Origin of the sequence: Cellulosimicrobium sp. NPDC055967 (assembly GCF_042269845.1) — a bacterium.
Lineage (GTDB): Bacteria > Actinomycetota > Actinomycetes > Actinomycetales > Cellulomonadaceae > Cellulosimicrobium.
Window position 1 is genome coordinate 1 of record NZ_JBHJYJ010000002.1, and the last position, 57,671, is coordinate 57,671.

The following is a 57,671-nucleotide window of genomic DNA, read 5'->3' on the forward strand; positions in this document are numbered from 1 at the left end:
TTCAACATCCGCGCCAACGTCTGCGCCAGATACGTCTTGCCCGTCCCCGTCGGACCGATCAACAAGATGTTCGACTTCGCCAGCTCCACGTAGTCTGGGTCGTCGGGGCTCGACGGCTTGGACTGCTCGCCCGCCTGGACGCGCTTGTAGTGGTTGTAGACGGCGACGGCCAGGGCCCGCTTGGCGGCGTCCTGGCCGATGACGTACTGCTCGAGGAACTCGAAGATCTCCTTGGGCTTGGGCAGCTCCGTGAGGCCGAGCTCGGTCGCCTCGGCAAGCTCCTCCTCGATGATCTCGTTGCACAGGTCGATGCACTCGTCGCAGATGTACACACCAGGGCCCGCGATGAGCTTCTTGACCTGCTTCTGCGACTTGCCGCAGAACGAGCACTTCAGCAGGTCGGCGCCGTCTGAGATACGAGCCACTACGCGTCTCCTTGTCCCGGTGCCGAGGCCTCCTGCCGTCGGGGTCGACGGCGCGGGGCCCGGGCACGGCCGAGCGAGTCCTGCTCCCCATTCCACACCACGGGGCCCCCGTTGTCAGGTGGGCTCTCCGGACGGGGCGCAACGTGTCGCGCCGCCGCCCCCGGCGGGGGACGGCGGCGCGGCGTGAGGTCATGCGGGTCGGGCGGTCGGATCAGGGCTTGTTGATCGCGACGGCCTTGCGGCTCTCGAGGACCTGGTCCACGAGGCCGTACTCCTTCGCCTGCGCGGCGGTGAGGATCTTGTCGCGCTCGATGTCCTGGCGGACCTGCTCGACCGACTTGCCCGAGTGCAGGGCCAGCGTGTCCTCGAGCCACTCGCGCATGCGGATGAGCTCGTTCGCGTGGATCTCGATGTCGGACGCCTGCGCGTAGCCGCCGCCCTCCATCGCGGGCTGGTGGATGAGCACGCGGGCGTTCGGCAGGGCGAGGCGTTTGCCCGGCTGGCCGGCGGCGAGCAGGACCGCGGCGGCGGACGCCGCCTGGCCCAGGCAGACCGTCTGGATCTGGGGCTTGATGTACTGCATCGTGTCGTAGAGCGCGGTCATCGCGGTGAACGACCCGCCCGGCGAGTTGATGTAGAGGATGACGTCGCGGTCGGGGTCCTGGCTCTCGAGCACGAGGAGCTGGGCCATGACGTCGTCGGCGGACGCGTCGTCGACCTGGACGCCCAGGAAGATGATGCGGTCCTCGAACAGCTTGGTGTAGGGGTCCTGCCGCTTGAAGCCGTACGCGGTGCGCTCCTCGAACTGCGGGAGCACGTAGCGGGCCGACGGCGCGCCGCCCGGCAGCGCGATGCCGCCGGGGCGCGCGCCCGCGCCGGCGAGGCGCTGCGCGGTGGACAGGTACTGGGACTCGGCGCTGAAGCTCACGGGTTCTCCTCGGTGAAGTCTGGTGTCCGGTGCGGGGGTCAGGAACCCGTGGTGCCGCCGCCGCCGGTCACGGACGACGCGTTGGTGACGACGTGGTCGATGAAGCCGTACTCCAGCGCCTCCTCGGCTGTGAACCAGCTGTCGCGGTCGTTGTCCTTGAGGATCTGCTCGAGCGGCTTGCCGGTCTGCTCGGCCGTCAGCTCGGAGAGCACCTGCTTCATGTGCATGATGAGCTGCGCGTTGATGCGCACGTCGGTGGCCGTGCCGCCGATGCCGCCGGAGGGCTGGTGCATCATGACGCGCGCGTGCGGCGTCGCGTACCGCTTGCCCTTGGTGCCGGACGAGAGCAGGAACTGCCCCATCGAGGCCGCCATGCCCATCGCGATGGTCGCGACGTCCGGCTGGATGTACTGCATGGTGTCGTAGATCGCCATGCCGGCCGTGATCGACCCGCCGGGCGAGTTGATGTACAGCCAGATGTCCTTCTCCGGGTCCTCCGCGGCGAGCAGCATCATCTGGGCGCAGATGGCGTTCGCGTTCTCGTCGCGCACCTCCGAGCCGAGCCAGATGATGCGCTCCTTGAGGAGCCGGTTGTAGATGGAGTCGTTGAGTCCGAAGCCCGGACCCTCGGCGCGGTTGACCGGGGCCGTCGCGTCGGACGGCAGGTACAGCTCGTTCACATCCATCTCCTTCGTCGCTCCCGCGGGTCGCCCCCGCCTGCGCTGCCCTGGCCGGTGCCGGGAGGGTGTCCCGGTCCAGCCGTGCTGCAGTGACCCTAACGCGGTCCGTGCCCGGCGTTCGTCCCGATAGCGCGCGTTTTCGCTGACGGCGCACCAGGCGGACGGCGCGCGCCGTCACGGCACGGGCACGACGACGGCCCGCCCCCCTCACGCGGAGGGTGCGGGCCGTCGTGGGACCTGCTCCGGCCGACCGGCCGGCGGCGCGTCAGGCCTTCGTCGCGTCCTTCTCGTCGTCCGCGACCGGCGCCTCGGCGGCGGCCTCGGCGGAGTCGTCGACGAGCGCCTCCTCGACGGGCTCGGCCGCGACGTCCTCGACCGACTCGTCCGCGGCGGCGTCCTCGTCGTCCGAGCCGATGAACTCGGTCAGGTCGACGACGTTGCCGGCGGAGTCCTTGACCTCGATCTGGCGCAGCGCGACGGCGAGCGACTTGGAGCGCGCGACCTCGCCGACCATCGCGGGGATCTGCCCGCCCTGGTCGAGCGACTGGATGAACTGGTTCGGGTCCATCCCGTACTGGCGCGACGCGCTCACGAGGTACTCGAGGAGCTCGTTCTGCGCGACCTTGATCTCGAGCTGCTCGGCGAGCGTGTCGAGCAGGATCTGGTTGCGGATGGCGTCGGTCGCCTCGACGGTGACCTCGGCGCGGTGCGTCTCGTCCTCCAGGCGGCCCTCGGACTCGAGGTGGCGGTGCACCTCGGCCTCGACGACGCCCGACGGCACGGGGATCTCGACCGCGTCGCCCAGCGCCTTGAGGAGCTCGTCGCGCGCGGCGACGGCCTGGTTCGACGTCTTGATGCTCGCGACCTGCTCGCGCAGGTCGGCGTTCAGCTCCTCGAGCGTGTCGAACTCGGACGCGAGCTGGGCGAAGTCGTCGTCCGCCTCGGGCAGGTCGCGCTGCTTGACGGAGGTGGCCGTGACGGTGACGGACGCCTCCTTGCCCTCGTGCTCGCCGCCGGCCAGCGGCGCGTTGAACGTGGTCGTCTCGTCGGCCGAGAGGCCGGTCAGCGCCTCGTCCAGACCCTCGAGCATGTTGCCCGAGCCGATCTGGTAGCTGACGCCGGAGACGGAGTCGACCTCCTCGCCGTCGATCTCGGCCTTGAGGTCGAGCACGACGAAGTCGCCCTCGGCCGCGGGGCGGTCGACGCCGACGAGGGTGCCGAAGCGCTCGCGGAGCGCGTCGAGACGCTCGGTGACGTCCTCGTCCGTGACCTCGGCGGGCTCGACCGTGATGGCGAGCGAGTCGAGGGACGGCAGCGTGATCTCGGGGCGGACCTCGACCTCGGCGGTGAAGACCAGCTGGCCCTCGCCGGCCTTGGCCGGGATCTCGGTGACCTCGACCTCGGGCTGGCCGAGCGGGCGCAGGCTCTCCTCGCTCGCGGCCTGGCGGTAGAAGCCGGAGAGGCCGTCGTTGACGGCGTGCTCGATGACGGCGCCCCAGCCGACGCGCTGGTCGATCACGCGCGGCGGGACCTTGCCCTTGCGGAAGCCGGGGATGTTCACCTGCTCCGCGATGTGCTGGTAGGCGTGCTCGATGCTCGGCTTGAGCTCGTCGTACTCCACCTCGACGGTCAGCTTGACCTTGGTGGGGTCCAGGGTCTCGACGGCGCTCTTCACTTCGATGGTCTCCAACTGATCGGGGCGGGCCGGCGTGCGGCCGGGGACGGCTCCGCACGCGGGCGTACGGGCAACCGTCCCATCGTACGCGAGCGGTCAAGCGTCGCGGTCAGGGCGACCTGCGCGCACCGGGACGCCCGACCACGAGCAGGACCGCCACGCCGACGACGGCGGTCGCGACGACCGTCTGCCACCGCAGCCCCACCACGCCGAGCACGTCGAGCAGGACGGCCATGAGCATCTGGCCGCCGACGACGGTCAGCGTGAGGACGAACGTGCCGAGGTGGCGCACCGCGTACGCGGCCGCCACGGTGATGAGCGTCCCCAGCGGGCCGCCGAGGTAGAGCCACCACCGACCGGGGAGCGTGACGCCGTCGAGCCCGCCGAGGACGGCGGCCAGCGCGCAGACGACGGAGATGCCCGCGAGCCCGCCCGTGACCGAGGTGAGCGTCGCGACGACCGGGTCGCCGGTGAGCTGCGTGACGCGACCGTTCCCGGCCTGCTGCCCGCACAGGACGGCGCCGCCGACGAACAGCGCGACCCCGGCGACGACGGCGCCCCACCCCGCGTCGGTCGTCGCGCCGCCGAGCACCGCGACGCCCAGGCCGACGAGCGCCGCGAGACCCGCGGTGGCCCGGCGGGGCGTGAGCCGCAGCGGGGCGGGGAGGCCGACGCCGCGCGCGTCGAGCGCGAGGCCCGCGACGGTCTGGCCCGCGACCGAGCACACCGACGCGACGGCGACGCCGACGAGCGGGACCCCGGCGGCCATGGCGACGACGATCGGGACGCTGCACAGCCCGACCGCGAACCACCACCAGGACGCGGAGGCGCGCAGGACGTGGAGCGTGGACCGGGCGCGACGGCGGACGAGAACGACGAGCACGGTCGCGAGGAGGGTCCCGACGTAGGAGAGCCAGGCGGCGACGACGGGGCCGGTCCCCGCCGCGGCGAGGTCGCCGTTGAGGCGCCCCTGGAGCGACAGCACGGCGCCGCTGCCCGCGGCGACCAGCGCCGCGAGGGTGACGCGGGTCGCGGGTCCGGCCGCGGGCGTGGACAAGGTCACGGGCACCTCTCGAGGACGAGGCCGTCGACGCGGCCCGGACGTCGTCGACGCCCCGCGACGCCCCCGGAGGGGCGCCGCGCGAAGGTCGGGGTGACAGGATTTGAACCTGCGACCTTCCGCTCCCAAAGCGGACGCGCTACCAACCTGCGCCACACCCCGTCGCCCGCCGCGGCGGCGGGCCAGGGCAAGTGTACTGGCGGGAGCGGGTCGCCCTCGTCGGCACGCGACCGCTGCCGCAGGTGGGCGGCACGTCCGCGCCACCGACGTTTGCTAAGGTTGCGGCCGCAGGTCGGCGCCGCGCCGGTCCTCGCTCCTCCTGCCGAGGAGCCCGGGCCCCGGTCCCACGGCCCGCGCGGGCGTAGCTCAATGGTAGAGCCCCAGTCTTCCAAACTGGCTACGCGGGTTCGATTCCCGTCGCCCGCTCCAGACCCTCGGGCTCCGTCCCGAACGTCGCTCCCGCACGTCACCACGGGCGCCCCGCCAGGCCGGCGGGGCGCCCGTCGTCGTCCCGCCCGTGCTCGGGCGGGTCCGCCGCCCGGACGACCGCCCCGTGGACGGCGTTGCAGGGTCGCGACGCGGACCGATAGCCTCGGGGCACACGCGCTGCCCGCACGCCCGGACCGCCGGGCGCCCGCGGCGCGACCGACCAGGAGGAGCGAGGAATGACCGCGACGATCGCGCGTCCCGCACCGCTGCACCGCGCCGTGTCGCGCGTCTCCTGTTGTCGCTGTCTCGGCTGTCGCTGACGACCCGCCGCCGACCCCGCGCGCGCCGCCGCGCCGCACCAGGCCGCTCCGTCCGCACGAGCCCACCCCGCCGTCGCGCCCGCGCGCCCGGAGCGTCCCCGCGAGACGCTGGGCACCGTGGTCACGGACCGCGACGGCCCTCGTCCCCCGATCGGTACCCCCACCCCGGCTCACCCCGAGCCGTCGACAGAAGAGGAAGACATGGCACGCATCTACGACGACGCCACGAAGCTCATCGGCAACACCCCCCTCGTGCGCCTAAACCGGCTCACCGACGGCCTCGAGGCCACGGTCGTCGCGAAGCTCGAGTTCTACAACCCGGCGAACTCGGTGAAGGACCGCATCGGGGTGTCGATCATCGACGCCGCCGAGGCGTCGGGCGAGCTCCAGCCGGGCGGCACGATCGTCGAGGGCACCTCGGGCAACACCGGTATCGCGCTGGCGTGGGTCGGCGCGGCGCGCGGCTACAACGTCGTGCTCGCCATGCCGGAGACCATGTCCAAGGAGCGCCGCGCGCTGCTGCGCGCCTACGGCGCCGAGCTCGTCCTCACGCCGGGCTCCGAGGGCATGAAGGGCGCCGTCGCGGCCGCCGAGCGGATCGCCGCGGAGCGCCCGGGCGCCATCCTCGCGCGCCAGTTCGCCAACCCGGCGAACGTGGACGTCCACCGCCGCACGACGGCCGAGGAGATCTGGGCCGACACGGACGGCGAGGTCGACATCGTCGTGGCCGGGATCGGCACCGGCGGGACGATCTCCGGCGTCGGGCAGGTGCTCAAGGAGCGCAAGCCCGAGGTGAAGATCGTCGCGGTCGAGCCGGCCGAGTCCGCCATCCTCAACGGCGGCCAGCCCGGCCCGCACAAGATCCAGGGCCTGGGCGCCAACTTCGTGCCCGAGATCCTGGACCGCGACGTCTACGACGAGGTCGTCGACATCGACGCCGAGACCGCGGTCGCGACCGCGCGCGCCGCGGCCAAGGAGGAGGGCCTCCTCGTGGGCATCTCGTCGGGCGCGGCCATCGAGGCCGCGATCCAGCTCGCGAAGCGCCCCGAGAACAAGGGCAAGCTGATCGTCACGGTCGTGCCGGACTTCGGCGAGCGCTACCTCTCGACGATCCTGTACTCCGACCTGCTGGACTGACGTGACCGACCCGCGACCCCACCACCGGACGGTCGGCTACCGGCTGCGCCGGTTCGTGCGCGTGCTTGGCGAGGACCTCGAGGCGGCCCGACGGCGGGACCCCGCCGCCCGCAGCCGCCTCGAGGTCGCGCTGGCGTACCCGGGCGTGCACGCCGTGTGGGCCTACCGGCTCGCGCACCGCATGTGGCGCGAGCCCCTGCTGCGCCTCCCGGCACGCCTCGTGTCGCAGGTGGCGCGCGCGCTGACCGGCGTGGAGATCCATCCCGGCGCCCGCATCGGCCGGCGCCTGTTCATCGACCACGGCATGGGGGTCGTCGTGGGCGAGACGGCGGTCGTCGGCGACGACGTCGTGCTCTTCCACACGTCGACGCTCGGCGGGCGGTCGATGAAGCGCGGCAAGCGGCACCCGACGCTCGGGGACCGCGTCGTCGTCGGGGCGGGCGCGAAGATCCTCGGTCCGGTGTGGGTCGGCGACGACGTGCAGGTGGGGGCCAACGCCGTCGTCGTCAAGGACGTGCCGGCCGGGGCGGTCGCGGTCGGGGTGCCGGCGACGATCCGCATGCCCGCCGCCGCGCCCGCGGCGCGGGACGCCGTCGAGGACCCGTCGCTCCTCATCGAGTACGTCATCTGAGCGCACGGACCCGGGGCCGCCGTCGGCACGACGGCGGCCCCTTCGTCGAGCCTCGTTGTTCTAGTTCCCCTAGAACAACTAGACTGGGCTCGTGATGTTCCGCATCGACCCGCAGGCCGACGAGCCGCTGTTCGCGCAGCTCGTCGCCCAGGTGCGCCTCGGCGTCGTCCAGGGGCGGCTCGCGCCGGGCGAGCGGCTCCCCGCGGCCCGCGAGCTCGCCGAGGCGCTGGACGTCAACGTGCACACCGTGCTGCGCGCCTACCAGGAGCTGCGCGACGAGGGGCTCGTCGACCTCCGCCGCGGGCGCGGTGCCGTCGTCACGGCGCCGCCCGCCGTCGACCTCACGTCGCTGCGGGCCGCGGTGGATCGCGTCGCGGCCGAGGCCCGCGCCCTCGCCCTGCCGCCCGAGACCGTCCTCACCCTCATGAAGGAGGCCCTCCGATGACCCGAGCCGCCCCGCGCCGCTCCCCCGGACGACCGACCGAGGACGGTCGCCCGCGCCCGGACGACCACCGCACCCTCGCGCTCCTCGTCGGCGGCGCGGGTGCGGTCGTCACAGTCGTGGCGGCGCTCGTCGCGCTCACCTGGTCAGCGGACCTCCCCGACCCCGTGGCGATCCACTGGGGCACGAGCGGTGCCGACGGCTTCGCGTCGCTCGGCACGGCCGTCACGGGCAGCACGGTCCTGGGGCTGGTCGCCTCCGCGGGGTTCGCCGCGATGACGGCGTTCCTCGGGCGGTCGGCCGCGAACCGGCGGGTCGCCGCGGGGGTCACCGTCGGGCTCCCGGTCATGCTCGCGGTCCTCACGCTCGGCTCGCTCTGGATCCAGCGCGGCCTCGCCGACGCCCACGACGTCGGCGGCGTGAGCGCCGTCACGGCCGTCGCGCTGGGTGCCGGGCTCCTCGTGGGCATCGCCGTCGGGGTGCTGGTCCCGGGCGACCGCCCGGACCCGACCGACGCCGGGGTCCCCGACGACGCGCCCCGGGTCGCGCTCCGACCGGGCGAGCGGGCCGCGTGGGTCGGGCGCGTGAGCGGCGGGCCGACGGTGCTCGTCGCACTGGGCGCGATCGTCCTCACCACGGTCCTGGCGCTCGTCCTGCGCGAGTGGGCGCTCCTCCTTGTGCCGGTCGTCCTGGGGCTGCTGCTCGCCGCGATGATGTCGTGGGTCGTGCGCGTCGACGAGGGCGGGCTGTCGGTCCGGTCGACGCTCGGGTTCCCGCGCACGCGCGTCCCGGTGGACGAGGTCGTGCGGGCCGACGTCGCCGACGTCTCGCCGCTGCGCGACTTCGGCGGCTGGGGCTGGCGCGCCGGCCGGGGCGGTGCCGTCGGCATCGTCGTGCGGGCCGGCGAGTCGTTGCGCGTCGAGCGCACCGGCGGTCGTGCGCTCGTCGTCACGGTCGACGACGCCGGGACCGCGGCGGCGCTCCTCAACACCCTCGCCGACCGAGCACGCCGCTGACCCTCGGCGCCGACGCGTCGCGCCGTGGCGTCGACACCGCGTCCGGTCCGGAGTCCAGCGCGGGTGCGCCCGGGCGCACCCGAGACCGGCGGCGGATCGGCTAGTCTGGAGGCGGGCGGTACCCGAGACTCCGCGTACCGGATACCCCCTGCCCGGCGCGCGACCGGGTACCGCCCGCACCCCGCCCGCCCGCGCACGACCCCGCGGCCCCCACCGGCGCCCGGAGCGCGGGAGCACCCGTACGACGACCCTCGACGAGGAGGAGCCCGCATGCGTCTCGGCATCCACACCGGCTACTGGTCGGCAGGCCCCCCGGCCGGCATCCAGGACGCGATCGTGGCGGCGGACCGCCTCGGCGTCGACTCCGTGTGGACCGCGGAGGCCTACGGCTCCGACGCCTTCACCCCGCTCGCGTGGTGGGGGTCGCGCACGACCCGGATCCGGCTCGGGACCGCCGTCGCGCAGCTCTCCGCACGCACCCCGACCGCGACGGCGATGGCCGCGCTGACGATGGACCACCTCTCCGGTGGCCGGTTCGTCCTCGGGCTCGGCGTCTCGGGCCCGCAGGTCGTCGAGGGCTGGTACGGGCAGCCGTACGCCCGTCCGCTCGCCCGCACGCGCGAGTACGTCCAGGTCGTGCGCGACGTGCTGCGCCGGGAGGCGCCCGTGACGTCGTCCGGCCCGCACTACCCGCTCCCCCTGCCCGAGGGCACGGGGACGGGACTCGGCAAGGCTTTGCGCGCGACCGTGCACCCGCTGCGCGCGGACCTGCCGATCCACCTGGCGGCCGAGGGGCCCAAGAACATCGCGCTCGCGGCCGAGATCGCCGACGGCTGGCTCCCACTCTTCTACTCGCCCCGCATGGACGCGACGTTCCGCGAGCTCCTCGCCGACGGCTTCGCGCGCCGCTCCCCCGAGCGCTCCCCCGAGGCCGCGTTCGAGGTGAGCGCGACGGTGCCCGTCGTCGTGCGCGAGCACGTCGAGCAGGCCGCGGACCAGGTGCGCCCGTTCCTCGCCCTGTACGTGGGCGGCATGGGCGCCAAGGGCGCGAACTTCCACCGCGACGCGCTCGACCGCCTCGGGTACGCCGAGGCCTGCGACGAGATCCAGGCGCACTACCTCGCCGGGCGCAAGGACCTCGCGGCCGCCGCCGTCCCGACGGCGATGGTCGAGGACGTCGCGCTCGTCGGCCCGCCGGAGAAGATCGCCCGCGACCTCGCCGCATGGCGCGAGACCGCGGTCACCACGCTCCTCGTCCAGGGCGACGCAACGGCCGTCCAGACGCTCGCCCCGCTCCTCGCGCCCCCGCCCCCGCGCTGAGTGCTGGGGACGTGTCGTCCCGCGGTCGGTCGGACGACAGATACCCCGCGCTCAACGCTCGGGGGTGTCGCTCTCGGGGAACCAGACGGCGCGGCGCAGGTCGACACGACGGCCGTCGCGCGACAGCGGGCACCCCTCGGCGCGCAGCTCGGTGAGCGCCGCGTCGAGGTGGTGCGCGGGCGGCGAGCCGGCCGCGTTCACGACGCGCCACCACGGGACCGGGGCGCCGTCGTCGTCGACGCCGGACGACCCCGCGAGCACCTGGCCGACCTGGCGCGGTCCGCCGCGGTGCAGGGACTCGGCGACGACCTCCGCGACCAGCCCGTAGGTCATCGCGCGCGCCGCCGGGATCAGGCGGACGAGCGCGAGCACCGCGGTCGCGTACTCCGCCGCGAGCGCCGTGCGGTCGGTCCCCGCCGTCGCGCCGTCGGCGGCGGTGCCCGCCGTGCGGCCGTGCGTGCGTCCTGCCTCGAGCCCTGCCATGGCTCCCGACCCTAGCCGCCGCATGTGTCCTGGCGCGACGCGTGCCGAGACACGAGGATCGAGGCCATGAGCGACCACCACCCCGCGACCCTTCCCGACGGCTACGAGCTCGTCGCCCTCTCGGCGTCCGACCTGCGCGACGTCCTCGACCTCGACACGACGACGTTCCCGTCCCCGGTCGAGGTCGACGAGCTCGTCGACCTCCCGTTCCCGCTCACGTGGGACCGCGCGCTCGGCGTCACCCGGGAGCACGAGGACGACGACGCGACGCCCGTCGACGGTGCGCGCCCCGTGCGCCGCGACCTCGTCGCGATGCACGCGTCGTACCCGTTCGCCCGGTTCCCGGTGCCGGGGGCGACCACCCCGGTCGCGGGGCTCACGTGGGTCGGCGTCCACCCCGGGCACCGTCGCCGCGGGATCCTCAGCGCGATGATCGACACGCACCTCGCGCGGTGCCGCGAGCGCGGCGAGCCGCTCTCGGCGCTCTTCGCGGCGGAGGCGGCGATCTACGGGCGCTTCGGCTACGGCAAGGCCGCGGACGACGTCCGGCTCACCGTCCCCCGCGGGGTCGCGCTGCGCGACGTCCCCGGCGCCGACCGCCACACCGTGCGCATCGAGCGCGCCGACCGGGCTCGGCACGGAGCGCTCGTCGCGACGCTCCACGAGCTCGCCGGCACGGACCCGACGGGCCAGGGCACGGGGATCAACCGCCCGGGCTGGGCGACACGCGAGACGCCGGAGCTCCAGGCCACGTTCTGGGACGACGCGAAGGTGTGGCGCAAGGACCGCGAGCCCACGCGCATCGCGATCGTCGAGCTCGACGGCGAGCCGCGCGGGTACGCGCGGTTCCACCGCAAGCTGTCCTGGGAGGTCACGGGCCCGCGCGGTCCGGTGAGCACGGGCGAGGTCGTCGCGCTGGACGCCGCGGCGGCGCGCGCGCTGTGGGGCGTGCTCACGGACCTCGACCTCACGCACGAGGTGACGCCCTTCATGCTGCCGGTGGACGACGTCGTCACGAGCCTGCTCGTGGACCCCCGCTCGGCGTCGCCGCGCCTCGCGGACAACCTCTGGGTGCGCGTGGTGGACGTGCCGGCCGCGCTGGCCGCGCGCCGCTACGCGGCGGACGTGGACGTCGTCGTGCACGTGACGGACGCCCGCCTGCCGGACAACGCGGGCCGCTGGCGGCTGCGCGCGCCGGCGTTCGGCGACGCGGTGGCCGAGCGGACGGAGGACGCCGCGGACCTCTCGCTCGACGTGCGCGAGCTCGGTGCCGCCTACCTGGGCGGGACCTCGCTCGCGGCCCTCGCGGCGGCAGGGCTCGTCACCGAGCACTCCCCCGGCGCGCTCGCCCGCGCGAGCGCGGCGTTCGGCTGGCCCCTCGCCCCGGTGTGCAGCTGGGTCTTCTGAGCCTCAGGCCTGGCAGACGCCGCACCAGTAGAGGTTGCGGCCGGCGAGCTCCTTGAGCAGCACGGGCGTGCCGCACACGCGGCACGGGAGCCCGTCGCGGTGGTAGACGTAGAACGCGTCGTCCGCGGGGACGGCGTCGGGCGCGCCGTCGGTGTTCTGCCGCACGCGGCGGCGCCCGGGCGGCCCGTCGGCGTCGTCCGGCGGGCCATCGCCGGCGCCGGGGCCGTCGCGGTCCTCCGGTCGGGTCGTGACGATGGCGCCCGTCCGGGTGCCCTCGCGCATGAGCACGACGAGGTCGTCCCACAGCGCGCGCAGGTCCTCGCCGGGCACGTCACGACCAGGCCGCATCGGGTCGAGCCGCGCGCGGAACAGCGACTCCGCGCGGTAGATGTTGCCCACGCCGGCGACGACGTCCTGGTTCATGAGCAGCAGCCCGACGGGGCTGCGCGAGCGCCGCACGGCGGTCACGAACTCCTCGCGCGGGTCGCCCTCGGCGAGCGCGGCGTCGCGGATCGGGTCGGGACCGAGCCGGTCCTCGACGGCCCGCTTCTCCTCGCCCGTGACGACCTCGCACGCCGTGGGCCCGGTGAGGTCCGCGACGGCGTGCGCCCCGACGAGCCGCACCCGCACGGCCCCGCGCGGCGGCGGGGGCGACCACGCGTCGTCGGGCCCGGCCGCGGCGGCCGCACCCGGGCCTGCCGGGACGGTCTCGCGCTCGCCGATGCGGCGGCGCGGCGCCCCGATCGCGTGCACGACGGCGGTGCTGCCGTCGCCCGCGAACGTCCACGCCCCGTAGAGGCCGAGGTGGACGCGGAGCCAGCGCACGTCGTCGGGCCGGCCGGCGGTCCCGACCGCGGCGCGCGCCGGGTCGGCGAAGCCGAGGAAGAGCTGCTTGCCCCACGCCTCGCTCGCGACGAGCACGTGCCCGTCGAGCACGGCGGCGCCCGCGGCGAACCGGCCCTGCGGGCTGCTCACCGCGAGCGTCTCGCCCGTGAAGAGCTCGCCGAACGCGCGCGCGAGCCGGTGGACGGTGTGACCCTCCGGCACGTCAGGCGGAGGCGCCGCGCGTCGTCTCGTACGCCGCGAGCTGGTCGATCCGGCGCTGGTGGCGCGGGTCGCCGCTGAACGGCTCCGCGAGGAACGCGTCGACGAGCTCGACGGCCTCGTCCACCGTGTGCTGGCGCGCCCCCACCGCGACGACGTTCGCGTCGTTGTGCTGACGGCCGAGGCGCGCGGTCTCGAGGTTCCACGCGAGCGCGGCACGCACCCCGACGACCTTGTTCGCGGCGATCTGCTCGCCGTTGCCCGACCCGCCGATGACCACGCCGAGCGAGCCCGGCTCGGCCGCGACGGCCTCGCCCGCGGCGAAGCAGAAGGACGGGTAGTCGTCCTGCGCGTCGTACGTGTGGGCCCCGTGGTCGACGACGTCGTGCCCCGCGGCCTCGAGGTGCTCGACGAGATGGGTCTTGAGCTCGTAGCCCGCGTGGTCCGCGGCGATGTGAACGCGCATGCGCCCATCATGCCCCAGCGGGACACCTGGGCGTCGGGAGGAGGCCGTAGCCTGAGACGCATGACACAGACCTCCCCGACGTCCACGTCCGCGTCCGCGTCCGGCACGACCGGGACCGTGCGCTCCGGCATCGACCTGGGCGCGCTGGACCCCGTCGTCCGGCCGCAGGACGACCTGTACCGCCACGTCAACGGGCGCTGGCTCGCGACGCACGAGATCCCCGCCGACCGCGCCATGGACGGCGCGTTCCGCGCGCTGCACGACCAGGCCGAGGTCCACGTGCGCGAGATCATCACCGACCTCGGGGCGCAGGTGGCCTCGGGCGCCGAGGACGTCGGCGCGGACGCGGCGAAGGTCGGCGCGCTCTACGCGAGCTTCATGGACACCGAGCGGATCGAGGCCCTCGGCACGACCCCGCTGCAGGCGGACCTCGCGCTCGTCGCGTCCGCGACGACGCAGGCGGAGCTCACCGGCGTGCTCGGTGCGCTGCAGCGCACCGGCGGCGCGGGCGCCGTCGGCTTCTGGGTGGACAACGACGCCAAGGACCCCGAGCGCTACGTCGCCTACCTCTACCAGTCCGGGCTCGGGCTGCCCGACGAGGCGTACTACCGCGAGGACCAGTACGCGCCGGTCCGCGAGAAGTACGTGCCGCACGTCGCGCGCATGCTCGCCCTCGCGGGCGTCACCGCCGAGACCTGGGGCGCGACCCCCGAGGACGCGGCCGAGCGGGTCCTGGCGCTCGAGACGAGGCTGGCCTCGAAGCACTGGGACGTCGTCCGCGACCGCGACGCCGACCTCACCTACAACCCCCGCACGCTCGCCGCGCTCGTCGACGAGGCGCCCGGGTTCGACTGGCGCGCCTGGGTCCTCGCGCTCGGGGCGCCGGAGGGCTCGCTCGACGACGTCGTCGTGCGCGAGCCCGACTTCGCGACCGGGTTCGCCGCGCTCTGGGCGAGCGAGGCGCTCGAGGACTGGAAGCTGTGGATGGTGTACCACCTGGTCACCGCCCGCGCGCCCTACCTCACGGACGAGCTCGTCGAGGCCAACTTCGACTTCTACGGCCGCACGCTCTCGGGCGCGCAGGAGGTGCGCGAGCGCTGGAAGCGCGGCGTCTCCGTGGTCGAGGGCGCGCTCGGCGAGGCCGTCGGCGCGCAGTACGTCGCCCGCCACTTCCCGCCCGCCCACAAGGCGCGCATGGAGGAGCTCGTCGCCTACCTCGTCGCCGCGTACCGCGAGTCGATCGCCACGCTCGACTGGATGACGGAGGAGACCAAGGAGAAGGCGCTCGCCAAGCTCGAGGCCTTCACGCCGAAGATCGGCTACCCCGTGACGTGGCGCGACTACTCCGCGCTCGTCGTCGAGGCCGACGACCTCGTCGGCAACGTGCGTCGTGCCCACGCGTTCGAGCAGGACCGCGAGCTCGGCAAGATCGGCAGGCCCCTGGACCGCGACGAGTGGTTCATGACGCCGCAGACCGTCAACGCGTACTACAACCCGGGGATGAACGAGATCGTCTTCCCCGCGGCGATCCTCCAGCCCCCGTTCTTCGACCCCGAGGCCGAGGACGCGGTGAACTACGGCGGGATCGGCGCGGTCATCGGCCACGAGATCGGCCACGGCTTCGACGACCAGGGCTCCAAGTACGACGGCGCCGGCCGCCTCGAGGACTGGTGGACGACGACGGACCGCGAGGAGTTCGAGAAGCGCACCAAGGCCCTCATCGCCCAGTACGACGCGTTCCGCCCCGCCCAGCTCGGCGAGGACGGGCCGCACGTCAACGGCGCGCTGACGATCGGCGAGAACATCGGCGACCTCGGCGGCCTGTCGATCGCGCTCAAGGCCTACCGCATCGCGCTCGGCCGCCCGCTCGCCGAGGCGCCCGTCGTCGACGGGCTCACCGGGATCGAGCGCGTGTTCCTCGGCTGGGCGCAGGTCTGGCAGTCCAAGGGCCGCGACGAGGAGGTCGTGCGGCGGATCGCGACCGACCCGCACTCCCCCAACGAGTTCCGCTGCAACGGCGTGGTCCGCAACGTGGACGAGTTCTACGCGGCCTACGACGTGCAGCCCGGGGACGCGCTGTACCTCGCGCCCGAGGAGCGCGTGCGCATCTGGTGACACGACAGCACGAGGGGCCCGCGGCGTTCCGTCCGCCGCGGGCCCCTCGTGCGTGCCGGGTCGACCCGGACCCCTCAGGGCTCAGGGCCGCTCGACGACCTGCTCAGAGCGTCCGGATGCCGGCACGGGCGATCGTGAAGCCCTTGCCCGTCGCGTCGTCGCGGCACGTCATGCCCGTCTCGGCGCTGTCGCACGTGAACGGGCCCACCGTCTTCGACGTGCCGTAGTCCAGGATCGCGGTGTCGCCGGGGGCGGCCTGCGGCTGCTCGGCCGTCGGCACGCAGGGCTGCTCGACGCTGCCGTCGGCACCCAGGACCACCTTGTACCCGACCGTGCCGTCGCAGCCCGCCACGGGGGCCGGCTGCGTGCCGAGCTGGGCGATCACGCACGTCGCGCTGACGTCGGTCACCTCGCACGTGATGTTGCGCGACTCGGACGCGAACGTCTCGCTCACGGTGGGCTCGGCGGCGGGCGTCTCCTCGGTCCCCTCCGTGGCGGTCGCCGACGGCGGCGGGGTGGCGTCGCCCGCGGGGTCGTCGCCCCCGCCCCCGAGCAGGGAGATCGCGAAGACGATCGCCCCGATGACGAGCAGCGCGTCGACCACGATGAACGCGATCCACCCGGGGCTCAGGCGGTCCGACCTGCGACCGCCACCACCGTTGCTCCCGCCACGCCCGGCGGGCGGTCGCGGCGTCGTGCCCGACCCGCCCGCGCCGGCCGCAGCCCGGGGGGCGGCGCCGGTCGGCGCGACCGTCGCCGGCGGGTGGTAGGCCGGCTGGGGCTGCTGGGGTGCGGCCGAGGCGTAGCCCGCCTGCGCCGCGGGCTCGTACGCCGGGGCGCCGTGCGCGGCGTACGCGCCGGTCGGCGCGTAGCCGGTCGGCGCGGCGTCCGCCGGTGCGTAGGCCGGTCGGCTCGCAGTGGTCCCGACGGGCGCGGCGACGCCGAACCCGTTCTGCTCGGTCGCGTAGCGCACCCGCTGCGGGGGCACCGGCGACGGCGCGGGGACCGCGGGCTGGGCCGCCGTCGGGAGCTCCGTGATCGGCGTGACGTGCTGGACGCTCGTCGGCTGGAACGACGACGCGACGACGGTCGGCTGCCCGTCCGCGGGCGTGGCGCGGGGCGCCTGGGCCGTCGGCCCGCTCGTGGGCGCGAAGGACGGCGGCACGGCCGCCGCGGCGCCCGGCACCGGGCCGGCGAACGCCTGGGTCGGCTGCGCGTCGTCCCGACGGACCGCGGCCCCCGGCACGCCGCCAGGGGGCGGCGGCGGCGGTGGCACGGGTGCGTTCGGGGACATGCGGCTCCTCGCGGGCTCCTCGTCGGACTCGCCCGGCACGACCGGGCGGCGGGCGCTCCTGACACCGCCCGCAACCTGACGAAGCATGGCACGACGCACCCGTGCGGGTCGAACCCCGCCGGCGGCGCGACCGTCCCGCCGGCGAGGTCCCGAGGCCGACGAGGTCAGTCGAAGACGGGACCCTGGGTCCGCGTGCGCTTGAGCTCGAAGAAGCCGGGTGTGCTCGCGACGAGCACGCACCCGTCCCACAGCCGACCTGCGGCTTCGCCCTTCGGGGCAGGCGTCACGACCGGGCCGAAGAACGCGGTGTCGCCGAACGCGACGACCGGCGTCCCGACGTCCTCCCCGACGCGCCCGATCCCCTCGGCGTGCGACGCCCGGAGGTGCTCGTCGTACGCGTCCGAGCCCGCGGCGTCGGCCAGCGCGGCGGGCAGCCCGACCTCGGCCAGCGCCTCCGCCAGCACCGCGTCGTAGTCGTCACGGCCGCCCGGGTGCAGGCGGGTCCCGATCGCGTCGTACAGGGGCTTCACGACCTCCTCGCCGTGCTCGACGCGCGCGGCGGTGACCACGCGCGCGGGGCCCCACGCCTTGTCCATGAGCGCGCGGTACTCCTCCGGCAGGTCCCGGCCCTCGTTGAGCACCGCGAGGCTCATGACGTGCCAGCGGACCGCGACGTCGCGCACCTGCTCGACCTCGCCCATCCAGCGGCTCGTCATCCACGCCCACGGGCACACGGGGTCGAACCAGAAGTCGGCGACGCGCACGTCGGTCTCGGTCGCGGTGTTCTCGGACGTGGCGGTGAGGGTCACGGGACGGTTCTCCTTCGACGTGGGCGGCGCCCGGTGGTCCGGGTCGCCGGAGCGGTGGGCGACGGGCTACGGACGGCCGGCGCCGTCGCCCACCAGTCTCGACACCGGGCGGCCGCAGCATATTCCCGACGGGCGGCCCCGGGGTCGCGCGCGGCCACCCGTGGGATGATCGTCCGTGGCCCACAGGCCGCCGTCGAGGCCGCCCGGCCCGACCCGAGACCGAGGAGATGCAGTGCCCGGAGAGAACCTCACCCGCGCCGAGGCGAGCGAGCGCGCGGCGATCGTCGACGTCCAGTCCTACGAGGTCGACCTCGACCTCACGACGGGGGCGACGACGTTCGCGTCGACGACCGTGGTGCGGTTCACCGCGACCGAGGGGGCGAGCACGTTCGTCGACCTCGTCGCCCCGACCGTGCGCGAGGTCGTGCTCAACGGACGCTCCCTCGACCCGGCGGAGGTCTTCGCGGACTCGCGCGTCGCCCTCGACGGCCTCGCGGCCGACAACGAGCTGCGCGTCGTCGCCGACTGCGCGTACACCAACACGGGCGAGGGCCTGCACCGGTTCGTCGACCCGGTCGACGGCGAGGTCTACCTCTACACGCAGTTCGAGGTCCCGGACTCGCGGCGCGTGTTCGCCGTCTTCGAGCAGCCCGACCTCAAGGCGGCGTTCGCGTTCACGGTCACCGCGCCCGCGGCGTGGCAGGTCGTGAGCAACCAGCCGACGCCCGCACCCGAGGCGCTCGGCACGAAGGCCGACCCGACCGGCACCGGCGCCGGCGACGTCGAGGTCGCGCGCTGGGCGTTCGAGCCGACGCCGCGCATCTCGTCGTACATCACCGCGCTCGTCGCAGGGCCGTACGTCGTGGAGCGCAGCGAGCTCACGTCGTCCGACGGCCGCACGATCCCGCTCGGGGTCTTCTGCCGCGCGTCGCTCGCCGACCACATGGACGCCGACTACGTCTTCGACAAGACGCGCGAGGGCTTCGCGTTCTTCGAGTCCGCGTTCGAGCACCCGTACCCGTTCGACAAGTACGACCAGCTCTTCGTGCCCGAGTACAACATGGGCGCGATGGAGAACGCCGGGTGCGTGACGTTCACCGAGACGTACGTGTTCCGGTCCAAGGTCACCGACGCCGTCAAGGAGCGTCGCGTCGTGACGATCCTCCACGAGCTCGCGCACATGTGGTTCGGCGACCTCGTGACCATGAAGTGGTGGAACGACCTGTGGCTCAACGAGTCGTTCGCGGAGTACGCCTCCACGCTCGCGACCGCCGAGGCGACGGAGTGGCACGAGGCCTGGACGACGTTCGCGGCGATGGAGAAGTCGTGGGCGTACCGCCAGGACCAGCTCCCCTCGACGCACCCGATCGTCGCGACGATCAACGACCTCGAGGACGTGTTCGTCAACTTCGACGGCATCACCTACGCCAAGGGCGCGTCGGTGCTCAAGCAGCTCGTCGCGTGGGTCGGCAAGGAGCAGTTCCTCGCGGGCGTCGCCGCGTACTTCCGCAAGCACGCGTGGGGCAACACCGAGCTGCGCGACCTGCTCGTCGAGCTCGAGGCCACGAGCGGCCGCGACCTCACGCAGTGGTCCGCCCTCTGGCTCGAGACGGCCGGCGTGAACACGCTGCGCCCCGAGTTCGAGCTCGACGCGCACGGCCGCTTCACGACGTTCGCCGTGCTGCAGTCCGCCGCGCCCGACCACCCGACGCTGCGCCCGCACCGCCTCGGCATCGGTCTCTACGACCTCGTGGACGGCGTCCTCACGCGAGTCCACCGTGTCGAGGTCGACGTCGACGGCGCCCGCACCGAGATCCCCGAGCTGCTCGGGCTCGACCGTCCGCAGCTCGTGCTCCTCAACGACGACGACCTCGCCTACGCGAAGATCCGCCTCGACGCCGCGTCGCTCCAGGTCGCGACCGAGCACCTCGCCGACCTGGCCGACCCGCTGGCCCGCTCGCTCGTCTGGGGCTCCGCGTGGGACGCGACGCGCGACGGCGAGACCCCTGCGGGCGACTACGTGCGCCTCGTGCTCGGCAACATCGCTCGCGAGACCGAGTCGACGACGATCCGCACGACCCTGAACCAGCTCGCGCTCGCGGCGAAGACGTACGTCGCGCCCGAACGCCGCGCCGAGACCCTCGCGCACGTCGGGGACGTCCTCTGGTCGCTCGCGCAGGAGGCCGCCCCGGGCTCCGACCTCCAGTTCCAGCTCGTCAAGTTCTTCGCGCACCTCGCCTCGACGCCGGCGCACGGTGAGGCGCTCCGCTCGCTGCTCGACGGCTCGGCCGCCCTCGACGGGCTCGAGATCGACACCGACCTGCGCTGGGAGATCCTCGAGGGCCTGGTCCTGCTCGACCTCGCGGACGACGCCGAGATCGAGGCGACCCTCGCCGCCGACTCGACCGCGACCGGCCAGCAGTCCGCTGCCCGCGCCCGCGCGACCGTGCCCACGGCCGAGGCGAAGCGCGCCGCGTTCGACCGCCTCGTCGGCTCGGACGACGCGCCCAACGCGATCGTCCGCGCCACGACGCTCGGCTTCCAGCACGTCAACGACCCCGAGTCGCTCGCCCCCCTCGTGGGCGCGTACTTCGACGCGCTGCTGCCGCTGTGGGACCAGCGGTCTTACCACATCGCCGAGGCTCTGGTCACGGGGCTCTACCCGGCGCCGCTCGCGAGCACCGTGCTCCGCGACGCGACGCAGGAGTGGCTCGACGCGAACGCCGACGCCGCCCCCGCGCTGCGTCGCCTCGTCGTCGAGAACCTCGCCGGCGTCGAGCGCGCCCTCACCGCCCAGGGCGCCGACGCCTGACCAGCCCAGACGCGCCGGGTCTCTCCCACGTCGGAGCGGCCCGGCGCGTCGGACGAAGCGTCACCACGCGGGCAGCCATCAGGGGTGAGCACAGACCAGGGTGAGACGACGTCGGGCGGGGTGGGTGGTGGTGCCGCGTCGTGGTCGGGCCTGGCGGGAGCCGCGAGGAACGAGCGGCGGATGGTAGACGCGGCACCACCACCCACCCCGACCACCCAAGGCGACGGACCGCCGTCGGACAAGCCGATGACACCTCGACCTGGACGACCCACGGCTCTACCTCGGCCAACCAGGGTTGTACCTCGGCAGGTCAGAGGGCGTCGTTCATGGCCTTCGCGAGGGAGCGCAGGCGGGCGGAGTCGAACAGGTCCTCCAGCAGGACGACGTTGCCCGACGAGTCGCCGAGCGGCACCTTCCAGTTGGGGTACTCCTGGTCCGTGCCGGGCTGGTTCTGCGAGCGGCGCTCCCCCACCGCGTCGGCGAGCGAGACGCCGAGCAGGACGGCGGGTGTGCTGCGGACCAGGCGGTGCAGGGCCTCGACGAGCTCGCGCTCGGACGGGTCGTCGCCGACGAGCCCGCGCTCGCGCAGGAACGCGACCATGGCGTCGCGCTCGGCACGGGCCGCGCGGCGCACGTCGGCGACGTCCTCGGTGAGGACGCCGAGCCGGTCGCGCAGCTCGACGTGCTCGCCCGCGAGGTACCCCGCGGACGGCGGCAGGTCGTGGGTCGTCACGGTCGCGAGCGCGAGGCGTCGGTAGTCCTCGGGCGGCAGCGGGGCGCCGTCGCCCGTCTTCTCGAACCAGAGGACGGACGTGCCGAGCACGCCGCGGTCGGCGAGGTAGTCGCGGACCCACGGCTCGAAGACGCCGAGGTCCTCGCCGATGACGATCGCCCCGGCACGCTGCGCCTCGAGGCACAGGATGCCGACGAGGGCCTCGTGGTCGTAGCGGACGTAGGCGCCGGCGTCGGCGCGCGCCCCGCCGGGGATCCACCAGAGGCGGAAGAGCCCGATGACGTGGTCGATGCGGATCGCGCCCGCGTGCCGCAGGACGGTGCGCAGCATGTCGCGGTAGGGCGCGTACCCGGCGCGGGCGAGCGCACGCGGGTGCCACGGCGGCTGGGACCAGTTCTGCCCCTGCTGGTTGTACATGTCCGGGGGCGCCCCGACGGAGACCCCGGTGGCGAGCACTCCCCGGTGCGCCCACACGTCCGCGCCGTCGGGGTGCACCCCGACGGCGAGGTCGTGCATGATCCCCACGGACATGCCCGCCTCGCGCGCGGTGCGCTGCGCGGCCCGGAGCTGCTCGTCGGCGACCCACTGGAGCCAGCAGTAGAACTCGACCCGGTCGGCGAGCTGGTCGCGCAGCGCCGCGACGGTCGGGCCGTTCGGGTCGTACGCGCCGGGCGGCCAGTCGCGGTCGCCGTAGTGGTCGGCGAGCGCGCACCACGTCGCGAAGTCCTCGAGGCCGCGCCCCTGCTCGGCGCGGAACGCGTCGAGCGACGCCTGGCGTGCGGTCGACCGGGGCGCCGCGAAGACGACCTCGAGCGCGGCCTTCTTGGCGTCCCACGCGGCGTCGCGGTCGATCGGCCCGGGGTCGGTGTCGAGGTCGCGCACCGGGTCGAACGCCCACTCGACGAGCGAGCGGTCCGCGGCCGACAGGTAGCCCGTCTCGCGGATGTCCTCGACCCGGACGTAGATCGGGTTGACGAAGCGCCGGCTCGTCGGCAGGTAGGGGGACGGCGTCATCGGGGTGCGCGGCTCGGCGGCGTGCAGCGGGTTGACGAGCACGAAGTCGGCCCCGGCCTCGCGCGCGGACAGCCAGGCGAGGTCGGCGAGGTCGGCGAGGTCGCCGACGCCCCACGAGGCGCGCGAGCGCACCGAGTAGAGCTGGGCCATGAAGCCCCAGGCGCGGCGCTCGACGACCGCGGCGGGGAGCTCGAGGCGCTGCGGCGTCACGACGAGCGTCGCGCGGGCCTGCGTCCCGTCGCTCTCGGCGTGCAGGTCGTGCCACCCGAGGGGCAGGTCGGCGGGCACCTCGAACGTCGCGCGCCCCACGCGCCGGCCGTCGACCGTGCGCGGCTCGACGAACACGTCGAGCTGGCCGAGGTCGCGGCGCTCGCGCGCGGCCCGGGCCGCGTGCTGCCCGGTCGGCTGGCCACCGTGGCGCGACGGCTCGGCCTCGAGCTCGACCCACACCGTGACGGCGGACCCGTCGGCGACGTGCACGGGCAGCGGGACGGCGTCGCCCTGCCGCACGACGACGGTCGGCGGCAGCATCTGGCGCCACGCGTCGTCGCGCGAGTGCTCGAGGCTGACCGCCACCTTCTCGGGCGACGACGCCGGGACGCCGAGGGCCTCGAGCACGGCGACGAGCGTCGACGCGCGGACCTGGCGGCGCGACCCGTCGAAGTCCCAGAAGTCGGACGCGACGCCGTGGGCGTCGGCCAGCTGCACCAACGGCTCGGGCAGGTCCGTCTGCGGGGGTTCGCTCACGCCTGCATCCTGCCAGAACGCGGGCCCGCGAGCAGCGCGTTCGTCCGGCGCGCCCAAGGACCGCCCACCTGGCCCGGGTACCCTGCGCTCATGTCCCACCCCCTTCTCGCCCCCGTCCTGCGCGTGCCCGCGGAGGTCCCGGAAGAGGTCCGCAACGGCTTCGACCCGAGCAACCCCGACGACTGGTTCGAGTGGTTCGTCGGGGTCCCGCTGCGCGTGCTCCTCATCATCGGCGTCGGCGCGATCGCCCTCGCGCTCGTGCGCCGCGTCATCCGCAGGATCACCGAGCACATCGCCGAGGGGACACCGACGCTGCGCAGCAAGCGGCTCCAGGGCGTCGCCGACTCCGGGGTCGGCAGCGTCCTGCTGCGCGCGAACCCGCTCGCGTCCGCGCGACGGGCCCAGCGCGCGCGGACGGTGGGCTCGGTGCTGCGGTCCGTCGCCAACATCCTCATCGGGGCGACGATCGTGCTCCTGGTCCTCACCGAGCTCGGCGTGAACATCGCGCCGTTCCTCGCCTCGGCGGGCATCGCGGGCGTCGCGCTCGGCTTCGGCGCGCAGAGCCTCGTGAAGGACTTCCTGTCCGGGACGTTCATGCTGCTCGAGGACCAGTACGGCGTGGGCGACACCGTGGACTTCGGCGAGGTCACGGGCACCGTCGAGGAGGTCGCGCTGCGCGTCACCAAGGTCCGCGACGGCAACGGGACCCTGTGGTTCGTGCGCAACGGGGAGATCCTGCGCACGGGCAACAAGACCCAGGAGTGGGGCCGCGCCGTGGTCGACGTGCGCGTGGCGTACTGGGCGGACGTCGACGCGGTGCGCGCGACGCTGCTCGCCGCGGCCGAGGACGTCGGCGCCGACCCCGTGCTCGGTACGTACTTCCTGGAGCCCCCGGAGGTCACGGGCATCGAGTCGATGACGGCCGAGGCCCTGCAGCTCAAGGTGCAGGTCAAGACGCGGGCGGCGATGCAGTGGGAGGTGGCGCGCGCTCTGCGCGCCCGCGTCCGGCAGGGGCTGTCCGACGCGCGGATCCCGCTGGCGGGGGCGCAGCAGGTGGTCGTCCTCGACCACTCGCCGTCGGTGCCCGACGACCGGCCCGACGACCGGACCGACGACGGTCCGCGCGGCGCAGCGCGGGACGAGCAGGCGGCGCGCGACCGGCGCGGTGCCGCGGCGGCCGCCGCGATGCAGGACCGGACCGGCGGTTCCGCGGGCCCCTCCGCCTGAGCCGGGCGGCGCCGTCGGGCACGTCCGTCCCCGGCGGCGCCGGCCCTCCGCGGCGGAGGGCCGGACGGGGTCAGCGCAGGCCGTCGAGCTCCGCGGCGAGGTTGTCGGCCTCCGGGCCGACGATGACCTGGACGACGCGGCCCGAGCGCACGACGCCGAACGCGCCGGTCGCCTTGAGGCGCGCCTCGTCGACGAGCTGCGGGTCGGTCACCTCGACGCGCAGGCGCGTGATGCACGGCTCCAGGTCGACGACGTTGCCCTGGCCCCCGAGGGCCTCGAGGATCTGCTGTGCCTTCTGGTCCGAGGGGGTGCTCATCGAAAGTGTCTCCTGAGGCGAGTCGCGGCTGGGGATCCGCGCGCGGGATCCGGGGTGTCGGGGTGCCGTGCACCTGGCAACAGCCTAGTCTCCTGGCGAGGTTGTCACCGGATCGACGCAGGAGCGCAACGGCACCGCAACGACGGTGTGCAGCGCGCCAGCCCCTCGTCGGCCGGCGACGGGCACGCGTGCGCACCGGCCCGGGCACCCGGGTCGCACGCCCGAGTCGGACAGGAGCGAGGTCGTGACGGGCGGAACACAGGACGAGGCACGGCAGGTCATCACGGGCATCGGCGTGTGCCCCGGCACGGTGGTCGGGCCGGTGGTGCTCATGCCGGAGCCGATCGCGGAGCCGGCACCCGGGCTGCGGATGGGCCCGCGCGAGGACCACGAGGCGCAGGCCCGCCGGGTCGACGCCGCGGCCGCGCAGGTGGCCGCCGACCTCCAGCGCGCGGCCGACGCCGCCGCAGGCGAGACGCGCGACGTGCTGGAGGCGACGGCCGCGATGGCCGGCGACCCCACCCTGGCGGCCGACGCGCGCCGCCGCGTCCTCGACGAGCACCTGGTGCCCGAGCGCGCGGTGTGGGAGGCCGCGGAGGAGGTCGTGCGGCAGTTCACCGAGCTCGGCGGGTACTTCGCCGAGCGCGCCCGCGACGTCGCCGACGTGCGGGACCGGCTCGTCGCGGCGCTCACGGACCGCCCCGCGCCGGGCGTGCCCGAGCACGCCGAGCCGTTCGTGCTCGTCGCGCCCGACCTCGCGCCGTCGGCCACCGCTGCCCTCGACCCGGCGCGCGTGCTCGCGATCGTCACCGACGGCGCCGGCCCGACGTCGCACACCGCGATCGTCGCCAACGCCAAGGGCATCCCCGCCGTCGTCGCGGCGACCGGGGCGAGCGCCGCGCTCGCGCCGGAGGACGTCGTGCTCGTCGACGGCGCCGCCGGGACCGTGGTCGTGCACCCGTCCGAGGAGCAGGTCGCCGCGGCGCGGGCGAGGTCGCAGCAGGTGCGCACGTTCGACGGCACGGGCCGCACGCGCGACGGGCACCGCGTGCAGCTCCTCGCGAACGTCGGCGACCCGGCGGGCGCCGCGGCCGCGGCCGCCTCCGGCGCGGAGGGCGTCGGGCTGTTCCGCTCCGAGTTCTGCTTCCTCGACCGCGAGCAGCCGCCGACCGTCGAGGAGCAGGTCGCCGCCTACCGCACCGTCTTCCGCGAGTTCGGCGGGCGCAAGGTCGTCATCCGCACCCTCGACTCCGGCGCGGACAAGCCGCTCCACTTCCTCACGGTCGACGACGAGGAGAACCCGGCGCTCGGCGTGCGCGGGCTGCGGACCGCCGCGCGGTGGCCCGAGCTGCTCGAGCAGCAGCTCGACGCGATCGCGCAGGCCGCCGCCGCCGAGGAGGCGGAGGTCTGGGTCATGGCGCCCATGGTCTCGACCGTCGGCGAGACCGAGTGGTTCGTCGAACGCTGCCGTGCCCACGGGCTCGACGTCGCCGGCGTCATGGTCGAGGTACCGAGCGCCGCGCTGCTCGCCGGGCCGATCCTCGCGCGCGCGTCGTTCGCGTCGATCGGCACGAACGACCTCACGCAGTACACGATGGCGGCCGACCGCCTCCTCGGGTCGCTCGCCGAGCTGAGCGACCCGTGGCAGCCCGCGGTGCTGCGGCTCGTCGAGGCGACGTGCGCGGGCGGCGCCCAGCAGGGGCGGCCCGTGGGCGTGTGCGGCGAGGCGGCCTCGCAGCCGGTGCTGGCCGTCGTGCTCGTGGGCCTCGGGGTGTCGTCGCTGTCCATGACGGCCCGGGCGATCCCCGACGTCGCCGCGCTCCTGCGCGAGGTCGACGTCGACGAGTGCCGACGGCTCGCGCGCCTCGCCGTCGAGGCGGAGAGCGCGGCCGAGGCCCGCGCCGTCGTCCGCGAGAACCTCCCGGTGCTCGCCGAGCTCGGCCTCTGACGCGCACCGACGCGCGCTGTGACGTGCGTCCGGGTCGCCGCGCGCGGCCCGGACGGCGGCGACGCCGGTGCGATGATGGGCCGGTGACGACCGAGCCCAGCCCCCGCACGACGCTGCCCGTCGCCGGCCTGTCGAACGGCACGACCGGACCTGCGACCGGCCCGGCGGCCGACGCCGCGCCGGTGCGCCCGAGCCGCACGTTCTACGACGAGGTCGGCGGGCACGAGACGTTCGTGCGCCTCGTCGACGCGTTCTACGAGGGCGTCGCCGACGACCCGGTCATGCGCCCGATGTACCCCGAGGAGGACCTCGGCCCGGCGCGCTGGCGCCTCACCGCGTTCCTCGAGCAGTACTGGGGCGGCCCGACGACGTACAGCGAGCAGCGCGGGCACCCCCGCCTGCGGATGCGGCACGCGCCGTTCAAGGTCAACCCCGAGGCGCGCGACCGCTGGCTCGCCCACATGCGCGCCGCCGTCGACACCCTCGACCTCGCGCCGATCCACGAGGCGACGCTGTGGGACTATCTGGAGCGCGCGGCGCACTCGCTCCTCAACACCTTCGAGGACTGACCGACCCGCCGCCCGAGCGAAGGAGCCCCACCCGTGACCCCCGAGCCCACGCCGCCGTCGACCTCCGCGGCCTCCCCCGGCCCGACGTCGGACGCCGCCCCGCGCGAGCAGGTCCCCAACCCGCTGAACCACCTCCTCGACGTCCTGCGCCTCGAGCGCGTCGGCGACGGCGACGGGTCGGCCGCCGACCCCGAGCACTTCCGCGGCGAGAGCGTGCACCAGCCGACGGGCCGCGTCTACGGCGGGCAGGTGCTCGCGCAGGCGGTGCTCGCCGCGGGCCGGACGGTCCCCGAGGGCCGGCTCCCCCACTCGCTGCACGGGTACTTCCTGCGGCCCGGCGGCCTCGACGTGCCGATCGACTTCGCGGTCGAGCGGCTGCGCGACGGGCGCTCGTTCAGCGCGCGCCGGACGCACGCGATCCAGCACGGCAAGCCGATCCTGTCGATGATCGCCTCCTTCCAGGAGGACCAGGGCGGCATCGAGCACTCGTCCCCGATGCCGGACGCCCCGCCGCCGGAGGAGGTGCCGTCCGCGCTCGACGTGCTCGGCGGCATCGACCACCCGATCGCGCGCTTCTGGTCGCACCACTCAGCGTTCGAGCTGCGGCACGTGGGCGGCTCGCTCTACCTCGGTCCCGACCACGAGCCCAAGGACCACCAGATGGTCTGGATGCGGGCGCGCGGCGACGTGGGGGACGACCAGCTGCTGCACCGCGCGCTCATGGCGTACGCGTGCGACCAGGTGATGCTCGAGCCGATCCTGCGCGAGTCGGGCACGAGCTGGGTCACGCCCGACCTGTCGATCGCGAGCCTCGACCACGCGATGTGGTGGCACCGCGACGCGCGCGTCGACGACTGGCTCCTCTACGTGCAGTCGGCGTCGAGCGCCCAGGGCGGCCGCGGGCTCGGTGCCGCGCGCGTGTTCGCGCAGGACGGGACGCTCGTCGCGTCCATCGCGCAGGAGGGCATGGTCCGCCTCCCGGCGCTCTGAGCGCCGGGAGGCGGACCGCCCTCACCGCGGTTTCAGCCAGGTGTCAGCCAGGTGTCAGCCGCACGCGACCGTCGCTGACGACGGCGGCGCGCCCGTGCCGACGAACCCGAACGACGTCGTCCCGCCCGCGGCGAGCGTGCCGTTCCAGCCGACGTCCGTCGCGGTCAGGACGCTCCCGCTGACGCTCGTCGTCGCGTTCCAGGCCTGCGACAGGCCGCCGGGCGCGAGGTCGAGCGACACGGTCCAGCCGGAGAGACCGGACGGGCCGGCCGTGACCGTGACCTCGCCCTGGTACCCGCCCTGCCACGACCCGCGCGTCGCGTAGGTCGCGGTGCACGCGCCGGGCTCGGGCCCGCCGTCGTCCGCGAGCGTCGTGGCCTGCGCCCCGAGGGACACGGGCGAGAGGTTGCCCGCCGCGTCTCGCGCCCGCACCGTGTACCGGTACGTGGTCTCGGGCGCGAGGTCCTCGTCGGTGAAGGTCGTGCGCGCCGTGGAGCCCACCACCTCCCCGTCGCGCAGCACGTCGTAGGCGACCACGCGGACGTCGTCCATCGACGCCGTCCACGCCAGCGAGGCGGTCGTGGCCGTCGTCCCCGTCACGGCGAGGCCGGCGGGCGTCGTCGGCGCCTCGGTGTCCGGCTCCGTCGGGACGTCCTCGCCGAACAGGCGGTCGTAGTCGGCGAGCGCCGTCGCGACCGCGGTCTGGGCCCAGAACCGGTGGTAGGTGAACTCGGGCGCGGGCCCGCCGTCGAGGTGCGCCTGGACCTTCGACCACTGCGGGTCGTCGAGGTAGAACGACCGCAGGTCGAGGAACGACGCTCCCGGCTCGATCACGTCGCCGTTCGGCATGGTCCCCGACCACCCGGCCGGCACGTACGTCCCGTCGCCCGTGGTCGACGTCAGCACGTCGTCGAAGCGCGCGTAGTCCGCCCGCGTCTCGGTCGTCGCGACGCCGACCGGGTCGCTGTTCTGCTCCCAGATCGCGTCGAGCAGGTCGCGCGCGACCTGCTGCGCCGCGTCGTGCTGCGGCCCCTCGCCGCCGGCGGCGTAGTACATGAGCGAGCGGGCGAGCGCGCCGGCGACACCGACGTCCTGGCCGTAGCCCGTCACCTCGACGCTCAGGCCCGCGTTGTCGCCCGGGTTCTCGGGGTCCCAGTCGTCGGGCTGGCCCGACCACGCGAGGTTGGACGGGATCTGCCAGGAGTCGTCCGTGACCGTGACATGGTCCATCACCCAGGGGACCCACCTGTCGAGGATCGCCTCGGCGCGCTCGTCGCCCGTCTCCTCGTAGAGCTGCGCGATGCGCTCGACGCCCCAGCCCTGCATGCCCATCCACGAGTTGGAGGGCGGGTCGTGGTAGACGGGCGCCTCGGTGTACGCCATGCCGTAGAAGGTCGCGACGTCGTCGGGACGGTCGGCGTAGTGGCCGTCCCACGAGTTCGTGCTGCCGCCCGCGATCCCGCCCTCGGGCGACTGGAGCCACTGGAAGAGCTCGATCTGGCGGTCGAGGCTCGTGCCCCAGTCGTCGCTCGCCGTGGGCGACGCCGGCTGGAGCGCCGGGTCGTTCGCGAGCGCCCAGGCCGCCATCGGGTTCTGGTACCCGAAGTGCGCGTGGCTCGACCCGATGCGCCAGGCCCACGGGCCGGACGTGTCGAGCGCGCCGCCCCACGCGTAGTACCAGGACAGCAGGTAGTGCGCGCTGCTCCGGCCCGACCCCGCGGCGCACGACGTGGACTCGCAGCCCGGCGTCTTGAAGTACTTGTCGAACAGCGCGTAGCGCAGGTAGTCACCCATCTTCGAGGCCTTGCCGACCGTGTCGGCGACGGCCTCGGGCTGGCCCTGCTGGGTCGCGAACTTGTTCGCCCAATAGGCCGCCTCGACCGCCCGCGCGTCGGCGTCGGGCGCGTTGGTGTACTTCCACTGCTTCGCGTACGACGCGTCGCCCGTGAAGAGGTCGAGGTAGCCGTTCTCGCCGCCGTAGCTGAAGTCGTCGATCGACGGCTGGGGCACCGTCTCCCAGACGGACTCCTGCGGGCCGCGCTGGAACGTGTTGATGTACGACGTGCCCTCGTGGTCCGGCCCGAGCAGCGTCGAGGAGCCGGGCGCGGCGCCGAAGCCGTACACGTTGTCGACGTCGGCGAGCCAGTGCATGCCGTAGACCTCGGGCGTGCCGTAGGTCGACCGCAGCTCGGCCGCGATCGGGTCGGTGCCGACGGACACCGAGGAGTCGAGCTGCGACGGGTACTGGCTCGGGTGGTTGAACTCCGGCGCGTACGTCGCGGGCTTGGCCGGGTCGTACGCCCCGTTGGTGGGCTGGTTCTCCGTGGTGGGGATCATGTACGCCTCGAGCGTGTCCCACGCGTGGTTGAACGGCTCCCAGTCACCGGTGACCTGGCCGTAGGAGGTCTCGAGCCACAGCCAGAAGGAGTACGCCTCCGACGTCGTCTCGTGCCCGTAGTCCGGCGCCTCGACCATGAGCGTCTCGACCGCGTGGTACGGGATGCCCTGGGGCGAGAAGTAGCCGTTCGCGGGGTCGTGGATCTTCGCGTACAGCTCGAGGAACCGCTGCGTGTACTCGCCGTCGACGGGCGCCGCGGCCGCACCGGCCGACGTGGACGGGGCCGGGGCGGGGTCCGCGCTCGCCGGCGGGACCGCCGCGAGGGCCGCGAGCGCGACGCCCGCGGCGACCGCCGCAGCCGTCGCGCGGCGCCGTGCGGCCCGCGCGTGCGGGGCGGTGGGTGGTGGCGCTGCGCGCCGGGACGTGCGTGGCATCGTGCTCCCTCTCGTCGTCGAGCCCCGCGACGGCGGTCACGGGGACGCCGTCGTCGGCGCCCCCACCCCCGCGGGTCGCTCGACTCTCGGCGGGGTCCGCGGGCTCTCACAACGCGCGAAACGTTTCGGACGACGCCGACCACGGGATGACCGTGCCGTGCGCGCGCGCCCGCCGCCGTGCGAGCGCGACCCCGGCGCGCCGCAGCACCTCGAGCGCGTCCGGCGCCCCCGTGACGTCCCCCAGGTGCTCGACGACGGCGGACCCGCACGCCCCTGCCGCGCGGACCGCCGCGTGGCGGGCGGCGTCGTCGGACACGCCGTCGAGGAGCACGACGAGGTCGGTCGGGGCCAGCGCGCACAGGGAGCCCGCCGCGCCCAGCGCGCCGCCGAGCCGGTGCAGCGCGGGGACCGTCGGCGGCGTGTCGAGCCCGACGGCGAGCACGTGCGCGCCGTACCCCGGGACCCGCCCCCCGCGGCCGATCGCCTGCTCGAGCCGGTCGACGAAGAGGGTGCGGTGCAGCACGCCCGAGTCGGGGTCGACGAGCGCCCGCTCGCGCAGCTCGCTGCGGTACCGCTCGACGTCGGACAGGACGGCGAGCGCGCCGACCATGCGGGCCGGGCGCCCGCCGGCGTCGTGCACGGTCACGGCACGGCACCGCACCCGCACGTGCTCGCCGTCGGCGCACCGCAGCCGGTGCTCGACGTCGAGGGGCTCGGTCGTGCCGGCGAGCTGCGCGGCGACGGCGGCGTGCACGGCCTGCCGGTCGTCCGGGTGCACGCGGCCGAGCCACTCCTCGGGGTCGTCCCGGAGGTCGGCCACGTCGCAGCCCACGATGCGCGCCCACGCCGGGGACCAGCGCACGGTGCCCGTCTCGACGTCCCAGTCCCACGTGCCGTCGTGCGACGCGATGGACACGAGCGCGGCCCGCTCGGCCCCCGCCTCGACCTCGAGCGCCAGCTCGCGCACGCGCTCGGCCGAGTCGGCGAGCGCGCGCTGCTGCTCCTGCAGCGAGGTGACCAGGGCCTCCCGGTCCAGCGCGACGGCGAGCATGGCCGCCCAGTGGTTGTACCGCTCGCGGGTGCTCGTCGTGCGGGTGTCCACGAGTCCGCCCACCACGAGGAACCCCCAGTCGGAGCGACCGAACGCGACCGGCGCGACGACCGTGAGCGACCGCGGGTCGAGGAGCTCGCGGGGCGGGAACTGCGCCGTCGGGAGGACCGACCCCACGAGCCGCTCCACGGCCGTCCCCCCGCCGCGCGCACCCACGACCCGCAGCGCGCGGCGCTCCGGGTCGTCGTCGACGTCCTCCCACAGCGCGAGCGCCGCCGTGCCGCCCACCCCGCGCGGCAGCCAGTCGAGGCGCCGCAGGCCCTCGCCGTCGCCGCGCAGCAGGCCCAGGTCGACCTCGTAGAGGTCCACCAGGTCCTGCTCGAGCCGACCCGTGCGCGCCACGGCGCCGTGCGCGCACCCCCGGGCGACGGCGACGACCACCTCGGCCGCGGTCGCCCGGACGGCGTCGGCCCGGGCGCCCGCGGAGCTCGCCTCGGGTTCCCGGTGGGCGCCGCGCGACAGCACGGTCCGGCCGAGCTGGGACGCGCGCACACCCGGGCGACGCCGTCGCACGTCCCGCACGAGCGCGGCGACCTCCGCCTCGAGCGCCGGCACGATCTGCTCGAGCGCCTCCTGCGACGGGCGCAGGGCCGCCGTCCGGTCCGCGAGCGAGCGCAGGGCCGCCGCCCGCGGGACCACGCCAGTGTCGGCGGCGCCCCGGAGCAGGTGCCGCAGCACCAGGAGCCACGCGTCGACCGGGGCCGGGCGCTGGCCCCCGTCCGACCCGCGCCGCCGCAGGACGCCGCGCACGTCGGACCGCTCCAGGACGGAGGCGAAGACCACCCGGGCGACGTCGTCGAGGGGCCGGTCCGGGTCCGCGGGCGCCGCCACGGCCGCCGCCCGGGCGACCGGGGCGCCGATGAGCTCGCCCTGCGTGCCCTCCAGGCACCCGCACGACTCGCGCCGGATGAGGGCCGCCCGGCCCAGCCGGTGCTCCCGGCCGACGTTCTCCCCGCGGGCCCGTGCCACGAGCAGCTCGGCGACCCGCTCGCCGACCTGGTCGTGCAACGGGTCGACGGTCGACAGCCGGGGTCGCGACCGCGCCCCCGAGTCGGCGTGGTCGAACCCGACCACGGCCTGCTCCGCGGGCAGCTCGAACCCGCTGGCCTGCAGGCCCCGCATGAACCCGATGGCGTTGCGGTCGGTCGCGGCGAGCGTCGCCGTCGTCGGCAGACCCCGGGCCGCGAGCCGCCGCGCGGCGGTCTCGGCGCTCGCCTCCTGGTTGTCGCGCGTGCGGTAGACCCACGAGGGCGAGAAGGCGAGGTCGTGCGCGGCCAGCGCCGCACGGTACGCGTCGTACCGCTCGAGCGTGTCGCGCTGCTCGGTGTTGCCGACGAAGCCGATGCGGTCGTGGCCGTGCTCCACGAGGTGGTCGACGGCGGCGCGGACGCCTCCCGCGTTGTCCGGCGACACCGCGGGCGCGCGCAGCCCGTCCGCGCGCACCCCCAGGAGCACGAGCGGGACGCCCGACGCGTCGAGCTCGCGCAGCTCGGCGTCGGCGAGCGCCGTCGTCATCACGACGAACCCGTCGAACGTCGAGCGCCCCAGCAGGGGCCGCCGGCCCGGCGGTCCCGGGAACTCGTCGCGGTCGAGGTCCGCCGGGTAGGTCTGGAGGGCGACCACCCGGTGCCCGTGCGCCCGCAGGACCCGGGCGATCCCCGCCAGGGACCGCCCGAAGTAGAACCCTCCGACCACGGGGCACAGCACACCGAACGTCAGGTGCTCCCCCGCCTGTCTCGGGCGCCTCGTCGCGTCCGTCGACATCCTCGTCACCGTCCTCGTCACGTCATCGTCACCGAGTCCTGGTAGGCATCATGCACCCAAACCGGGCACAGTGTGGGAGCGTGACCACCAACTCGTCCGCGGGCCCGCCCTCGCACCACGCCGTCGGCCCGGCCGCACGGCGCATCACGATCACCGACGTCGCGCGCGCGGCGGGGGTGTCGATCGCCGTCGTCTCCTACGCCCTCAACGGCCGCCCAGGGGTGTCCGAGCGCACCCGCCGCCACGTCCTGCGCACCGCGGCCGACCTCGGCTGGCGGCCGAGCGCGGCCGCCCGCTCCCTGCGGACCAGCGCCCGCAGCGTGGCGCTCCAGGTCGTGCACGCGGCCGAGGGGGCCGCCGGACCCGCCCGCGCCCTCGCGCTCGCCGCGGGCATGCGCGCCGTCCTCGCGGAGCACGACCTCGCCCTCGGCGTCGAGGTCGCCGACGACCGCGACGCGGGCGCCCGGGAGCTCGAGGCCGCGTGGTCCGAGCGACGGCACGCGGCGTACGTCGTCGTCGACGCCCACGCGCGCGACCCGCGGGTCCGGGTCGCGCGCGAGGCGGCCATCCCGCTCGTCGAGGTCGCTCCCGGCCCGTCCGACCCCACCGACCCGGGCGCGCGGACCTGGTTCGCGGGCGACGCGGACGCCCGCGCGGCCCGCTACCTCGTGGAGCTCGGGCACCGCCGGATCGCGGTCCTGGTCTCGGACGCGCAGGACGAGGTCGCGCGCACCCTGGTCGCGGCGGCGCGCGACGCGGGCGGCCCGGAGGCCCGGGTCGACGTCGTCGAGTGCCGCACGTGGGAGGAGACACGCTCGCGCGCGGCGCGGCTGGTCGCGCACGACGCGCGCCCCACCGCCGTGCTCACCGACACGGACGTCGCCGCGCTCGCGGTGCTCGAGGCGGGCCGGGGCCAGGGGCTCGAGGTGCCGTGGGACCTGTCGGTGCTGTCCGGCGAGGACTCCGCGACGTGCCGTCTGGTCGCCCCCGCGCTCACCGCCGTGCACCGCCCGTTCCAGCGGCTCGGAGCGCACGTCGCGGACGTCGTCGTCGCGCGGCTGGGCCTCGGGCGCCCGGTCGCGCGCCCCGACGCCGACCCGACCGTGACCCGTCCGGCCTTCGACCGCGAGCGCCCCGCCGCACGTCTCCTCCTGCGGGGGACGACGGCGCCACCGCGGAGCGCCTAAACGTTTCAGGCGGTAGCCGACGACGGCCACGGGTCGTCACGTTGTCCCCGCCGGGCAGAGCCGCCCGGTGCGCGGACCCGTCCGCGCCCCTGGACCCTTGGAGGACCACGTGCCATCCCGATCCAGCCGACCGCGCAGGGGCGCGGCCGTCGCCGCGTCGCTCGTGCTGCTCGCCGCCCCGCTGGTCGCGACCGCCGCGCCGGCGAGCGCCGCCGAACCACGCGTAAGCAACCCGTTCGCCGGTGCCACGCAGTACGTCAACGACTTCTGGTCCGCCAACGTCGAGGCCGCCGCCGACCGCGCCGGCGGCGACCTCGGGTCCCGCATGCGGGCCATCGCCGAGGAGCCCACCGCGGTCTGGATGGACCGCATCAGCGCGATCGAGGGCAACGCCGACGGCCCGGGCCTGCGGCACCACCTCGACGCCGCGGTCGCGCAGAAGCAGCCCGGCGTGCCGATCGTGTTCAACCTCGTGATCTACGACCTGCCCGGCCGCGACTGCTACGCGCTCGCGTCCAACGGGGAGCTCAAGCCCAACGCCACGGACATGGCGCGGTACGAGACCGAGTACATCGACGTCATCGCCGACATCCTCGACGACCCGGCCTACGAGGACCTGCGCATCGTCGCGACCATCGAGCCGGACTCGCTGCCGAACCTCATCACGAACATCAGCACGCCCGACTGCCAGGCGTCCGCCCCGTACTACCGCGAGGGCGTGAAGTACGCGCTGGACGCGCTCCACGACGTCGGCAACGTGTACTCCTACATCGACGCGGCGCACGCCGGCTGGCTCGGCTGGCCGAGCAACGGGGGCCCGGCGGCGAAGCTCTTCAAGGAGGTCGTGCTGTCGACGGACGCGGGCTACGCGTCCGTCGCGGGATTCGTCACGAACACGGCCAACTCCACGCCCCTGCACGAGCCGTTCCTCGAGGACGTCCAGCTCGGCAGCACGCCCGTGCGCTCGGCGAGCTTCTACGAGTGGAACGCCGACTTCGACGAGACCGACTGGACGGCGCACCTCTACGACCTGCTCGTGGCAGAGGGCTTCCCGACGTCGATCGGCATGCTCGTCGACACCTCGCGCAACGGCTGGGGCGGCGACGACCGCCCGACGGCGGTGAGCACGTCGACGAGCCTCGACACCTACGTGGACGAGTCGCGCGTCGACCGGCGGATCCACCGCGGCGCCTGGTGCAACCCGGCGGGCGCCGGGATCGGCGAGCGCCCGCAGGCCTCGCCCGCGGGCTTCCCCGAGTCGCACCTGCACGCCTACGTGTGGGTCAAGCCTCCGGGCGAGTCCGACGGCGCGTCGTCCGACATCCCGAACGACCAGGGCAAGCGGTTCGACCGCATGTGCGACCCGACGTTCGTCTCGCCCAAGCTCGCCAACCAGCTCACCGGCGCCCTGCCCGACGCCCCGCTCGCGGGCCAGTGGTTCGAGGCCCAGTTCCGGATGCTCGTCGAGAACGCCTACCCGGCGATCGAGGGCGACGGCAGCGGCGGCCCCGCGGACACGACCGCGCCGTCGGTCCCGACGGGCCTCACGGCCGGGGCGACCACGACGTCGTCGGCGAGCGTGAGCTGGACCGCGTCCACCGACGACCGCGGCGTCACGGGCTACACCGTGCTCGTCGACGGTGCGGCCGTGGGCACGACGGCCACGACCTCGTTCACGGTCACCGGCCTCGACGCCGGCACGTCCTACGCCGTGAGCGTCCGGGCGCGCGACGCCGCGGGCAACGTCTCGGCCGCGTCCGCGCCGCTCACCGTGACCACGGACGAGGACGGCGGCCCGGGCGGCGACGACCAGGCGCCGTCCGCCCCGACCGGGCTGCGGGTCTCCGGCGTGACGACCTCCACGGTCGCGCTCGCGTGGAACGCGTCCACCGACGACACCGGCGTGACCGGCTACCGGGTCTTCAGGGACGGGACGCAGGTGGCCGAGGTCGCGGCGACGTCGTTCACCGACACGGGCCTCGCGGCGGGCACGGCGCACGTCTACGCGGTGCGCGCGGTCGACGCGGCGGGCAATGTGTCCGCGACGTCGGGCACCGTGACCGGCACGACGACACAGGACGGGGGCGGCACCCCCGGCTCGTGCACCGTCGCGTACACCGCGAGCTCGTGGAACACCGGGTTCACGGGGTCGCTGCGGATCACCAACGACTCCGCCACCGCCCTGCAGAACTGGTCCCTGACCTTCGCCTTCGCGGACGGGCAGACCATCACCCAGGGCTGGTCCGCGCAGTACGCGCAGTCCGGCTCGACCGTCACCGTGACCCCCGCCGCGTGGAACACCACCCTCGGCGCGGGCGCGAGCGTCGAGGTCGGCTTCAACGGGTCCCACACCGGGACCAACAGCGAGCCGACGTCGTTCACCCTGAACGGCGCGACCTGCACCGTCGCCTGATCTGACGCCGACGGCCGGGGCGCAGGCCTCGGCCGTCGGCGTGCCGAGCGGCTGGCACGCGGTGGCGGTACCCCCTGCCGCGCGAGCGGGCGACGCGTCCTGCACCATGACCGGGTGCGACTGCGTCGGGTGTCCGTGACCTCCCCCGGGTACTCGCGGCGCCCGAAGGGCGACTCCTGGGTGTTCCTCGACGTCGAGGGGCTCCCGCTCTCCGAGGAGGACGAGGTCGGACGGTGCACGCGTCTCGCGGTCCCGCCGGCCTGGTCCGACGTCTGGATCTGCCGCTATCCCGACGGGCACATCCAGGCGTTCGGGCGCGACGTCGCCGGTCGGGGCCAGTACCTGTACCACGAGCAGTGGCAGGTGCGCCGTGCGCGGCGCAAGCACGACCACGTGCTCGACGTCGGCCGGCGCCTGCCCGCGGCCCGGCGCCGCGTCGCGCGCGAGCTCGCGCAGCCCGGCATGGGCCGCGAGAAGGTGCTCGCCCTCGCGTTCCGGCTGCTCGACCTCGCGTACTTCCGTGCCGGCGGCGAGATCTACGCCCAGCAGAACAAGAGCTACGGCCTGGCGACGATCCGCAAGGAGCACGCACGGGTCCGGCGCGACGGGAGCGTGCACTTCCACTACCCCGCGAAGTCGGGCCAGGTGCGCGACGTCGTCGTGGACGACCCGGTGGTCGCCGAGCTCGTCACGACGCTCAAGCGGCGCCGCGGCGGCGTCGAGCTGCTCGCGTGGCGCGAGGACGGGCCCGACGGCCGGGCCGCGTGGCACGACGTCACGAGCGCCGACGTCCAGGCGGGCATCAAGGAGCGGCTCGGCGAGGACGCGACGCCCAAGGACTTCCGCACGTGGCACGCCACCGTCCTCGCGGCGCGCGCGCTCGCCGACGCCGGGGCCGCGCCGGCCTCGGAGCGGGCGCGGCGCCGGGTCGTCGCGGGGATCGTCAAGGACGTCGCCGAGGAGCTGGGGAACACGCCCGCCGTCGCGCGGTCGTCGTACATCGACCCGCGCCTGTTCGACCTGTGGGAGCGTGGCGAGACCATCGGGTCCACGCGGTCGCAGACGCGCGCCGAGCGCGAGCTCCTGGAGCTCCTCTCGTGAGGGCCGCGGTCACCGGCGTCACCGGCTACGTGGGCGGGCGGCTCGTGCCCGAGCTGCTGCGCGCAGGGTTCGAGGTGCGCGCGCTGGCACGGCACCCCGAGCGGCTCGCGGGGCGCGAGTGGGTCCACGACGTCGAGACGGTGGCCGCCGACGCGGCCGACCTCGAGCAGACCCGCGCGGCGCTCCAGGGCGCCGACGTCGCGTATTACCTCGTGCACTCGCTCGGCACCGGGAGCACGTTCGAGGCGCGCGACCGCCGCACCGCGCTCACGTTCGCGCGCGCGGCGCGCGAGGCGGGCGTCGGGCGGATCGTCTACCTCGGCGGGATGTTCCCGGACGTCCCGGAGGGCGAGCTCTCGCGCCACCTGGCCTCGCGCAAGGAGGTCGGCGAGATCCTGCTCGCGTCGGGCGTCCCGACGACGGTCCTCCAGGCGGCGGTGATCCTCGGCTCCGGGTCCGCGTCGTTCGAGATGATGCGCTACCTCACCGAGCGGCTCCCGGCCATGACGACGCCGAAGTGGGTCGACAACCGCATCCAGCCCATCGCGGTGCGGGACGTGCTGCGCTACCTCGTAGGGTCCGCGACGATGCCGCCCGACGTCTCGCGCGCGTTCGACGTCGGCGGGCCCGACGTCCTCACGTACCGCGACATGATGCAGCGCTACGCGAAGGTGGCCGGGCTCCCCCGCCGCGCGATCGTCAGCGTCCCGGTGCTCACGCCGAAGCTGTCGAGCCTGTGGGTCGGGCTCGTCACGCCCGTGCCGTCGGGCATCGCGCGCCCCCTGGTCGAGTCGCTCCAGCACGAGGTCGTGTGCCGCGAGCACGACATCCGGCGGTACGTGCCCGACCCGCCCGAGGGCCTCGTCGGGTTCGACCGCGCCGTCGAGCTGGCCCTGGAGCGCATCCACGACGGCGAGGTCGTGACGCGCTGGTCGTCCGCCTCGGTGCCGGGAGCGCCGTCGGACCCGCTGCCGAGCGACCCCGACTGGGCCGGCGGCTCGCTGTACGTCGACGAGCGGCGGACGGTCGTCGACGCGCCGCGCGACGTGCTCTGGCGCGTCGTCGAGGAGATCGGCGGGCAGGGCGGCTGGTACTCGTGGTCGCTCGCGTGGCGCGTGCGCGGGCTCCTGGACCGCGCGGTCGGCGGGCCCGGGCTGCGCCGGGGCCGGCGCGACGAGCGGCACCTGCGCGTGGACGACGAGCTCGACTGGTGGCGTGTCGAGGCGATCGAGCCGGGCCGTCGCCTGCTGCTTCGGGCCGAGATGCGCCTGCCGGGGCTCGCATGGCTCGAGCTGCGCGTCGACGAGGCCGCCGCCGAGCTCCCTGATGCCACCGACCCCGACGCGCCCGGCCCCTCGCCCGAGGACGCGAGCGGTCCCGGCCGGACCTACTTCGCCCAGCGCGCGCTGTTCTACCCCCACGGCCTCGCGGGCCAGCTCTACTGGTGGGCGGTCAAGCCGTTCCACGGCGTCGTGTTCGGCGGGATGCAGCGCAACGTCGCCGCGGCGGCGGAGCGCGCCGCGCGGGACGGCGAAACGTTTCAGGGCCGCGCGCGTCCTTGACCCCGGTTCCGCCGCCTCCGGACAGTGTCGACGACCTGCGTCGACGCGGACGCAGCCGGACCGAGAGGCAGCCATGCACCCACGACCCACCGCGGTCCTCGCCGCGGGCGCCCTGCTCGTCGCGAGCCTCGCGGCCACGACCCCGGCCTCGGCCGCGCCGGACCCGACGCCGGTCCCGGCAGCGGCCGCCGCTGCCACCGCCGAGCCGAACTACGCCGAGGCACTCCAGAAGTCGCTCTTCTTCTACGACGCCCAGCGCTCGGGCGACCTCCCCGACGACTTCCGCGTGAGCTGGCGCGGCGACTCCGCGCTCGACGACGGCGCCGACGTCGGGCTCGACCTCACGGGCGGCTGGTACGACGCGGGCGACCACGTGAAGTTCGGGCTGCCCATGGCGTTCACGACGACGATGCTCGCGTGGGGCGCGATCGCGAGCCCCGACGGGTACGCGGCGTCGGGCCAGCGCGACGAGCTGCTCGACTCGCTGCGCTGGGTCAACGACTACTTCGTCAAGGCGCACCCCGAACCGGACGTGCTCTACGCCCAGGTCGGCGACGGCGACGCGGACCACAAGTGGTGGGGCCCCGCCGAGGCGATGCAGATGGCCCGCCCGGCGTACAAGGTCGACCGGTCGTGCCCCGGGAGCGACGTCGCGGGCGAGACCTCGGCAGCCATGGCCGCGTCGTCGATCGTCTTCGCGGACGACGACCCGGCGTACGCGGCCGAGCTCGTCGAGCACGCCGAGCAGCTCTACGACTTCGCCGACACGTACCGCGGCACGTACTCCGACTGCGTGCCCGCGGGCGCCTTCTACAACTCCTGGTCCGGCTACCAGGACGAGCTCGTCTGGGGCGCGGCCTGGCTCTACGAGGCGACGGGCGACCCGACGTACCTCGCCAAGGCCGAGCAGGAGTACGCCGGTCTCTCCCGCGAGAACCAGACGAGCACGCCGTCGTACCGCTGGACGATCGCGTGGGACGACAAGACGTACGGCGCGTACGCGCTGCTGGCCCAGGCCACCGGCAAGCAGCAGTACGTCGACGACGCGAACCGCTGGCTCGACTACTGGACCACCGGGTACCAAGGGTCGCGCGTGCGGTACTCCCCCGGCGGGCAGGCGTTCCTCGACTCGTGGGGCTCGCTGCGCTACGCCGCGAACACGGCGTTCGTCGCGCTGACCTACGGCGAGTGGCTGCGGGGTCGCGGCGACACGACCCGCGCGCAGACGTACCAGGACTTCGGCGAGCGCCAGATCGGCTACGCGCTCGGCGACAACCCGCGCGGTGCGTCGTACGTCGTCGGGTACGGCGAGGACCCGCCGCAGAACCCGCACCACCGCACCGCGCACGGCTCGTGGCTCGACTCGCTCGCCGAGCCTGCGGCGACGCGGCACGTCCTCTACGGGGCGCTCGTCGGGGGCCCGGGCGCGCCGGACGACGCGTACACGGACAGCCGCTCGGACTACGTCGCGAACGAGGTCGCCACGGACTACAACGCAGGCTTCACGTCGGCTCTCGCCTACCTCGTCGGCGAGCACGGGGGCGCCCCGCTCGCCGACTTCCCGCAGCCCGAGGCCCCTGACCAGGACGAGTTCTTCGTCGAGTCGCGCCTCAACCAGCCCGGCACCGCGTTCACGGAGATCAAGGCCGTGCTGCGCAACCGGTCGGCCTTCCCGGCGCGCGTGCTCGACGACGTCCGCCTGCGGTACTGGTTCACGCTCGACGACGGCGCCGACCCCGCGACCCTGCGCGCCACGACGAACTACTCCGAGTGCCCCGGCGCGACGGCGAGCGTCGGCCACGCGGGCGGCGACCAGTACTTCGTCGAGATCGACTGCTCGGGCTCGGTCGTGTACCCCGGGGGCCAGTCCCAGCACCGCCGCGAGGTGCAGTTCCGCGTCACGGCGGACGTCTGGGACGCCGCGGACGACTGGTCCTTCGCACAGGTCGCGACCGGCGACGCCCTGACGAAGAACGCGCGCATCACGCTGTACGAGGGCGACGAGCTGCTGTGGGGCGACGAGCCGTCGGCGGGGCCGGTCGATCCGGACACCACGCCGCCGTCGAGTCCGGGGGCGCCGACGATCTCGGCCGTCACCGCGGCCGGGGCGACCGTCGCGTGGCCGCCGTCCTCGGACGCCGGCAGCGGCGTCTCCGGGTACGACGTGCTGCTCGACGGCGTGCGGGTCGCGACCACCTCGGGCACGACGCTGGCCCTGACGGGACTCGCGCCCGAGACGACCTACCGCGTCGCCCTCGTCGCGACCGACCGGGCCGGCAACGCGTCGGCGCCCGGGCCGGCAGCGACGTTCACGACCCCGGCGACGTCGACGGGTCCCGCGCCCGGCGCCTGCGCCGTCCGCTGGTCGTCGAGCGACTGGGGGTCCGGCGGGACGGTGACCCTCCGGCTGACGAACACGGGCACGACGGCGCTCGACGGGTGGGCGCTCGCGTTCACCTTCCCGTCCGGGCAGACCGTGACGAACGGCTGGAGCGCCACCTGGACGCAGACCGGCGCCGACGTCACGGTGCGGTCCGCCGCCTGGAACGGGACGCTCGCCCCCGGTGCCTCCGTGGAGGTCGGCGCGAACGTCGCGCACGGCGGCGTGAGCACGCCGCCCTCGCGGTTCACGCTGGTCGACGGGTCGGGCGGGACGGAGTGCACCGTCGGGTGAGCCCTCGCCCACGAGCGTCGCTCGCGCCGGGACGCTGCTCCCCGGCGCGAGCGACGGTCACCTGCGGCGGCGGAAGGTCAGCGGCTCCTCGACGAACGGCTCCCACGCCGCACGCTCGGCCTCGGTGATGCGGCGGGGCGCCCCGGTCGCGGCGTCGACCACGACGATCGTGGTCACCGCCTTCGCGTAGGGGGCGCCGCCCGAGGTGGGGCCGGTGCGCTCGAAGCGCGCGGCGCCGTCGTGCACCTCGTAGCAGACCTCCAGGCTCGCGCCGCCGAGGTGCCCGATCCACAGCTCGACCCGCACGGGCGTGCGCGTGAAGCCGAGCGGGCGCAGGTACTCGATCTCCTGCCGCGCGACGAGCGTGTGGCTCGTCGCGGCCGGCCCGGTCTCCAGGACCGCCGTCGGCCAGGCGTCCTCGCCCGCGTCCGGGTGGGTCCAGAACGCCGTGATGCGCGCGTCCTCCAGCAGCCGGAACATCTCGACGTTGTTCACGTGGGCGTACGCGTCGAGGTCCGACCACCTCAAGGAGACGGGGACGTGCAGGCGGGTCATGGAGTGTCCTCTCGCTCGACGGGTGGCGCGACCATTCTCCTCCGACCGCCGACCACGACGTTCCGCGCCGTCGAGCACGACGTCGCTGTCGTTCTCGGCCCGATTTCGAGAGCAACCTCATGTTCGGCGGGGAGGCGGGGCGTCAGGACGCGGCGACGAGGGCCGCGGCGCGGCAGCTCGCGAGCGCCGACAGCTCCTCGCCCACCGGGAGCCGGACCAGGCGGTCGGCGACCTGGCCGACGGCGTCGCGCAGCCGGCGTCGGGCCCGCGCGGCGCGGCGTCGCCCGCCCACCGCCGCGGCCGCGCGCGAGAGGAGCGCGACGACGACGCCGACGACGACCCCACCGAGCACGAGCAGCGTCGGCCACGGGAGCTCGGGCGCTCCCGGCCCGCCGAGCGTGAGCACCGGCGTCGGCGGCTCGGGCAGGCGCAGGTAGGTGAACCCCCACAGCGCGGCGAGCCACAGCAGCCCGACCACGAGCGCCGCGAGCACGAGCCACTGGAAGGCGCCGACGACGCGCCACCACACCGGCCGGCGCGACGCCTCGAGCTCCGTCCCGGCGACGGCCTGGTCGAGCGCGTCCGCGAGGTCCGCCGCCCCCTCGGAGGCCCGACGCCGCACGGCCAGCGCCCAGTCGTCCGGAACCCCCGCGGTCGCATCGCTCGCGTAGTCGCGCACGGCCGTCTGCGCCCCCGCGCGGAGCGCGGCCGGGACCGCGGGCAGCGAGGTCCGGGCGAGCTCGGGACGGGCCTCGCCGTCCCCGGCGCCGAGGTCTTTCGTGGCGCGAGCCCGGGCCGACCCGGGCGCGGGGCCTGCACGGAGCCCGATGCGGCGCAGCGGGTCGGGCCGGAACCGCCCGACCCAGCGCGTGACGGGCCAACCCGTCGCGGCGCGCGCGTCGCGCACGGCCGAGCCCCGCACCGCCGCGACGACGGTGGGCACGCCCGCCGCGGCCTCGAGCGCGTCGACGAGGCCGTCGCGCGCCCGGCGTGCGGCGCGCTCCGGGACGGGCTCGCCGCACGCGGCGGCGACGCGCCGGGCCACGGCACGGACGTCGGCGGCGAGCCGGTCGTTCGCCGCACGCCGTCGCGCCGCGGCGTCCGCAAGCAGACCGCGCAGCTCGTCGAGCCCCTGCCCCGTGCGCGCCGAGACCCCGAGGACGCGCGCGTCGCCGAGCCCGTCCTCGGCGGCGAGCCGGCGCAGGTCCGCGAGGCACGCGTCCGCGTCGGCAGGCGAGAGCCGGTCGACCTGGTTGAGCACGAGCACGACGACCGAGCCGTGCCCCGCGAGGGGGCGCAGGTAGCGCTCGTGCAGCGCGGCGTCCGCGTACTTCTGCGGGTCGACGACCCACACGAGCAGGTCCGCACGCTCCACGAGGCGCTCCGCGCGCACGCGGTGCTCGACGACGACCGAGTCGTGGTCGGGCAGGTCGAGCAGCACGAGGCCGCTCGTGACCTCTGCGGCGCGCCGGCCCTTGAGGAGCCCGCGGAGCCCGCCGCCCGCGCGCGCGTCGTCGGGGTCGCCCGACGTGAGCGGCGTGCCCATCTCGTGCCGGCGCCGCACCTCCAGCCAGTCGAGGAGGGCCCCGGCCCCGGCTGCGCCGGGCGCCGTACCGGACGGCGTTCCGCCCGCCGGGTGCGCCACCGCGCCGGTGCCCCACACGGCCGCCAGGGGGTGCGACGTCGTCGGGCGCTGGACCCCGACCGTCGCGAGCTCGTCCCCGGCGAGCGCGTTGAAGACCGACGACTTGCCCGAGCCCGTCGCACCGGCGAGCGCGACGACGGTGTGGTCGGCCGAGAGGCCCGCGCGCTCGCGAGCCCGGGCGACGACGGTGCGTGCGTCGGCGAGCAGGTCGGCGTCGAGGCGACCCTCGCCGGCACGGACGGCGGTCTCGAGCGCGGTCGTGCGCGCCGCGAGGTCGATCGTCATGCGCGCTCACCACCCAGCAGCCGTCGCCAGAACCCGGGCCTGCGGCCCGACTCGTCGTCGCCCTCGGGCAGGCTCGCGGGCTCGTCCTCCGCCGACCCGCTCCAACCCGCGCCCCGCAGGAGCCGCGCGGCGTGCCGCCCCGTGGTCGGGCGGGCCGCGTCCTGGTCCCGCCCGCGCGCGGTGCGCTCGACCCGCGCCGCCGCCTCGACCGCCCGCGCGGCCTCGCGCACGGTGCGCGCCGTCTCGTCCGCCTCCGCGGTGCCGAGCGCGTCGAGCTGCGCCGTGTAGCGCCGGGCCTCGTCGTCGAGCACGGCGCGCACCCGCTCGGCGAGGCGGTCCCGCGCCGTCCGCGTGAGCCGCCGTACGGCGTCGTCGCCGAACACGGCCTCGAGGAGCTTCTGCGCGAGGATCGCGGTCCCCCCGGCGATGCCGACCTCGGCGCCCGTGAGGCCGCCCGTCGACGCGAACACCACGACCATGAGGCTCAGCCCGAGCCCGTTGATCCCGAACGACAGCGCCCGAGCCGCCCCACGCTTGCCCGCGCCCTGCTCGCGCACGAGGTCGAGGACGTCCGACTGCCAGCCCCGGATCTCCTCGGCGACCCTTGCCCGCACGCCGGCCGACGAGCGCGACAGGTCGAGCCCGTCCAGCAGCGCCGTGCCGGCCGGGTCGGCGCGCCACCCGCCGTACGCGCGCTCCGCGGCCGCGTCCGTCGCGTCGAGCACGACGGCCTCCAGCCCGTGCGCGATCGCCTGCTCGACCTGAGGCGCCTGCGCCGGGCGCCCGCGGAAGAACGCCGCGACGGCGTCGCGCACACGCCCGACGCCCTGCTCCACGGAGCGGAACAGCTCGCTCGTCCCGACGAAGTCCTGCCAGCGCGCGAGCACCTCGCCGCGCAGCAGCGCGCCGTCGCTCGTGGCGGCGTCCACGGTGGCCGCCGCCTCGTCGTACGCGCGCCCGACGACGGCCCGCAGGCGCGCGTCGGACGTCGCCTGGGCGTCGGCGGCTCCGGCCACGAGCACGGCCCGGCGCACGAGGTCGTCCACGACGCCGTCCCGCGTCGCGGTCGCGACCCGGTCGCGCGCGTCGCCGTCGGCCCCCAGCGCGGACAGCCACGACGCGACCTGGGCGACGGACCGCTCCGGGAGGAATCCGTCGACCAGCTCGGACTCCCCCACGACGAACAGCGGCGCGGCGTCCAGCCCGTTCTCGTCCATCATGCGGCGGAGGTCGTCGGCCACGGCCTCGGCGCCCGGGTCGACCCGGTCGAGCACGATCGCGACCTGCGCGCGCCGCTCGGCCGCGCGGTGCAGGAGGTCCCACGGGACCGCGTCGGCGTAGCGCGCGGCCGTCGTGACGAAGAGCCACAGGTCCGCCGCGGCGAGGAGCTGGGCCGCGAGCTCGCGGTTCGCCGTCTCCACGGAGTCGACGTCGGGCGCGTCCACGAGCGCGAGGCCCTGCGGCAGCGCGTCGCTCGCGACCAGCCGGAGCGTGCGCGTCGGGTCGGCCGGGCTCGCGTTCGAGGTTCCCGCGGTCCGGCCGGGCACGGCGGTCGCGTCGCGCGCGACCGCGGCGGGGCCCCGCCCGTGCTCGCTCACGCGCGCGAGGCCGGGGAGCACGCGGTCGGTGGAGAACCAGCGCTCGTCGAGCGGGTGGTGCACGAGGACGGGAGCGCGGGTGGTCGGCCGCAGCACGCCGGGCGCGGACACGTGCTCGCCGAGCAGCGAGTTCACGAGCGTCGACTTCCCCGCGCCGGTGGACCCGCCCACGACGACGAGCAGCGGCGCGGCGTGCGAGCGCAGCCGCGGCAGCAGGTAGTCGTCGAGCTGGTGCACCGCGAGGTCGAGGTCCTCGCGCGCGGCAGCCGCGCCCGGGGGTTCCAGCGGCAGCCGCGCCGCCGCGAGCCGGCCGCGCAGGATCTCCAGGGACTCGACGAGCCCCGCCGTCGCCGCGGCGCCCGCGGCGACAGCCCCAGGACGCGACCCGTCGGCCGCCGGCTCGGGGGCCGAGCCGTCCGCACGGACCACGCCGTCTCCGGGGTCACCGCTGGCCGTCATCCCGCCAGTCTGCCGCAACGCCGCTGGTCAGGCCCGGTGTGAGTCGGCGCGCCGCGCGAGATCGGCCCGCCCGGCACGAGATCGACCTTCGGAGGGTCGATCTGGGACGCTCGGGCCGATCTCGCGGGCGTGGCTCACTCCCCCAGGCGGCGCCGGAGCCATGCGACCCCGACCTCGGCCTGCGCCCGCTGGAACGCCCGCACGTGCGGGATGCCCGGGGGTGCCGGGTCGAGCGAGGACTTGAGGAAGAACCCCGTGAGCGACGCGAGGTAGCAGGTCACCGCGTCGGGCTCGACGTCGCGCGGCAGCGGGTGGCGCCGCAGCACCTCCTCGGGCGGCGGCCCGCCCTCGACCTGCACGGCCGGGAGCATGCCGACGGCATCGCAGAACGCGGCGCCGCGCGCGGCGTACGGCCAGTCGACGGCGACGGCGACGAGCCTGTCCCTGGTGCGCTCGCCGCGGATCGCGGACCCCAGCACCGCGCCGTCCACGAGCAGGGCGTTGTCGCCCCGGAGGTCGCCGTGGACGAGGTGGTCGCCCGCCGTGGCCTCGGGCCACGGCTCGGCGAGCGCGGCGAGGCGGTCGAGCCGGGCCGCGACCCACGGGTCGTAGGTGCTCAGGGCCTGCGGGCGACGGTCCGCGAGGTCCTCCCACTCGCGCCACTCGACCGTCTCCGCGAAGCGCGGGAGCGGCGCGTCCCCCGTGACCTCGACCTCCGCGACGCGGCGCGCGAGGTCGGCCACCGCGGCGAGCTCGTCGTCCCGCCACGGCGTGGCGACGGCCCGGCCGGGCACGGCGTCGAACGCGAGGGCGACCCACTCGCCGGCCCCGTCGAGGTCGTCGTCGAGGACCCACCGGAGCACGGGCGCCGGCGTCTGCGCGGGCAGCGCCGCGGCGACGCGCGCCTCGAGCCGGTACAGGTCGCGGGTGAACGCGTGCTCGGGCCCGACCGCCTTGACGAACACGTCCCCGCAGCTCGCCCGCAGCGTCGACGCGAGCCCCTGCGAGTAACCGCCGTCGTGGCTCGTCCACCCCGTGACGACGTCCCCCAGCCGGGCCTCGACGGCGGCGCGCACCGCCGGCGGGAGGTCGGGCCAGGTGGGGCGTACGCGCGAGGGAGCGAGGTCGAGGGTCATGGAGCGCGATCCTGCCGAGGGCCAGACGACGACGTCAACGGCTTTCCGCGCCCCGGAGCAGCGCGGGTGCGGGCGCGAACTCCCGGACACCCGGACACCCGACACACAGACGCCGGGCGGGAACGAGTCCCGCCCGGCGTCGTGGTCGATCGAGGCCGCGAGGTCAGTCGCGCGTGAGCTTGCGGTACGTCACGCGGTGCGGGCGCGCCGCGTCGGCACCGAGGCGCTCGACCTTGTTCTCCTCGTAGGACGCGAAGTTGCCCTCGAACCAGTACCAGCTCGCCGGGTCCTCCTCCGTGCCCTCGTACGCGAGGATGTGCGTCGCGACGCGGTCGAGGAACCACCGGTCGTGGGACACCACGACGGCGCAGCCGGGGAACTCGAGCAGCGCGTTCTCGAGCGAGCCCAGGGTCTCGACGTCGAGGTCGTTCGTCGGCTCGTCGAGCAGCAGGAGGTTGCCGCCCTGCTTGAGCGTGAGCGCGAGGTTGAGACGGTTGCGCTCACCGCCGGACAGCACGCCCGCGGGCTTCTGCTGGTCCGGGCCCTTGAACCCGAACGACGCGACGTACGCGCGCGACGGGATCTCGACGTTGCCGACCTTGATGAAGTCGAGGCCGTCGGACACGACCTCCCACAGCGTCTTCTTGGGGTCGATGCCGCCGCGCGACTGGTCGACGTAGGAGATCGAGACGGTCTCGCCGACCTTCAGGTCGCCGCCGTCGAGCGGCTCGAGCCCGACGATCGTCTTGAACAGCGTCGTCTTGCCGACGCCGTTCGGGCCGATCACGCCGACGATGCCGTTGCGCGGCAGCGTGAAGCTCAGCCCGTCGATGAGCTGGCGACCGTCGAAGCCCTTCTGCAGGTTCGACGCCTCGAGGACCACGTTGCCCAGGCGCGGGCCCGGCGGGATCTGGATCTCCTCGAAGTCGAGCTTCCTCGTGCGCTCCGCCTCGGCGGCCATCTCCTCGTACCGGGCGAGGCGGGCCTTCGACTTGGTCTGGCGGCCCTTGGCGTTGGACCGGACCCACTCGAGCTCCTCCTTGAGGCGCTTGGCGAGCTTCGCGTCCTTCTTTCCCTGGACCTGGAGGCGCTCGCCCTTCTTCTCGAGGTAGGTCGAGTAGTTGCCCTCGTAGGGGTACAGGCGGCCGCGGTCGACCTCGCAGATCCACTCGGCGACGTGGTCGAGGAAGTACCGGTCGTGGGTGACGGCGAGGATCGCGCCCGGGTACGTCGCGAGGTGCTGCTCGAGCCACAGCACGGACTCGGCGTCCAGGTGGTTCGTGGGCTCGTCGAGCAGCAGCAGGTCCGGCTTCTCGAGCAGGAGCTTGCACAGCGCGACGCGGCGACGCTCACCACCGGAGAGCACCGACACGTCGGCGTCCGGCGGCGGGCAGCGCAGCGCGTCCATCGCCTGCTCGAGCTGCGAGTCGAGGTCCCACGCGTCCGCGGCGTCGATGGCCTCCTGCAGCGTGCCCATCTCCGCGAGGAGCGCGTCGAAGTCGGCGTCGGGCTCCGCCATGAGCGCGGAGATCTCGTCGAAGCGCTGCTTCTTGGCGAGGATGTCCGCGACGGCCTCCTGGACGTTGCCGAGGACCGTCTTCTCCTCGTTGAGCGGCGGCTCCTGGAGCAGGATGCCGACGCTGTAGCCCGGGGAGAGGCGCGCCTCGCCGTTCGACGGCGTGTCCAGGCCGGCCATGATCTTGAGGATCGTGGACTTCCCGGCGCCGTTGGGGCCCACGACGCCGATCTTGGCGCCGGGCAGGAAGTTCAGGGAGACGTCGTCGAGGATGACCTTGTCTCCGTGCGCCTTGCGCGCCTTGTACATGGAGTAGATGAACTCAGCCACAGCCTGTCGTTCCACCGTTTCGGTCGGGAGAGGTACGGGATTCGTCGACCACTCAGCCTACGCGGTCGGGCCGCCGGGGCGCGCCCGACGGCGCCGCGACCCCTCGGGCCGCGGCACCGCCCGCACGACGCCGCTCAGGCGGACGCCAGCGCGCCGGTCTCGGCGTCGGCGTCGGCCACCGGCTCGGGGTCGGCGTCGGCGGGGGCGTCGGTCTCGGCCGGATCGCCGGGCTCGCCCGCGAGCGCCGCCCCGGCGTCCGCGAGGGTCCACGGGTCGTCGAGCGCGCTCTCGTCGCGCGGCGCGCCCTCGAACGCGGTCCCGTCGTGCGCCGTGGCGCCCGGTCCGCCGGACGACCGGTCCGCGCTGCCGGCGGCCCCGGACGCGGCGACGCCGGCCGCGTCGCCCCGGCGCGCGCCGTCGTCCTCGCGCCGGTGGACCGTGCGGGTGAACCGGGCCTCGCCGAGCGTGAGGTCGGGGCCCAGCGCGGTGGCCTCGACGACGAGGCTGGTGCGCGGGCCGTCCGGGCCGTCCCACTCGTCGAGCGAGAGCCGCCCCGTGACGACCACGGGGTCGCCCTTGTGCAGGGACAGCGCGACGTTGCGCGCGACGTGCTTCCACACCTTGACCGTGAACCACAGCGTGCGGCCGTCGACCCACTCGCCGCGCTCGCGGTCGAGGTAGCGGCGCGTCTGGGCGATGCGGAAGCTCGTGAAGTCGTTGCCGGACTGCGAGCGGAACAGCGTGGGCGTCGTCGCGACGAAGCCGGAGAGCGTGACGGTGACGTCACCGGGCATGGTTCCTCCTGAGGTCGGCGGCCGGGCTGGTCCCGGCCACCGCCTCAGGGTGCGGTGGGAGCGGGTGCGCCGTCCGTCGTCGTGCCGTCGCCTGTGGACGGGCCCGTGATCTCCGGGCCTGTGGGTAGCCGTAGCGCCCCGGTGAGCGGCGCCGCGGGGGCCTTGTCGCGCGCGGACTGCGCCAGCTCGCGGACCTGCCGGTGCGTGTCGAGGAGCGCCTGGGTCGGCTTGCCCATCGCGTCCTGCACGACCCGCTCGATCGCTCCCCGCCCGGACGCGAGCACCTGCTGCTCGCGCCGGCGGGCGAGCGTGCGGCGCACCTGGAGCGCCACGAGGAACGCGACCACCGCGCCGACCACGGCGACCGCCGCGACGATCGCGCACACGGTGACGAGCGTCCGCCCGAGGTCCAGCACGCGCAGCGAGCCGAGCACGGCGAGCACGCCTGCGACGACCCCGAGGCCGAGCGCCGTCCAGGCCGCGCGTCGCGTCGGGCGCGAGGAGGACGGCCCGCGCGTGTCGAGGGGGATCTTCGCGAGCGCCGACCGCGTCGCCTCCGCGACCTTCCCCGACGGCGCGACGGCGTCGTCGAGGGCCTTCTGCCACCCCGGTCGCAGGGACCGCCCGGCGCGCGCGAGCCAGCGCGAGCGCGAGAGCGCGACGGCGTCGGGCTGCGGCGGCGAGAACTCGGGGCGGCCGTAGCCGTTGCGCACCGCCGCGCCGACCTGCCCGGCGACGGCGGCGAGGCCGGTCGCGTCGGCGAGCGCGTCGACCTCCTCCTCGACGGCCGTGCTCATGGTCCACGGCACGTCGCCCGGGAGCTGCTCCAGCAGGAGCGCGCCCGCCCGGTCGAGCTCGCCCGCGACGCGGCTCGCGGCGACGCTGCGCCGCGCGACCGCCTGCTCCAGCAGCGAGCGCAGCTCGTCGAGGCCCTCGCCCGTGCGCGCGGAGACGGTCGTGACGTAGACGCCGTCGAGCCCGTCCTCCTCCAGCAGGCGTCCCATGTCCTCGACGAGCGCGACGCGGCGCGCCTCGGGCACGGTGTCGATCTGGTTGAGCGCGACGACCATCGAACCCTCGAGCCCCGTCGACTTCTGCAGGTAGCCCGAGTGCAGGGCGTCGTCGGCGTACTTCTGCGGGTCCACCACCCACACCAGCAGGTCGACGAGCGGGAGCACCCGGTCGACGACGTCGCGGTGCGCGGGCTCGATCGAGTCGTGGTCCGGCAGGTCGAGCAGGACGAGGCCGCCGAGCGCCGCCTCGTCCTCGGCGTCGAGCTCGCCGTCGCGCGTGATGCGGCGCTCGGGGTCCACCTCGAGCCAGTCGAGCAGGGCCGTCGCCGCGCCGCTCCACGAGCACGCGGTGACGCGCGCCGTCGTCGGGCGCTTCACGCCGACGTCCGCGAAGTCGAGCCGCGACACGCGGTTGAACAGGCTCGACTTGCCCGACCCGGTGCCGCCTGCGAGCGCGACGACCGTGTGGTCGACGCCGAGCGCGAGGCGCTCGCGCACGCCCCCGATCGCGTCGCGCACCTGGGCCGCGACCGCGGGGTCGAGGCGGTCCCCCGCGAGGTCCACCGCGCGCGCGAGGTCGTCGACCCGGGCACGCAGCTGGGCGTCGTGGGACGTCACATGAGCCTCCTCAGCTCGGCGAGTCGTAGGCGCAGCCCGACCGCGGCGTCCGCGGCGAGCGCGGGGTCGGCGAGCGCGGTGAGGACGGGCTCGGCCTCGCGCTCGACCATGGTCGCGGCCCGGTCGGCGAGGTCCTCGCGCAGCGCCGCGAGCGCGTCGTCGCCCGTCTCGGCGAGGACGGTCCGCACGAGGCGGGCCGCGTCGTCGCTCCCGGCGGCGCCCGCGAGCAGCAGGGCGGCCAGCCCGGTCTCGCCGAACGCCTTGACCGCCGCCCGGGCGGGCTCGCTCGCCGTCGGCGCGGCGAGGTCCGTCACGACCTGCTCGGCCCGTCGGGACCACTGGAGCACCTGGGTCGTGGCCGAGGCCTCGCGCCGCGCCGCGGCGTCCTCCTCGGTCGGCAGGACGTCGGAGGCTCCCGGCAGCGGGCGGTCCCCGTCGAGCGCGGCCCGCAGCGCGTCGTGCGCCAGGACGCCGTTCGCCGCGAGCGTGCGGTGCGCGGCGTCGCGCGTCTCGTCGAGGAGCGGGGCGAGCACGAGGTCGCGCGCGCGTCCGCGCCGCTTGGACGACCGGACGACGCCACCGCGGACCTTGACGCGGTCCACGCGCTCGGCCCCCGTCACCTGGGCCCACCGCGCCTCGAGCGATCCGTGCGCGACCGCACCGTCCAGCGCGGCCTGGCGTGCGGCGTCGCGCACGGGCGGGACCGCCTTCTCCGCCGCCGAGCGCAGGTCGGCCGCGGCCTCCACCTGCTGCTCGACCGCGTCCGAGACGCCCGTGACCCACGCGGGCAGCGCGCCGAGCGCCCCCTTGAGCGTGCGCACGATCACCGCGCGCGACCGGTCCGGGCCCGCGAGCATCGTCAGCCAGCGCGCGACCGGCGCCACGACCGAGCGGTCGAGCAGCCCCTCGTGCGGGCCGACGTCGGGCACGACGAACAACGGGGTCCCGTCCATGCCGTGGTCGCGCAGGCGCTGCAGCAGGTCGCCACGGATCGTCGTGAGGGTCTCGCGCGGGACGCGGTTGAGCACCATCGCGACGCTCGCGCCGCGCTCCTTCGCGCGCGACAGCGCCTGCCACGGCAGCGCGTCGCCGTAGCGCGAGGCGGTCGTGACGAACAGCCACAGGTCCGCCGCCTCGAGCAGCAGGCTCGCCGTGTCCCGGTTCTCGGACAGGAGCGAGTCCAGGTCCGGGGCGTCGAGCAGGCCCGTGCCGCGCGGGACGCCGTCGTGGTCGACGACGCGCGCCACGCGCGTCACCGGGCCCTCGACGATCACGTCCGCGTCGAGCGGGTTGAACGCGAGGACCGGCTCGCGCGTCGTGGGCCGCAGCACGCCCGCCTGCGACACCTCCTCGCCGAGCAGCGAGTTGTAGAGCGTCGACTTGCCTGCGCCCGTCGACCCCGCGATGACGACGATCGCCGGGGACGACAGCTCGCGCAGCCGCGGCAGCAGGTGCTCGTCGAGCTGCGTGAGGAGGCGGCGCCGTGACGCGTCCGACTCCGCCGCGCCCTCGATCACGAGCGGGAGGCGCACGTCCGCCACGTCGCGGCGCAGGTCGCGCGCGACGTCGTAGACCGTGACACCGAGCTCCTCGGTCGCCTGCGCGGGCCTCCACGAGCCCGGCGACCGGCCGGGCGCGGCGGGGCTCGCGTCGCTCGTGGCGGCGTCTGGGGTTCTCACTGGTTCATAGTGACGGCTGCCGGGGGCCCCGCCAAACGCACGCGCCGCACGACGCGCGACCACCCCACCTGCACGTCCGCCACCACGGCCCCCACCTCCCGAGCCCGCCCGACGCCCACTACGATGGGCGCGCGCCTCGATAGCTCAATGGATAGAGCAACGGCCTTCTAATCCGTAGGTTGCAGGTTCGAGTCCTGCTCGGGGCACCACACGTGACCGGTGCGAACGCGCCTCGGCAGGAGTCCCCGTTCGTTCTCGCGCCGCAGGGCTCCGTGGGCGACGGCGTCCCCGGAGAGCCCGTCCTCGGCCGTCCTCCGAGAACGCGGCCCTCGGTCCCGGGTCCGACCGTACCCCCCACCCCCGGAGCGGTGGTGGCGACAGGTGGCGAGGACCTGGAACCGCCTCCTACGGTGGACGGGCGGCCGAGGTGCCGCAGGGGGCACCGGTCGGTGAAGAAGCCCGCGGCCGGTGCACCTCTTCGACGGGCCACCCGCCCGCCGGAGCGTCAACAGCGCCCCTGCTCCTCCACGCCGAGGGGCGGGGCCGCTGGTCCTGGAGGCGGTCCGGGCCGACGTCGCGGCACCGGTCACCCGTCCGGCTCGACGACGTAGCCCGCGCGCTGGACGGCGGCGAGGAACGCCGCGAGGTCGGGCGCCTCCCGCAGGAGCGACCCGAGCGTGCCCTCGTGCAGCGTGGCGGTGAACGTCGCCGTCGCGAAGGGGTGCGTGACCGGCGCGGTGCCGGGCAGCGGGGGCGGCACGGAGACGCTCACGAGCACCCCCGGCTCGCCGCGCACGACGAGCGCGACCTGCCCGTCCCGCAGGACGCGGTACCGCGGCACCGTCCCGTCCGTCCTCGCATCGCCCACGGGTCCACGGTACGGCCCGGCCGCCCGCGCTCAGCCGAACGACGGCGCCGTCGCGTGGTCGATCTCGACCAGGTAGGCGTGCCGCTCCTCTCCGCGCGGGTAGGGGCCGCCGGTGTAGAGGACGGGAGCCGGTCGACGACGGCCCAGCCCGCGTCGTCGTCGAGCACCTCGACGACGCGCCCGCGCAGGGTCGCCATGACGTACGGGTTCCCGGTCTCGGTCACGGACACCGCGACGCGCGGGTCGCGCGCGAGGTTGCGCGCCTTGCGCGAGCCGGGGCCGGTGAGGAACGCGAGCCGGTCCTCCTCCCAGCCGACCCAGAGCGGCACGACGTGCGGGCCGCCGTCGGGCAGGACGGTCGCGAGGTGCGCGACGTGCGGACCGGCGACGAGCGTGCGGGCGACCTCGGGGACGTGGGCAGGCCCGGGGACGAAGCCGGCGCTCACACGATCGCCCCGCACGAGGGGTCGACGACGACCCCCGTCGTCGCGCCCGCGGCGTCGGAGGCGAGGTACACGGCCGTGCCGGCGACCTCGGAGAGGCTCTCGTCCCTTCCTCGGCGGCGGCGCGCACCTCGTCGGTCGGGGTGCGCGCCGAGCTCTCGCACACGGACGACGGCGCGGGCGGGCGGAACTCATCGGCCGCCCGGACGTCGGGTCGGGCATGGGGAGTTCTCACCCTCCCGATCCCCGGAAAGGGTAAAGATCAGGCCACCCGCCGTAGATATACTCGGCCGACCGGCGCAGGCCGGTTCCGCCCGGTTCGCCCGGGTCGAGGGGGAGGTCGTGAGGCCCGCCCCCACCCGCCACCGACGGCGTCCGACGGCACGCACGAGCGAAGGACAGACATGACCGAGGCAGCACCGCTCCAGCCCCCCGCCCCGACGGAGACGCTCACGCTCAGCGCCCCGGAGCCCGTCAAGCCGGTCGCCGCCACGCAGGCGCCGTCGCTCGCGCCGCGCGTCGACGAGGCAGCGATCCCGGGCCTCGAGTCGAAGGTCTCCTCCTACCTCGACCAGCTCCTCGCGACGGACACGCGCTCGCCCGACTTCGCGGCGAAGGCCGACGACATCCGCAAGATGGGCGACAAGGACATCCGCGCCGCGGCCGACGTGTCCAACCGCATGCTCGAGATGCCGGTCAAGGAGCTGCGCGAGGGCGGCGTCTCCGACAGCTCCAAGGTGAGCAAGTCGCTGCTCGAGCTGCGTCGCACGGTCGAGGACCTCGACCCCAGCGAGGCGAGCATGGGCAAGAAGTTCCTGGGCCTCATCCCGTTCGGCGGGAAGCTCCAGGACTACTTCCGCCGCTACGAGAGCTCGCAGAAGCAGCTCAACGCGATCGTCCAGTCGCTCTACAACGGCCAGGACGAGCTCCGCAAGGACAACGCCGCGCTCAACCTCGAGAAGCAGAACCTCTGGGACTCGATGGCGCGCCTCAACCAGTACATCTTCATCGCGGAGCGGCTCGACACCGAGCTCTCGACGAAGATCGCCGAGCTCGAGGCGAGCGACCCGGAGCGCGCCCAGGCGCTGCGCGAGGACGTGCTGTTCTACGTCCGCCAGAAGCACCAGGACCTGCTGACGCAGCTCGCGGTGTCCATCCAGGGCTACCTCGCGATGGACATCATCATGAAGAACAACGTCGAGCTCATCAAGGGCGTCGACCGCGCGACGACGACGACGGTCTCCGCCCTGCGCACGGCCGTCATCGTGGCGCAGGCGCTCGCGAACCAGAAGCTCGTGCTGGACCAGATCACGGCGCTCAACACGACGACGTCGAACATGATCGCCTCGACCTCGAAGATGCTGGCCGACCAGTCGGCGAGCATCCAGCAGCAGGCCGCGAGCGCGACGGTCGGCCTCCCGCAGCTCCAGCAGGCGTTCGCCAACATCTACGCGACGCTCGACTCGATCTCGACGTTCAAGACGCAGGCGCTCGACTCGATGGCGCAGACCATCGGCGTGCTGGAGACCGAGACGACGAAGGCGAACGAGTACCTCGACCGCGCGCGCCGCTCGGACCAGTCGCAGGTCGGCAACGGCTCGCTCGACATCGGGCGTCTGTGACCCCTGGCGACGCCCGCCCTCCGTCCTCCCGCGGCCTGACCGCCGCTCCCCGCACCACAGATCGGACCCCGAGCTAGATGGGCTGGTTCTCCGACGTGATCGGCCGCCTCGGCGGCCGGTCCCCCGCGCCCGAGCCCGCGCTCGAGCTGCCCGCCCCGCCGACGTCGGCCGAGATCCTCGCCTCGGTCGAGCGCGTGGAGCAGCAGATCGAGGGGCGGGTGCCGCCCGCCGTCACGGCGCGCGTGCACCGCATCACCGGCACGGTCGAGGAGATGGTGCCGCGGCTCGACCGCCTCGGCGGCGGGTCGCAGCAGGCGCACACGGTCGTCGCGACGGCCACGAGCTACCTGCCCGAGGCCGTCGGCGCGTACCTGCGCCTCCCGCGCGACTTCGCCGACCGGCGGGTCGTCGCGCAGGGCAAGACGTCGCTCATGCTGCTGTGCGACCAGCTCGACCTGCTCGGCGTGACGCTCGACAAGATCTCCGACG

At 75.0% G+C, this 57,671-nt stretch carries 43 protein-coding genes and 3 tRNA genes (1 of these 46 running past the window's edge); 21 read left to right on the forward strand and 25 right to left on the reverse strand.

The genetic code is table 11. The annotated features are described in order from the left end of the window. The 6 genes from ACFC2L_RS02785 to ACFC2L_RS02810 all read right to left on the reverse strand — a co-directional run. A partial coding sequence (locus ACFC2L_RS02785) for a ClpX C4-type zinc finger protein (protein ID WP_375822775.1) occupies positions 1-425 on the reverse strand: 425 nt, incomplete at its 3' end. Between the two features lie 211 nt (positions 426-636). Next, positions 637-1,353 (reverse strand): ATP-dependent Clp protease proteolytic subunit, encoded by a 717-nt coding sequence (locus ACFC2L_RS02790; protein WP_087471689.1) that lies wholly within the window; start codon positions 1,351-1,353, stop codon positions 637-639. 38 nt (positions 1,354-1,391) lie between these two features. Further along, entirely contained in the window at positions 1,392-2,039 is a 648-nt protein-coding gene (locus ACFC2L_RS02795; RefSeq protein ID WP_047232614.1) for an ATP-dependent Clp protease proteolytic subunit, read from the reverse strand. A gap of 259 nt (positions 2,040-2,298) precedes the next feature. Next, positions 2,299-3,708, reverse strand: a complete 1,410-nt coding sequence (gene tig / locus ACFC2L_RS02800; protein WP_375822776.1) for a trigger factor — start codon at positions 3,706-3,708, stop codon at positions 2,299-2,301. Positions 3,709-3,817: 109 nt separating this feature from the next. Next, a complete protein-coding gene (locus ACFC2L_RS02805; protein ID WP_375822778.1) occupies positions 3,818-4,771 on the reverse strand; it encodes a DMT family transporter in 954 nt (317 codons plus the stop codon). An 85-nt stretch (positions 4,772-4,856) separates the two neighbouring features. After that, a tRNA-Pro gene (locus tag ACFC2L_RS02810) sits at positions 4,857-4,930 on the reverse strand. A 193-nt stretch (positions 4,931-5,123) separates the two neighbouring features. On the opposite strand from ACFC2L_RS02810, the gene ACFC2L_RS02815 reads away from it, so the two are divergent. The 6 genes from ACFC2L_RS02815 to ACFC2L_RS02840 all read left to right on the forward strand — a co-directional run bounded on the left by ACFC2L_RS02815 (position 5,124) and on the right by ACFC2L_RS02840 (position 10,063). Next, positions 5,124-5,197 (forward strand) — tRNA-Gly (locus ACFC2L_RS02815). A 521-nt stretch (positions 5,198-5,718) separates the two neighbouring features. Beyond that, positions 5,719-6,654 carry a cysteine synthase A gene (cysK, locus tag ACFC2L_RS02820; protein ID WP_375822780.1) on the forward strand — a complete coding sequence of 312 codons (936 nt, stop codon included), beginning with the start codon at positions 5,719-5,721 and terminating at the stop codon, positions 6,652-6,654. Position 6,655: 1 nt separating this feature from the next. Further along, positions 6,656-7,285: a serine O-acetyltransferase EpsC gene (epsC, locus tag ACFC2L_RS02825; protein ID WP_375822782.1), complete on the forward strand. Its 630-nt coding sequence runs from the start codon at positions 6,656-6,658 to the stop codon at positions 7,283-7,285. A gap of 91 nt (positions 7,286-7,376) precedes the next feature. Beyond that, positions 7,377-7,730, forward strand: a complete 354-nt coding sequence (locus tag ACFC2L_RS02830; protein WP_087471684.1) for a GntR family transcriptional regulator — start codon at positions 7,377-7,379, stop codon at positions 7,728-7,730. After that, positions 7,727-8,743, forward strand: coding sequence for a DUF1648 domain-containing protein (locus ACFC2L_RS02835; protein WP_375822784.1), 1,017 nt, complete (start codon positions 7,727-7,729; stop codon positions 8,741-8,743). The genes ACFC2L_RS02830 and ACFC2L_RS02835 overlap by 4 nt, the downstream gene beginning before the upstream one ends. 270 nt (positions 8,744-9,013) lie before the next feature. Then, positions 9,014-10,063 carry an LLM class F420-dependent oxidoreductase gene (locus ACFC2L_RS02840; RefSeq protein ID WP_375822785.1) on the forward strand — a complete coding sequence of 350 codons (1,050 nt, stop codon included), beginning with the start codon at positions 9,014-9,016 and terminating at the stop codon, positions 10,061-10,063. 51 nt (positions 10,064-10,114) lie between these two features. On the opposite strand, the gene ACFC2L_RS02845 is transcribed toward ACFC2L_RS02840, so the two are convergent. Continuing rightward, the gene (locus tag ACFC2L_RS02845; RefSeq protein ID WP_375822787.1) at positions 10,115-10,546 is read right to left on the reverse strand and encodes an MGMT family protein; all 432 of its coding nucleotides are present in this window, start codon (positions 10,544-10,546) and stop codon (positions 10,115-10,117) included. 66 nt (positions 10,547-10,612) lie between these two features. On the opposite strand from ACFC2L_RS02845, the gene eis reads away from it, so the two are divergent. Further along, positions 10,613-11,953 (forward strand): enhanced intracellular survival protein Eis, encoded by a 1,341-nt coding sequence (eis, locus tag ACFC2L_RS02850; RefSeq protein WP_375822788.1) that lies wholly within the window; start codon positions 10,613-10,615, stop codon positions 11,951-11,953. Between the two features lie 3 nt (positions 11,954-11,956). Here eis and ACFC2L_RS02855 read toward each other — a convergent pair whose 3' ends face one another. Then, positions 11,957-13,000, reverse strand: coding sequence for an Fpg/Nei family DNA glycosylase (locus ACFC2L_RS02855; protein ID WP_375822790.1), 1,044 nt, complete (start codon positions 12,998-13,000; stop codon positions 11,957-11,959). A 1-nt stretch (position 13,001) separates the two neighbouring features. After that, complete coding sequence (locus tag ACFC2L_RS02860) at positions 13,002-13,463, reverse strand: ribose-5-phosphate isomerase (protein WP_375822792.1); 462 nt, start codon at positions 13,461-13,463, stop codon at positions 13,002-13,004. A gap of 60 nt (positions 13,464-13,523) precedes the next feature. On the opposite strand from ACFC2L_RS02860, the gene ACFC2L_RS02865 reads away from it, so the two are divergent. Next, positions 13,524-15,578 (forward strand): M13 family metallopeptidase, encoded by a 2,055-nt coding sequence (locus ACFC2L_RS02865; RefSeq protein WP_375822793.1) that lies wholly within the window; start codon positions 13,524-13,526, stop codon positions 15,576-15,578. Between the two features lie 103 nt (positions 15,579-15,681). On the opposite strand, the gene ACFC2L_RS02870 is transcribed toward ACFC2L_RS02865, so the two are convergent. Together ACFC2L_RS02870 and ACFC2L_RS02875 are read right to left on the reverse strand one after the other, a co-directional pair. Further along, positions 15,682-16,872: a hypothetical protein gene (locus tag ACFC2L_RS02870; RefSeq protein ID WP_375822795.1), complete on the reverse strand. Its 1,191-nt coding sequence runs from the start codon at positions 16,870-16,872 to the stop codon at positions 15,682-15,684. A 164-nt stretch (positions 16,873-17,036) separates the two neighbouring features. Further along, a complete protein-coding gene (locus tag ACFC2L_RS02875) occupies positions 17,037-17,681 on the reverse strand; it encodes a DsbA family protein (protein ID WP_375822796.1) in 645 nt (214 codons plus the stop codon). Positions 17,682-17,913: 232 nt separating this feature from the next. Between ACFC2L_RS02875 and pepN the strand changes: the two genes are divergently transcribed. Beyond that, positions 17,914-20,493: an aminopeptidase N gene (gene pepN / locus ACFC2L_RS02880; RefSeq protein WP_375822798.1), complete on the forward strand. Its 2,580-nt coding sequence runs from the start codon at positions 17,914-17,916 to the stop codon at positions 20,491-20,493. A 310-nt stretch (positions 20,494-20,803) separates the two neighbouring features. On the opposite strand, the gene malQ is transcribed toward pepN, so the two are convergent. Continuing rightward, positions 20,804-22,987, reverse strand: coding sequence for a 4-alpha-glucanotransferase (gene malQ, locus ACFC2L_RS02885; protein ID WP_375822800.1), 2,184 nt, complete (start codon positions 22,985-22,987; stop codon positions 20,804-20,806). Positions 22,988-23,077: 90 nt separating this feature from the next. On the opposite strand from malQ, the gene ACFC2L_RS02890 reads away from it, so the two are divergent. Further along, positions 23,078-24,214, forward strand: coding sequence for a mechanosensitive ion channel family protein (locus ACFC2L_RS02890; RefSeq protein WP_375822801.1), 1,137 nt, complete (start codon positions 23,078-23,080; stop codon positions 24,212-24,214). A 70-nt stretch (positions 24,215-24,284) separates the two neighbouring features. On the opposite strand, the gene ACFC2L_RS02895 is transcribed toward ACFC2L_RS02890, so the two are convergent. Next, a complete protein-coding gene (locus tag ACFC2L_RS02895) occupies positions 24,285-24,566 on the reverse strand; it encodes a glucose PTS transporter subunit EIIB (protein ID WP_375823159.1) in 282 nt (93 codons plus the stop codon). Between the two features lie 208 nt (positions 24,567-24,774). Between ACFC2L_RS02895 and ptsP the strand changes: the two genes are divergently transcribed. The 3 genes from ptsP to ACFC2L_RS02910 all read left to right on the forward strand — a co-directional run bounded on the left by ptsP (position 24,775) and on the right by ACFC2L_RS02910 (position 28,037). Then, the gene (gene ptsP / locus ACFC2L_RS02900) at positions 24,775-26,478 is read left to right on the forward strand and encodes a phosphoenolpyruvate--protein phosphotransferase (protein WP_375822803.1); all 1,704 of its coding nucleotides are present in this window, start codon (positions 24,775-24,777) and stop codon (positions 26,476-26,478) included. A gap of 182 nt (positions 26,479-26,660) precedes the next feature. Further along, positions 26,661-27,047 (forward strand): globin, encoded by a 387-nt coding sequence (locus tag ACFC2L_RS02905; RefSeq protein WP_087472887.1) that lies wholly within the window; start codon positions 26,661-26,663, stop codon positions 27,045-27,047. A 144-nt stretch (positions 27,048-27,191) separates the two neighbouring features. Beyond that, positions 27,192-28,037 (forward strand): acyl-CoA thioesterase, encoded by an 846-nt coding sequence (locus ACFC2L_RS02910; RefSeq protein ID WP_375823160.1) that lies wholly within the window; start codon positions 27,192-27,194, stop codon positions 28,035-28,037. A 54-nt stretch (positions 28,038-28,091) separates the two neighbouring features. On the opposite strand, the gene ACFC2L_RS02915 is transcribed toward ACFC2L_RS02910, so the two are convergent. Beyond that, entirely contained in the window at positions 28,092-30,809 is a 2,718-nt protein-coding gene (locus ACFC2L_RS02915; RefSeq protein WP_375822805.1) for a glycoside hydrolase family 48 protein, read from the reverse strand. A gap of 106 nt (positions 30,810-30,915) precedes the next feature. Next, entirely contained in the window at positions 30,916-33,684 is a 2,769-nt protein-coding gene (locus ACFC2L_RS02920; protein ID WP_375822806.1) for a substrate-binding domain-containing protein, read from the reverse strand. A gap of 80 nt (positions 33,685-33,764) precedes the next feature. Here ACFC2L_RS02920 and ACFC2L_RS02925 point away from each other — a divergent pair, with 80 nt between their 5' ends. The 5 genes from ACFC2L_RS02925 (at position 33,765) to ACFC2L_RS02945 (ending at position 42,621) form a co-directional block, all read left to right on the forward strand. Beyond that, positions 33,765-34,871, forward strand: coding sequence for a LacI family DNA-binding transcriptional regulator (locus ACFC2L_RS02925; protein ID WP_375822808.1), 1,107 nt, complete (start codon positions 33,765-33,767; stop codon positions 34,869-34,871). Positions 34,872-34,980: 109 nt separating this feature from the next. After that, positions 34,981-37,284: a glycoside hydrolase family 6 protein gene (locus ACFC2L_RS02930; RefSeq protein WP_375822809.1), complete on the forward strand. Its 2,304-nt coding sequence runs from the start codon at positions 34,981-34,983 to the stop codon at positions 37,282-37,284. Between the two features lie 114 nt (positions 37,285-37,398). Continuing rightward, positions 37,399-38,385: a DNA topoisomerase IB gene (locus ACFC2L_RS02935; protein WP_375822811.1), complete on the forward strand. Its 987-nt coding sequence runs from the start codon at positions 37,399-37,401 to the stop codon at positions 38,383-38,385. Next, the gene (locus ACFC2L_RS02940) at positions 38,382-39,947 is read left to right on the forward strand and encodes an SDR family oxidoreductase (RefSeq protein WP_375822812.1); all 1,566 of its coding nucleotides are present in this window, start codon (positions 38,382-38,384) and stop codon (positions 39,945-39,947) included. The genes ACFC2L_RS02935 and ACFC2L_RS02940 overlap by 4 nt, the downstream gene beginning before the upstream one ends. Before the next feature lie 73 nt (positions 39,948-40,020). Further along, positions 40,021-42,621 carry a glycoside hydrolase family 9 protein gene (locus tag ACFC2L_RS02945; RefSeq protein ID WP_375822814.1) on the forward strand — a complete coding sequence of 867 codons (2,601 nt, stop codon included), beginning with the start codon at positions 40,021-40,023 and terminating at the stop codon, positions 42,619-42,621. A 57-nt stretch (positions 42,622-42,678) separates the two neighbouring features. Here the strand turns inward: ACFC2L_RS02945 and ACFC2L_RS02950 are convergent, their stop codons facing one another. The 8 genes from ACFC2L_RS02950 to ACFC2L_RS02985 all read right to left on the reverse strand — a co-directional run bounded on the left by ACFC2L_RS02950 (position 42,679) and on the right by ACFC2L_RS02985 (position 54,249). Then, complete coding sequence (locus ACFC2L_RS02950; protein ID WP_264032125.1) at positions 42,679-43,176, reverse strand: thioesterase family protein; 498 nt, start codon at positions 43,174-43,176, stop codon at positions 42,679-42,681. 142 nt (positions 43,177-43,318) lie between these two features. Then, complete coding sequence (locus tag ACFC2L_RS02955) at positions 43,319-45,106, reverse strand: dynamin family protein (RefSeq protein WP_375822816.1); 1,788 nt, start codon at positions 45,104-45,106, stop codon at positions 43,319-43,321. Further along, entirely contained in the window at positions 45,103-47,163 is a 2,061-nt protein-coding gene (locus ACFC2L_RS02960) for a GTPase domain-containing protein (protein WP_375822818.1), read from the reverse strand. The genes ACFC2L_RS02955 and ACFC2L_RS02960 overlap by 4 nt, the downstream gene beginning before the upstream one ends. Before the next feature lie 134 nt (positions 47,164-47,297). Beyond that, complete coding sequence (locus tag ACFC2L_RS02965; protein WP_375822819.1) at positions 47,298-48,299, reverse strand: phosphotransferase family protein; 1,002 nt, start codon at positions 48,297-48,299, stop codon at positions 47,298-47,300. Positions 48,300-48,462: 163 nt separating this feature from the next. Then, the gene (ettA, locus tag ACFC2L_RS02970; protein WP_375822820.1) at positions 48,463-50,145 is read right to left on the reverse strand and encodes an energy-dependent translational throttle protein EttA; all 1,683 of its coding nucleotides are present in this window, start codon (positions 50,143-50,145) and stop codon (positions 48,463-48,465) included. A 134-nt stretch (positions 50,146-50,279) separates the two neighbouring features. Continuing rightward, positions 50,280-50,939: a single-stranded DNA-binding protein gene (locus tag ACFC2L_RS02975; protein ID WP_375822822.1), complete on the reverse strand. Its 660-nt coding sequence runs from the start codon at positions 50,937-50,939 to the stop codon at positions 50,280-50,282. A 44-nt stretch (positions 50,940-50,983) separates the two neighbouring features. Further along, positions 50,984-52,570 carry an ABC transporter gene (locus ACFC2L_RS02980; RefSeq protein ID WP_375822824.1) on the reverse strand — a complete coding sequence of 529 codons (1,587 nt, stop codon included), beginning with the start codon at positions 52,568-52,570 and terminating at the stop codon, positions 50,984-50,986. Beyond that, positions 52,567-54,249 (reverse strand): GTPase, encoded by a 1,683-nt coding sequence (locus ACFC2L_RS02985; RefSeq protein ID WP_375822825.1) that lies wholly within the window; start codon positions 54,247-54,249, stop codon positions 52,567-52,569. Before ACFC2L_RS02985 ends, ACFC2L_RS02980 begins: the two co-directional genes overlap by 4 nt. A gap of 133 nt (positions 54,250-54,382) precedes the next feature. Between ACFC2L_RS02985 and ACFC2L_RS02990 the strand changes: the two genes are divergently transcribed. Further along, positions 54,383-54,458: transfer RNA gene (locus tag ACFC2L_RS02990), tRNA-Arg, on the forward strand. Positions 54,459-54,835: 377 nt separating this feature from the next. Here ACFC2L_RS02990 and ACFC2L_RS02995 read toward each other — a convergent pair. Both ACFC2L_RS02995 and ACFC2L_RS03000 read right to left on the reverse strand, forming a co-directional pair. Then, positions 54,836-55,021, reverse strand: coding sequence for a hypothetical protein (locus ACFC2L_RS02995; RefSeq protein ID WP_375822827.1), 186 nt, complete (start codon positions 55,019-55,021; stop codon positions 54,836-54,838). Beyond that, positions 55,018-55,563 carry a TIGR03618 family F420-dependent PPOX class oxidoreductase gene (locus tag ACFC2L_RS03000; protein ID WP_375822828.1) on the reverse strand — a complete coding sequence of 182 codons (546 nt, stop codon included), beginning with the start codon at positions 55,561-55,563 and terminating at the stop codon, positions 55,018-55,020. The genes ACFC2L_RS02995 and ACFC2L_RS03000 overlap by 4 nt, the downstream gene beginning before the upstream one ends. 401 nt (positions 55,564-55,964) lie before the next feature. On the opposite strand from ACFC2L_RS03000, the gene ACFC2L_RS03005 reads away from it, so the two are divergent. Together ACFC2L_RS03005 and ACFC2L_RS03010 are read left to right on the forward strand one after the other, a co-directional pair. Next, positions 55,965-57,182, forward strand: a complete 1,218-nt coding sequence (locus ACFC2L_RS03005; RefSeq protein ID WP_375822830.1) for a toxic anion resistance protein — start codon at positions 55,965-55,967, stop codon at positions 57,180-57,182. A 77-nt stretch (positions 57,183-57,259) separates the two neighbouring features. Then, positions 57,260-57,671: the 5' portion of a hypothetical protein gene (locus ACFC2L_RS03010; RefSeq protein ID WP_375822831.1), read on the forward strand. The gene runs 161 nt beyond the window's last position; only the first 412 of its 573 coding nucleotides appear in the window; the start codon lies at positions 57,260-57,262; its stop codon lies beyond the right edge, outside the window.

Coding starts and splice junctions, on each gene's coding strand:
- ACFC2L_RS02795 (WP_047232614.1), bottom strand. CDS start 2,039: ATGGATGTGAACGAGCTGTACCTGCCGTCCGACGCGACGGCCCCGGTC.
- cysK (WP_375822780.1), top strand. CDS start 5,719: ATGGCACGCATCTACGACGACGCCACGAAGCTCATCGGCAACACCCCC.
- ACFC2L_RS02835 (WP_375822784.1), top strand. CDS start 7,727: ATGACCCGAGCCGCCCCGCGCCGCTCCCCCGGACGACCGACCGAGGAC.
- ACFC2L_RS02840 (WP_375822785.1), top strand. CDS start 9,014: ATGCGTCTCGGCATCCACACCGGCTACTGGTCGGCAGGCCCCCCGGCC.
- ACFC2L_RS02845 (WP_375822787.1), bottom strand. CDS start 10,546: ATGGCAGGGCTCGAGGCAGGACGCACGCACGGCCGCACGGCGGGCACC.
- eis (WP_375822788.1), top strand. CDS start 10,613: ATGAGCGACCACCACCCCGCGACCCTTCCCGACGGCTACGAGCTCGTC.
- ACFC2L_RS02860 (WP_375822792.1), bottom strand. CDS start 13,463: ATGCGCGTTCACATCGCCGCGGACCACGCGGGCTACGAGCTCAAGACC.
- ACFC2L_RS02865 (WP_375822793.1), top strand. CDS start 13,524: ATGACACAGACCTCCCCGACGTCCACGTCCGCGTCCGCGTCCGGCACG.
- ACFC2L_RS02870 (WP_375822795.1), bottom strand. CDS start 16,872: ATGTCCCCGAACGCACCCGTGCCACCGCCGCCGCCGCCCCCTGGCGGC.
- ACFC2L_RS02890 (WP_375822801.1), top strand. CDS start 23,078: ATGTCCCACCCCCTTCTCGCCCCCGTCCTGCGCGTGCCCGCGGAGGTC.
- ACFC2L_RS02915 (WP_375822805.1), bottom strand. CDS start 30,809: ATGCCACGCACGTCCCGGCGCGCAGCGCCACCACCCACCGCCCCGCAC.
- ACFC2L_RS02920 (WP_375822806.1), bottom strand. CDS start 33,684: ATGTCGACGGACGCGACGAGGCGCCCGAGACAGGCGGGGGAGCACCTG.
- ACFC2L_RS02945 (WP_375822814.1), top strand. CDS start 40,021: ATGCACCCACGACCCACCGCGGTCCTCGCCGCGGGCGCCCTGCTCGTC.
- ACFC2L_RS02950 (WP_264032125.1), bottom strand. CDS start 43,176: ATGACCCGCCTGCACGTCCCCGTCTCCTTGAGGTGGTCGGACCTCGAC.
- ACFC2L_RS02955 (WP_375822816.1), bottom strand. CDS start 45,106: ATGACGATCGACCTCGCGGCGCGCACGACCGCGCTCGAGACCGCCGTC.
- ACFC2L_RS02960 (WP_375822818.1), bottom strand. CDS start 47,163: ATGACGGCCAGCGGTGACCCCGGAGACGGCGTGGTCCGTGCGGACGGC.
- ACFC2L_RS02965 (WP_375822819.1), bottom strand. CDS start 48,299: ATGACCCTCGACCTCGCTCCCTCGCGCGTACGCCCCACCTGGCCCGAC.
- ACFC2L_RS02975 (WP_375822822.1), bottom strand. CDS start 50,939: ATGCCCGGTGACGTCACCGTCACGCTCTCCGGCTTCGTCGCGACGACG.
- ACFC2L_RS03005 (WP_375822830.1), top strand. CDS start 55,965: ATGACCGAGGCAGCACCGCTCCAGCCCCCCGCCCCGACGGAGACGCTC.